The sequence below is a fragment of the Paraburkholderia sp. GAS206C genome (assembly GCF_050435645.1).
GTDB lineage: Bacteria > Pseudomonadota > Gammaproteobacteria > Burkholderiales > Burkholderiaceae > Paraburkholderia > Paraburkholderia phenazinium_B.
The window spans coordinates 230,687-288,357 of record NZ_JBNDKR010000004.1; the positions used below are offsets into that span (position 1 = coordinate 230,687).

The window sequence follows — 57,671 nt, forward strand, 5'->3', positions numbered from 1 at the left end:
GTCGCCTATTTCGTGGCGCGCGCGATCGGCAAAACCTCGATGTATGAGATCACGCTCGTGCGCAACCGTGAAGAGCAGGAACGGGTGCGCTTGCGCGCCACGCAGATGCGCGAGCTGATCCGCCCCGCGGAGACGGTGGTGACGCCCGCAGCGACCGTCCAGGAAATGACGCGGGTGTTCCTGGAATATCCCGTGAAGTATCTTTATGTCGCCGATGACGCCGGCGCGTTCCTCGGCGTCGTCGCATTGAAGGACATTACGTCTGACCTGCTCGAGAAGCGCGATACCTCGTCCAAAAGCGCTTCGGACTATCTGCAGACTCACTTCGACGTGCTCACGCCCGATATGCCGCTCGGCGTCGCGTTGCAGCACTTCATGGCCTTTCAGGGCGAGCGTCTGCCGGTGATCGAGAGCATCGCGCATCCCAAGCTGGCCGGGGTGGTCTACAAGACCTCGCTGCTCGATGCCTATTTCCGCATGAATCCCACGCGCTGAGCGGTTGCGATGCCGGTTCTCTAGACCGCTGCCGCCTGAGCATCCCGCCCTGCCGACCTGCGAACGGTTGAACGTCATCCCCCGCCCTGCCTCGACGCCGCATGGCAAAGCGCGGCATACGCTCTACAATAAAAACCAGTAGCACGCCGCCTCGCGCGGCGCGGTTGAAACGCCTCGACGGACGCCCCCGGGTTCCGCGCGGCTTCGACCCGGAGTCAGCATGAGCGATCCCTCCATCGATGCGGTGCGCCGCGATCAGGCCGGCTGGATCTTCTTGCATATCGAAGGCGAGCCGTACGACCGCGGCGAGCAGCACGGCCAGTTGCTCGCCACCGAAATCCGCAACGCAATCGGCACCGCGCGCTACCTCGCGAAATGGGATACCGGCGAAGAGTTCGATACTTTCGTCAACGCGGCCGCGGCCCAGTTCAGCCCCAAACTCGACAGCGAATTCACCGACGAGATCCAGGGCATCGCCGACGGCGCGAGGTTGCCGTTCTCCGAGGTCCTCGCATGGAACGGCTACATGGACCTGCTGCAAAGCTGGTGGCCGAGCCACGTGGCGGCCCAGCAGCCGCGACTCGGCGTCAAACCGTGGCGCGGCAGGCGCGGCCACCATTGCAGCGCCTTCATCGCCACCGGAAATGCCACGCGCGATGGGCGCATCGTCATGGCGCACAACTCATGGGACCGCTACGCCGCGGGCGACGCCTTCAATGTGATCTTCGACATCGTGCCGGAATCCGGTCATCGCATCCTGATGCAAGGACTGCCCGGTTGCATCTCGAGTCTCACCGACTTCTGGATCAGCGCCGCCGGGCTGATGGTGACCGAAACCACCATCTCCGACTTCGTTGGCTATAACCCGGCCGGCGCGCCGGAGTTCTACCGCTCACGGCGTGCTACGCAGTATGCGAACAGTATCGGCGAGTGGTGCGAGATGTTCGCCGTGGCCAACAACGGCGGCTATGCGAATAGCTGGCTGCTCGGGGATGTCAAAACGGGCGAGATCGCCCGCTATGAACTGGGGCTGCACTACTCCGGCTTCGAAAGCACGCGGAACGGTTTCTATAGCGGCTACAACACTGCGACCGACCTGAAGATCCGCAATCAGGAGTGCGTCGGCGAAGGCGAGGATTACACGGACGTGCGCAAGAACGGCGCGCGGCGGTTGCGCTTCATGCAGCTGGAGGAACTGCATCGCGGCAAGATCGATGTCGAACTGGCCCGGCAAATGATTGCCGACCATCACGACGTGTATCTGAACCGGCCTGACAACCCGTGCTCGCGCACCATCTGCGGGCACCTGGAACTGGACGACGCGCGCTTCGGCGGCTCCGAGCTGGGGCCGTTCAACCCTTGGGGCGCCAATGACGGCAAAGTGGCGGACAGCGAGATGGCCCGCGACATGGCCTTCGAGGCCCGCTGGGGCCATCCCTGCGGTCAGCCGTTCGATGCGCAGGCGTTCATGAAACGCCATCCGCAGTGGAACTGGCTCAATGGCTACATGCAGGACCGGCCCTCATGGCCCTGGACGCGCTTTGACGTGCTGCGTTAGCCGTCCCGCTGCACAGCCCGCTCCACGGCGCAAGATTGCGTTTTCTGCCATGATCTGACCCAGACGGCTCCCTTTCGCGGTGTTGCGCAGTCTCACGCGGTTTTTGCGGCGGTTGCACGATTTGCCGTCTAAGATGGAAGGAGTGCGGCGCGTCGTAGGCGCGGTCCGCACGCGGCGTGCGCCATTCCTGCCGCCGCGGGAATGGCACAGCGCTTGCTGCAGTCTCTGCGCTGCATGTGGAAAGGAGGTCGGGCGATGAAAACCTCGACACTGATGGTCATGGTGACGCTGTCGGCTTCGTGCTTTGCAGCGCCGGTTCATACGGCGCTCGACAGCACGGCCGGTTCAGCCGTCGCACGTGCTAATGCCGCGCCTGTCGCACCGGCTGCGCCGAACGTCGGCGTCACGGACGCGAACCGTCCGCAGCAGTGGGAACACATCGCGCTGCCGAAATCGCGGCGCCTGGACCGCGGCCTCACGGGCCAGGATCAGCATCTGCAAACATAATCTGCGACAAGGAGCATGCGCATGTCCGGCTCGGGTATCCCCGGCGAATCGATCGATCTGCAGATTGCAGACGTTCTGCGTGAAGCGAAGTTTCCGGTCAACAAGGACGGACTCGTCGACCTTGCACGCGAAGCCGGCGCCAGCAATGAATTGCTGTCGATGCTCGACGGCTTGCCGGAGCAGGACTACCCGGACATCGCCTCCATCACCCCGCTGCTGGGTGGTAATTTCGGGCCCGGACTCAGCTCTTGAGCGTATGGGCATGACACCGAAGACGCGCCGCACGGACGGCGCCGACTGGATCGAGCGCGCGCCTTCGTCCGGTGGCATCGAGCGCATCGAAGCGTTCTTTCATGACGCCGCCTACGGCCTGCACCGTCACGACACCTACGCGATCGGCCGCACGCTAGCCGGCGTGCAAAGCTTCCATTACCGCCGCGGCATGTGCAACAGCGTGCCGGGCATGACGATGGTGCTGCATCCCGACGAAGCGCACGACGGCCAGGCCGGCACCGACGAAGGCTTTCGCTACCGCATGGTCTATGTCGAGCCGGCGCTGTTTCAACAGGTGCTTGGGGGGAAGCCGCTGCCGTTCATCGAAGGCGGACTGTCGGACGATCCGCGCCTGTTCGCGGCCACCGAGGGGCTGCTGCAAGCCATCGACCGCGCCCTTGATCCGCTCGAGCAGGAAGATGCCATTTACGACCTCGCCATGGCGCTCGACGCGGCCTCCGGCGCTACGCAGACAATACGCATTGCCGACTACCGGGCTGCGGAACAGGCTCGCCAGTACCTGCACGAATCGCTCGCGCAAGCCGTCACGCTGGACGAACTCGCTACGGCGAGCGGCAAGGACAAATGGAGCTTGTCGCGCGACTTCCGCGCCCTGTTCGGCACCAGCCCGCACCGCTATCTGACCATGCGTCGTCTCGACCTGGCACGCCGGCTTGCAAGCGAGGGCCGGCCGCTGGCAGATGCCTCCGCTGCCGCCGGCTTTGCCGATCAAAGCCATATGACACGGCACTTCACCAAAACGTGGGGCGTGCCGCCGTCGCGCTGGTTGAAGATGGTGAGTCAGGCAAACACCGCGGGCCACGCGTCTGGCACGGTCTTGCGACGCTAGCGTCGCGCGGGCACCTGTTCGCATACGCCCGCGCTACTCACACGCCCGTCATACGCACCCAAGCCACGCACATTCGTACAAGACGCTGCGAGCCGCAGGCCGTACGCTTACCTGTGCCTCTTTACACCCACAGGAACAGCCGATGTCGAACGCACCAGCCCCGGCCAGCAGGGCCCTCCATGCCCCCTACCGCGCGATCAATTTCGCCGAAAAACTCGCTCTCATTCACGACCAATGGCAACAGCGCGTCGTGGCGGAGATGAACGACTACCAGTTCAAGGTGGTGAAAATCGAAGGCGATTTCGTCTGGCACGAGCACGCGGAGACCGACGAGACCTTTATCGTGCTCGACGGACACTTGCGAATCGATTTCCGCGACGGCGCAGTGCATCTTTCAGCCGGCGAGATGTTTGTCGTGCCGCGCGGCAAGGAGCACAAGCCGTATGCCGAGAAGGAAGTGCAGATGCTGGTGATCGAACCGCGCGGCGTCAGGAATACCGGCGGCGAAGAGAGTGAGCGGACCGCGAAGAATGACTTATGGATTTGAGGCCGCGCGCGGCTCGCGGACATAGTAAATGTCCCACTCGTCTTCACCGGTTTTGACAAAACCGTGGCGCTGATAGAAACGGTTCGAGTCGCTGTCGCGCAACGCGCCCAATCTGACCGGCACGCCCTGGGTATCGGCATCGGCGAGCACAGCTTCGAGCGCGACAGCGCCGACGCCCTTGCCCTGGTGAGCAGGAACGATATACAAATGAGCAAGTTGTAGATGACCGGGCTCCGGCCTGACGAGCACAAAGCCTGCCTCGACGCCATCCACGAGAATGAAACGGCACTGCGCGGGTTCGAACGACGCCAGAAACCGTTCACGGGCACGAACCGGATCAAACCGCCCGATGCGCTCGAGACTTTCGCGCATCGCTTCGATGCGGATTTGCACCAGCGTTTCGACGTCGTCGCTGGTTGTGTTGGCAAAGGCGACGTTCAACTCGTCATGCTCCCCGGATAGCGTGCGCGGACTCACCGCGGATTGGTCGCGGGCGGTTGTCCGCGCCCTGCTAACCCGCAGTATCGCCTGATTATTGCCACACGCTCAAGGGCGCCGAGTCGCGCCTTTGTCCCTCCGCTGATACCGCCCCGCGTCCGCAATCCGGATGCGGCGAGCAACGCGTCCCTCTGCGTCACTGCGTCTGCCGGGCGCCTGTGTTTTCTGCGCAGTTCACAAACCCGCTGCAGTCGCCTGATCGGTCATGCGAGCCGACCGCGCTGCCTTGCGCGGGGCGGGTGCCGCAGCCGCCTTGCCGCGCTGCAAGGACGCAGCTTCATCGATGTCATCGAACTCCGGCGCGTTCGCTTCCATCTCCGCAACCGTACGCTGCATCATCTGAGCCGGACGCAGTGCTGGCTCCTGCAAGGCCGCGGGGTCGCCCGGCAGACCCGTCGACATCTGGCTGAAGTGTTCAACCAGATGATCGATAAAGGTCCGCACCTTGGCCGGCAGATGGTGACGGCTCGGATACGCAATCGTCACCTCCACCTGCGGCAGACGATAACCGGCCAGCAGCCGCACCAGACGGCCGCGTTCGAGATCGCGGCCAATCAGGTAACTCGGCAGGATGGCGATGCCCATGCCGAGCAGTGCGAACTGACGCAGCATTTCCGTGTTGTTCGCGACGATCGCATTGGTCGGACGCATCCGCACTTCGCCCTTGCCGTCGATGCTCGTGAAGACGCGCTCGTCGCCGCCGTATTCGGATGGCAACGACAGGCTCGGATGATCCTGCAGTTGCTCGGGACGGGTCGGCGTGCCGTGTTTGCGCAGATAGTCCGGCGTCGCGCACACCGTCATATGACCCGTGGTGAGACGCCGCGTGACAATACTCGCGCTACGCATCTGGCGGGCAATCAGCACGCCCACGTCGAAACCTTCTTCGACCAGGTCGACATGGCGATCCACCAGCGTGACATCGGGAATGACGTTCGGATAACGCTCGGCGTACGACTGCAACACCGGCGCAAAGTTATGCAGGCCGAACACCACCGGCGCCACGATGCGCAAGGTGCCGACCGGTTCGTGATTGCGCGCCACCACCATCTGCTCGACGCCTTCGAGGTCGTCGAGGATCGGACGAACGCGCTCGAGATAGACCCGGCCCGACTCGGTCAGCGACTGGCTGCGCGTCGTGCGGTTGAGGAGGCGCGTGCCGAGACGTTCTTCGAGGTCGGCTACGTGACGGGTCACGACGGCAGTGGAAATGCCCATCGTGCTGGCAGTACGGGCGAAGCTGCCGAGTTCGGCCACTTTGACGAAAACTCGCATCGACTGCAAATGATTCATGGGGCCACTCCTGCCGCGGTTAAAGCCAAGCCAACGAACACCGACGCGGCGTAAAAACGGAGCGTCGGCGACTGCGCAAGCCAATGACTACCAGCGGGTGACATCGCACCTCGACGGCGGACCTCGTGCGTGGTTTCCCACGCCGCCAGTCGCTCGCACCAAGGCTTGCCCTACGGGTTTGATTGTATCGACCACTCATGGCCCAACCCTGTCGTGAACATGACAAAACGGTCAGGTAAATGATGCGCAGGAAATTAAACGGAGTTGCGCGCTGTTCGAAGCGCAAAGGCGGCAGCGGGGGCAAATAACGTGGCACGGGAAAATACGTGCCAGGGGAAGGCATTTTGGCGTACGCCGGACTAGGTGAAAACCCTAGGTTGAGGTATCATTACGGGCGAAAAGGAAGATATCGCCATGCCATACCGTTTCCAGATTTTTGAAAAGATCGCGTTTTCGTTGGTCGTTTTGTCCGCAGTCGCCTGCTCTGCCTTCATCGCCTACGAAACGGATCCCGACGTCCGCCAGGTCCTGCATGCGGGTAAAACCGCGCTGCAATGGAGCGGCGAGTATTCGTTCGTCTGCGCGTCGCCCGTGACCGACGCCTGCGCGAACTTCCCGGTGGACTGACCCACTCAGCCTGCCGCATCGCGCCCGAATACGACGCGCGCAAAGAATCCCGCCAGTACCGCCTCGGCTGCATCCGCAGAAATGTTCTGCGGATCGATCGTGCTCAGGAACTGCACGCCTTCGCACAGCCCCATCAGTCCTATCGCCAACGTTTCCGCCGGCAACAGCAACGGCGTGCCTGCACGCGCCGAAAATGCGCGAATGTATTCGCTCATATGCTCGCGCTTCTCATGCATGAATGCGTTGAATTTCGCCCGGAAGCGGCTATCGCGCGCGGCCACGAGCTTGGCCTCCATCCATAGCAGGAAGCATTTGTTGTCGTGCGGCAGGTTGCTGTAGTACGCCAGCACCTGCGCCTCCATGGTCTCGCGCGTCGCCCCTTCCTCGAAGATGCTCTCCAGTTGCGCCTGCATCTCCTCATGGTCGCGCCTGAGCAGTTCGAGGAACAGTTCGGGCTTGCTGCTGAAGTTCGAATAGAACGCTCCGCGCGTATAGCCGGCCGCCTCCGCGATGTCTTCTACACTCGTCGCGACGAACCCTTTCTTCATAAAAATAGCTTGCGCGGCATCGAGCAGCCGCTGGCGCGTCTGGTCTTTGCTCTGCTCGCGTGTGAGGCGTTGGCGTTTCATGCTGAATAGTTTATCACCGGAAAGAATTCACATACGGCTTCACATTCAGATACAGGTATGTATTAGAATGCAGTTCATCATCTGAAGCAACAGTCTATTGCACGCTCTGTTTCAAACGTGCCTTCGTTGACCAGCCGTCTGGCTTGTTCTGTTCGTTCGCTGTCTTCTGATTGGGGTAATTGTGAATCGTCCCAGTGGTCGCGCATCACATTCGATGCGCAAGCGCAGTCATCCGCGTCGCCGTTTGTCTCTCTTGTCCCCTTTGTCCACACCGCGCCGCGCGGCATCCGCGCTCGCACTCGCCGGCCTTCTGCTGCTCGGCGCCTGCGGCCAGAAGCAGGCGGCCGCGCCCGCACCGCGTCCCGTAGTCGCGCTCGCGGTTCATGCCGATGGCAGTTCGCTGTCAGCCTCGTTGCCCGGCGAAGTACAGGCTCGTTACTCGACGCCGCTGTCGTTCCGGATTGCCGGCAAGATCATCGAGCGGCATGTGCGTCTTGGCGATACCGTGAAGGTCGGCGAAGTTGTGGCCCGGCTCGACCCGGCCGACGCGCAAAAGAGCGAAGCCAGCGCGCAGGCGCAACTCGATGCGGCACAACACAGCCTCGTCTACGCGAAGCAGCAACTGGACCGCGACCAGGCGCAGGCGCGCGAGAACCTGATCTCGGCGGCGCAACTGGAGCAGACCACCAACGCGTATGCCTCGGCGTTGTCCCAACGCGACCAGGCGGCGCAGCAAACGGCGCTGCAGAAGAACCAGTTGCAATACACCGACCTGCTCGCCGATCACGCCGGCGTCATTACCGCCGAACAGGCGCAGACCGGACAGAATGTGTCGGCCGGACAAGCCGTCTACAACCTCGCGTGGAGCGGCGATATCGACGTGGTCGTCGATGTGCCGGAAAGCACGCTCGCGGCGCTCGCGGTTGGCCAGACCGCCAAGGTCACCATGTCCGCACTGCCGGGGCGCAGCTTCAGCGCCCGCGTGCGCGAGCTATCGCCTGCCGCCGATCCGCAAAGCCGCACGTATCGTGCGAATCTCACGCTGCTCGATCCCGGCCCGGATGTGCGACTTGGTATGACCGCCGACGTCGCACTCACTTCGGGCAATACCGCGACCCAGCCCGCAACTTCGTTCATACTGCCCGCCACTGCGCTGTTCCACGACGGCACGGCGCCTGCCGTGTGGGTCGTGCATGAAGGCACCAACGTGCTGGAACTGCGCCGCGTGCAGGTAACGCGCTATGACGAGCGCACCGTCGCCATTTCCGGCGGCCTGAAAGACGGCGAACGTGTCGTGCTGCAAGGTGTCCACACGGTCACAGCTGGCGAGACGGTTCATCCGATCGCCCCGCTGCATCCCGAGGACTTCGCTTCATGAGTACTCCACATGAACATGAAGAGGGACGCTTCAACCTGTCCGCGTGGGCGCTGCGTCATCAGGCGCTCGTCGTATTCCTGATCGCGCTCGCGACCGCTTTCGGGATCCTCGCCTATACGAAGCTCGCGCAATCGGAAGACCCGCCGTTCACGTTCCGCGTGATGGTGATCCAGACCTTCTGGCCGGGCGCAACCGCGCGCCAGGTGCAGGAGGAGGTTACCGACCGCATCGGCCGCAAGCTGCAGGACACGCCGTATATCGACTTCGTGCGCAGCTATTCGCGCCCTGGCGAATCGCTGATGTTCTTCTCAATGAAGGACTCGGCGCCTGTCAAGGATGTGCCGGAAACGTGGTACCAGGTGCGCAAGAAAGTCGGTGACATCGCCGCCACGCTGCCGCAAGGCATTCAAGGGCCGTTTTTTAACGACGAATTCGGCGACGTCTACACCAACATCTACACGCTCGAAGGCGACGGTTTCTCCGCTGCACAACTGCACGACTATGCGGACGAATTGCGCACGGTGCTGCTACGCGTGCCGGGCGTCGCCAAGGTCGATTATTTTGGCGATCCTAACCAGCACGTCTACATCGAGATCGCCAACACGCAGTTGACGCGTCTGAACGTGTCGCCCCAGCAGATCGCGCAGGCCATCAACTCGCAGAACAGCGTCTCGCCGGCCGGCACGCTGACCACGCTGGATGATCGCGTCTTCGTGCGCCCCACCGGCCAGTTCAAGGACGTCAACGCCCTCGCCGATACGCTGATCCGCATCAACAACCGCTCGTTCCGCCTCGGCGACATCGCGACGATCAAACGCGGCTACGACGATCCCGTATCCACGCAGATGCGGTACGGCGGCAAGGCCGTGCTCGGCATCGGCGTGACGATGCAACCGGGCGGCGACGTCATCCAGCTCGGCAAGGCGCTCGACAAACAGTCCGCTACCCTGCGCTCCTATCTGCCGGCCGGGCTCAAGCTCGTCGAAGTGTCGAGCATGCCGAATGCGGTGGCGAAATCGGTGGACGACTTTCTGGAGGCGGTTGCCGAGGCGATTGCGATCGTGCTGGTGGTGAGTCTCGTCTCGCTGGGCGTGCGCACCGGCATGGTAGTTGTGATCTCGATTCCGATCGTGCTCGCGGTCACGGCGCTGTGCATGTATCTGTTCGATATCGGCTTGCACAAGGTCTCGCTCGGCACGCTTGTGCTGGCGCTCGGCTTGCTGGTCGACGACGCGATCATCTCCGTGGAGATGATGTCGGTGAAGCTCGAACAGGGCTGGAGCCGCGCCCGTTCCGCTGCGTTTGCTTATACCAGTACTGCGTTTCCGATGCTGACCGGCACACTCGTCACCGTGTCCGGCTTCCTGCCGATCGCGCTGGCCAAATCGAGCACCGGCGAATACACGCGGTCGATCTTCGAAGTGTCGGCGATTGCCTTGATCGCGTCGTGGCTCGCCGCCGTGGTGCTGATCCCCATGCTCGGCTATCACATGCTGCCGGAGCGCAAACGTCAGGCACACGAAGCGCACGACTACGAACACGACATCTACGACACCCGCTTCTACAAGCGCCTGCGCGGCTGGATTGGCTGGTGCATCGAGCGGCGCTTCGTCGTGCTGACGATCACTGTTGCGCTGTTCGTGGTCTCGCTGTTTGGTTTTACGCTCGTCCCGCAACAGTTCTTCCCGAGTTCGGATCGCCCCGAGTTGCTGGTCGACGTCCGCCTGCCTGAAGGCGCTTCCTTCGAGGCCACCCTGCGCCAGGCACAGCGGCTCGAGAAAGCGATCGAGGGCCGTCCGGAGATCGATCATTCGGTGGACTTCGTCGGCAGCGGTGCGCCGCGTTTCTATCTGCCGCTCGATCAGCAATTGCAGCAGCCAAATTTCGCACAGTTCGTAATCACCGCGAAGTCGGTCAAGGACCGTGAGAAACTCGCGCAATGGCTGGAGCCGGAGTTGCGCAACCAGTTCCCGGCTATCCGTACGCGCCTGTCGCGCCTCGAAAACGGGCCGCCGGTCGGCTATCCGGTGCAGTTTCGCGTGAGCGGCGACGACATCGCCACGGTGCGCTCGATCGCCGAACGCGTCGCCACGACGATGCGCGACGACCATCGCACGACCAACGTCCAGTTCGACTGGGACGAGCCGGCCGAGCGCTCGGTGCGCTTCGAGATCGACCAGAAGAAGGCGCGTGAGTTGGGCGTCACTTCGGACGACGTGTCGAGCTTCCTCGCCATGACGCTGTCCGGCTATACGGTCACGCAGTACCGTGAACGCGACAAGCTGATCAGCGTCGATCTGCGTGCGCCGAAGACGGAGCGCGTGGATCCGGCGCAGCTCGTCACGCTGGCGATGCCCACGCCCAATGGTCCGGTGCCGCTCGGTACGCTCGGTCATATGCGCTACGACCTCGAGTACGGCGTGATCTGGGAACGCGACCGCCAGCCGACCATCACGGTGCAATCGGACGTCATCGGCAACGCGCAAGGCATCGACGTGACCAATAGTGTCGACAAGGCGCTGAGCCAGATCCGCTCGACGCTGCCGGTCGGCTACCGTATCGAACTGGGCGGCTCGGTGGAGGAAAGCGAGAAAGGCCAGACCTCGATCAACGCGCAAATGCCGATCATGATCATCGCCGTGCTGACGCTGCTGATGATCCAGCTGCAAAGTTTCGCTCGCGTGCTGATGGTGGTGCTGACCGCCCCGCTCGGCCTGATCGGCGTGGTCGCCACCTTGTTGCTGTTCGGTCAGCCGTTCGGCTTCGTGGCGATGCTCGGGGTGATCGCGATGTTCGGCATCATCATGCGCAACTCGGTGATTCTGGTCGATCAGATCGAGCAGGACATCGCCGCAGGTCACAAACGCTTCGATGCGATCGTCGGTGCAACCGTGCGGCGTTTCCGGCCCATTACGCTGACTGCGGCAGCAGCCGTGCTGGCGCTGATTCCGTTGCTGAGTTCGAACTTCTTCGGACCGATGGCCACCGCGCTGATGGGCGGCATCACGAGCGCCACCGTGCTGACGCTGTTCCATCTGCCCGCGCTCTACGCAACCTCGTTCAGAGTGCGCGGCGATGAACGCGAGCCGCCGGCCGCCTCGACGCAAGCGTCGCATTCGGGAAATTGACCATGACTCATTCTGTCCTCAAACGTGTCAGGCAGGCCCGCACGCTGGCGGTAGGCGGTAGCGCGCTCGCGCTCGCGGCCTGCTCGTTCGGCCCGAACGGCAACCCGCCGGCGGTGCCGCAGCCAGCCCACTACGGGGCCGAGCCGCAGCTCACCGAAACGGTGCCCGCTCAGGGCATCACCCAGCAGTTTGTAGTGGGTGCCAAGCCGGTGCCGACGTGGTGGCGTCTGTATCAATCGGACGACCTGAACGCGCTGGTCGACGAGGGTCTGCGCAACAGCCCCACCCTCGCCGCCACCGACAAGAGCCTGACCGCCGCGCGCGAGCAGTTGCGTGCGCAGGTCGGCAGTTCGATGCTGCCCACCGTCGATGCCGTAGCCCAGCCGGCCCGGCAGCGCGCGCTCGGGATTCCGGAAATCGGGCCGAACACGTTCCTGTACAACACGTTCGTCGGCGAGTTGCAGGCGCACTACACGATCGACCTGTTTGGCGCTTCGCGGCTCGCCAACGCCGCGCTCGCTTCACGGGTGAACGTGCAGGTTTTTCAACTGGAATCGGCGCGGCGCGCGCTGGCGGCCAACATCGTGACGGCAGCCATCACCTCGGCCGCACTGCATGCGCAGATCGACACGACCCAGCGGCTCATTACGCTCGCGAATGACGACGCCCGCGACACAGCACGACGCTATGCGCTCGGCGCGGTATCGCATGCAGATATGCTCAATGCGCAACAGAGCGCGGCATCGTTGGCAGCCAGTTTGCCGGAGCTGCAGCAACAGTGGGTGAGCACGCGGCATGCGCTGGCAGTGCTGATCGGACGCACGCCCGACGCCGCGCCGCCGGATCTCGATCTGGTGCAGTTGCATGTGCCTGAGCAGGTGCCGGTGGTCGTGCCGTCCGAGCTATTGCGCGCACGCCCGGACATCCAGGCCGCCGATGCTGCGGTCAAGGCAGCCGCAGCGGATGTGGGAGTGGCTACCGCACAGATGTATCCGAGCCTGTCGCTCACAGCCTCGATGGGACAAGGCGGCTTTAGCTGGCCGCTGGCGCTTTCCGGCGCGGGCGCTATCTGGGCCGTAGCCGGTTCGCTCTCGCAGCCGATCTTCCACGGTGGCGCACTGTTCGCGCAACGCCGCGCGGCAATGGCGACTTACGACGCAGCCACGGAACAGTACAAGCAGACGGTGCTGACAGCGTTCCAGAACGTCGCCGATACGCTGGCTGCGCTTGAGCATGACGCGCAGGCACTCGACGCCTCAAACGTGGCAGCACGGGCGGCGCAGGGCATTTCGGATGAGACCGCGGCACGTTACCGTCTGGGCGCCGTGCCGGTGTCGGCTGCACGCTCGAGCGAGCAGCAGTTTCGCAACGCGCGGCTCGATGAGATCCGCTATACCGGTGCGCGATTGACCGATACCGCGGCGCTGTTTCAGGCAATGGGGACGCCGCCAGTAGATGAGGCGGGCGCGGTGGGGTCTACGGCAACAACGGGGGCGTCTGGCACGACTGGAGGAACCACAGGCGCTGCTGCGGCTCCGGCAGCGCCAATGCACTCGCCAGTCTCTGGCTCGCAGCCGTCTACCGGCCCCGTGCCAGGCTAAGCGTCAATACACCGCCGGCTCTCCCACGGGCCGGTGCTTGAAACGCTTGTGTACCCAGTAATATTGGGCCGGAATCCGCCGCACCTGGGTTTCGAGGAACTCGGTGATACGACGTGCATCGACGGTCGCATCGGCTGACGGAAAATCGCTTAGTTCTTCGAAGATTGTCAGCTTGTAGCCACGGTAGTCCGGCAATACCTCGGTGACGAACGGCACGACCCGCGCATTGCCCGCCTTGGCGAGGCGCGACACCGACGTCAACGTACACGCCGGCACCCCGAAGAACGGCACGAACACCGAGTCGCGCAGGCCGAAATCCATGTCGGCTGCCAGCATCACCGGCTTGCCTTCGCGCAGCACGCGCAGCGCGCGGCGCACGCTATCGCTGCGCGGAATCATCTCGGTGCCGAAACGGCCGCGCTGGCGCTTGGCCATCGCATCGAACAGCACGTTCGACATCGGCGTGTACAGCGAAGCAACCGGATGACGTGTCGAGTACATCATGCAGCCGGCCTCGATCCCCACGAAGTGAAAACCGAGGAAAATCGTCGGCCGCGAGTGCGCTTCCGCCAGGTCGATCGCGCTTTCCACTTCGACCAGCCGTGAAATCGCCGCCGCGTTGCCGAACCACTGCGGCCCCCGCTCGACGTAACTGCGAATCACATGGCAAAAGTGCGCGCGAGCAAGGCGCTCACGCTCCTCGTCGCTCATGTCCGGAAAACAGAGTTTCAGATTGGTATGCACGACGCGGCGGCGCGTGCTCGGAATGCGATAGAGCAGCGCGCCAAGTCCGTTGCCCACGCGGGCAACCACGCCATATGGCAGGAGTGCGAACACGCGCAGCAGTCCTGTCATCAGAAAGATGAGTATTCGGCTTTTCACGAGAGGGATCCCGGTTGAGAGCGGTGAAGCAAACACTTCGTCCTGGCACGCCTGAGCGGAGGGGGCGAAGTGGCATGCGCGCGCGTCAAAACCGGGTACCGCGCTGCGCTTTGGTAAAAAAACGGGAGATCACGCGTTTCCGCGAGTCGAGAGTTTACAAATTGGGTACGCGAATACTAAACCGGATTTGACCGGACCAGGGCATCGCACGGTAGAAATTACATTACGACGTATTAGCGCGGCCCGGTGGGGGAAGATGAAGGGGAAATTGGCGCGTGCGTGAGACTCGCGAATCCGGGCGGCTCGCGCCCGGATTCGCCCGCCCCATCAGGGCTTGTTCGATTCGAACAGGTTCATGATCTGCTGCTTTTCGCTCGACGACACATCCGGCGGCGTCATCCCCGCCGGACCGACGCCCCCGACGGCGTCGCTTGCGCCGGCCAGCGGATTGGCCGAGTCGAGGCCGATGCTGGCGACAAAACCGTTGCCCGGCGTCATGTCCGTATAGAACAGTTCGCCGTCGACGCTGGTGACGGTGTCGGGCATGGCCGGCTCGGCCTGCGGCACACCGCGCAGCGCGTGCCCCATGTAGTCGACCCAGATCGGCAACGCGAGTTGCGCGCCGAATTCGCGGCTGCCGAGGCTCTTCGGCTGGTCGTAGCCCATCCAGGCCACCGCAACGAGCGATTGCTGGTAACCGGCGAACCAGCCGTCCTTGGCGTCGTTCGTCGTACCGGTCTTGCCCTGCAGGTCCGAACGCTTCAGCACGTTGGTGCCCGCGCCGGTACCGGCGGTCGCCACCGAGTGCAGCAGACTGTTCATGATGTACGCGTTGCGCGGGTCGATCGTGCGCGGTGCGTCGCGGCCCGCCGTGAGCGGCTGTGCCTTGGAAATCGTTACGCCACGCGGGTCCGTCACCTCGTTGATCAGATACGGATTGATCCGGTAGCCACCGTTCGCGAACACCGAATACGCACCGGCCGATTGCAGCGGCGTGACGAGGCCCGCACCGAGCGCCATCGGCAGATACGGCGGCGTCTTGTCGGCATCGAAGCCGAAACGCTGTGTCACGAAATCCTGCGCGTACTTCGTGCCGATGAACGAGAGGATGCGGATCGACACCAGGTTCTTCGATTTCTCCAGCGCGATGCGCATCGGCATCGGACCGTCCGGCTGGTCGTCGTCCTTCGGCTCCCACGGATCGCCGCCCGGGCTGCTAGGCGGGAAATAGAGCGGCGCGTCGTTGATGATCGTCGCCGGTCCGAGGCCCTTGTCGAGCGAGGCCGAATAGATAAACGGCTTGAAGCTCGAGCCCGGCTGGCGCCATGCCTGGGTGATGTGATTGAACTTGTTCTTGTTGAAATCGAAGCCGCCGATCAGCGCGCGAATCGCCCCGTCCTGCGGCGTGAGCGACACCAGCGCGCCCTCCACCTGCGGCAATTGCGTGATCTGCCAGTTGCCCTTATCGTCCGCCACGACACGGATGATCGAGCCCGGCTTGATGCGTTGCGCCGCTGTGGCGCGCGGGCCCAACGCGGCGGCCACGAACTTCAGGCCGTCGCCGTTGATGGTCGCCTCGGTGCCGTCGAGGAACTGCGCCTGCACTTCCTTCGGATTCGCTGCCGTCACCACGGCCGCGACGATCTCGCCGTTATCCGGGTGATCGGTCAGCGCGTCGTCGATGGCCTGATCACGGTCGTCGCCCGGCGGCGGCAGGTCGACATTACCTTCCGGACCGCGATAGCCGTGACGGCGCTCATAGTCCATTACGCCCTTACGCACTGCGTGGTAAGCGGCGTCCTGATCCGCAGAATCGATCGTGGTAATCACGTTCAGACCGCGCGTATACGTTTCGTCCCTGTACTGCGCGTACATCATCTGGCGGACCATTTCCGCGACATACTCGGCATGCACGCTGTACTCATTGCCGGGATTCTTGGTGCGAATCTCTTCCTTCACGGCCGCGTCGTACTGTTCCTGCGTGATGTACTTCAGATCCAGCATCCGCTTGAGAATGTATTCCTGACGGATCTTCGCGCGTTTCGGATTGACCACCGGGTTATACGCCGACGGCGCCTTCGGCAAGCCAGCCAGCATTGCGCACTCCGCGAGCGACAGGTCCTTCAGATCCTTGCCGAAATACACCCGCGCCGCCGCAGAGAAACCGTACGCGCGCTCGCCCAGATAAATCTGGTTCATGTACAGCTCGAGAATCTGATCCTTCGTCAGCGCACGCTCGATCTTGTATGCGAGCAGCATTTCATACACTTTACGGGTGTAAGTCTTCTCGCTCGACAGGAAGAAGTTGCGTGCCACCTGCATCGTGATCGTACTTGCGCCCTGCGACGCGCCGCCGTGCAGCAGATCGGCGGAGCCGGCCCGCAGAATGCCGACGAAGTCGACGCCGCCGTGCTCGTAGAAGCGATAGTCTTCGATCGCGAGCACCGCTTTTTTCATCTGATCCGGAATATCCTGGAAGCGCACGAGGTTGCGCCGCTCTTCGCCGAATTCGCCGATCAGCACGTGGTCTGCGGTGTAGACGCGCAGGGGCACCTTCGGACGGTAGTCGGTGAGTGCCTCCAGGGACGGCAACTGCGGCCCCATGACGACAAGCGCGTAGCCGATGATCAACGCACCGACGACCAGCAGGGTCGCAACGAGGCCCACGAACGTCAGCAGGATGCGCCCGACGAGCGAACGGCGCCGCGGCTCGTCGCGCGAAGCGTCATTGCGTCCTGGGTTGCGGTGGTAGGGATCCCGGTCGTCACCACCCGGAGAATTTGAGGATTGCGGTCGTTTGATGATTGGCATGACTCGAATAGATGGCGCTTGACTGCACGCCTTTATGCGGGCGGCAATTGCCGCCGCACGGCCTTACGCCCCCGGCTGGCCGCACGGCGCGCCCGGATAGGACCGACCCTAAGGGGCCCCGCGCAACGTAACAGCGCATTTTAAAGAAATCAAGCGCGGTCCAAGGTGATTTTTTTGTAAGAATTCCCTTCGGGATTCTTCTCCGAAGCGCGCTGGCGTATGGCTGCGCGGGGAAGCGCGGTTATCAACAGAAATTGTTCATAGCCCTGTGGACAAGGCCACTTGAAACGTTTCAACCCTTTGATGTCACGGGATTTTCATGCGGCGCACGTTACGCATCGGGGCAACTCGCCTTATGATGGACTCGTCGCGCGGGGAAAGCGCGGCCGCGCGCCAAATCAGGCGTTCCACGCCACAACAAGTACGCGAGCAGACTATGAACAAGCCCAGCGAACGCATCGTCGTATTCGTCACACCGGCCCAGAAACGCGCCATTGCCGCCAGCGCAGAAAAACTCGGCATCAGCGTTAGCGAACTGATGCGGCGTGCCGTGCTGAGCTTCGGCGCCACCAGCGAACAGGTCAAGGCCGCAAGCATCGTCGACAGACTGCGTGCGCCGCGCGAACCGGACGCCCTGAATGCCGCGCTGGAACGGGTCGCGCGCGGCACCCGCAACGCTCGCGCTGCCCTGCCCGCCGTGCTGAAGAAAGACGAAAAAGACGCTGCTGTGCCTGCCGGCGCGGAACCAGAAGCCGCAAGCGAGCCCCTGCTGCCGGCGGACGTACTCGCGGCGCTGGTGCGCACGCCGGAAGAAGAACAGGCGTTGGCCGACGCCCAGGCGGTGGCGCGCGTCACCGCGGCAGAAGCCGCTGCAATTGCACACCCTGCCGACCCCGGCGGGCAGAGCGGGCAGACAGACCTGCCGCCTGTCGCTACGCCCCGCGCGCCGCGCACGCGCGTGCGCGTTCGGATCGACACCGCGCCCGACGACGACGATCCGCGCAACGACCCCACTCCGGAAGACGGCCGCTTCGCGTGAACGGCACGGCGCCACGCCGTTGGACGCATTTCGCTTCGTCTTCACACAACGTTGAAATATTCCGCGGGCCTTTGCGCGGAATCGACGTCTGAAACTGTGTGGAACCGACTTTTTAAGGCGGTTTTAAGACATCCTATGGTGTAATCTTTGCCAGCTGCTGAGGCTGCATGGCTTGCACGAGGCCCTTTGCCCCACTGGCGCAACACAGCGGTTGAACAATTTGCGGGGCGGCTATTGCATTTCGCACGCGTGCCCCGACTTCCGCAGCGGTTGCCCGCGCAATACCGCGACGGGCAGCGTAAACTAGTGGTCACAAGTGGTCGAACGCGCCAGCTACTCAGCGCCGATTTCATTTTACGGAGGTATACATGTCGCTATTTGACAGCATCTCGCGCACGCTCAAAGGTCTCCTGAACGACGCTGCCGATTCCGTGCAGGATCCGTCGCGCGACTCGCGCCAGATCGTGCGTGAGCTCGACGAGAGCATCGCCAAGGCTGAGAACTCGCTGATCGAGATTCAGGCCCAGGTGGCCACCCAGCAAAGCAAGCGCGACGTTGCCGCCGACAAGGCGAAGAAGTACGAAGACGGCGCCAAGCGCGCGCTGCAATCGGGTGACGAAGCACTCGCCCGCGAAGCGCTCGGCGCACAGGCGACCGCCGAAACGGAACGCGATGCGCTGGCGCGAGAACTCTCGACGCTCGAGCCGTCGGTCGATCAGTTGAAGAGCCAGATCGAAGATATGCGTGGCCGGCGCAACGACCTCGCTTCACGCTCGAGCATTCTGCAGGCCAAGCAGGAAATCGCTCAGGCCAAAGATGTCGCTGCAACCGCGCTGGGCGGCATCGGCGGACGCAACCTGTCAGAAGACTTCCAGAAGCTCGAAGACAAGGTCGCGCTGTCGAATGCACGTTCCGACGCTCGCCTGAATTCCGCTGACGTGAAGAGCGGCAAGGCGCTCGACGACAAGCTCGCCGAACTCAATCGCGGGCCGTCGGTCGAAGACCGCCTCGAAGCGCTGAAGAAGCAGTTGAACACGCCGGCCCAGTAACACGTCGTCAAGCAGTACACCGGATGTGACGCAGCGCCGGCAATCGTGCGGCGCTGCGTGTCACACCGGAGAATCGATCGACATGGAGACGGGTGTAAAGCCATCCGGTCCGACACATGAAAAAATTTCTCGCAGCCGCATTCGCGTCGCTGTTGCTGATCTCCACGGCGGCCTTCGCCGTGCCGACAGCGCAGCAGATCGAATCCGCGATGTCACAGGGCAACTGGCAACAGGCCGATGCAGGGCTGACCGAAGTGCTGCAGGCTCATCCGGACAACGCACGCGCGCACTATCTGTACGCCCAGGTACTCGATCGCGAAGGCCGCACGGGCGATGCCCTCGCGCAGATCCAGCAGGCCAAGACGCTCGATCCGCAAATCCGCTTCACTGACCCTACGCGCTTCGCGCAGACCGAAGCGCGCATCCGCCGCGACGCGGAACGTACCGGTGCTGCAACGGGCCACACCACCAATCCGTTTGCACAACAGAACACGGCGGTACAGCAGTCGGCCATGGCGCCGCAAGTACCTGAACGGCATGGTCCAGGCATGGGCCTATGGATCGGCATCATTGTCCTGATCGGTGCGATTGCGCTGGTGTTGCGCTGGACATTGCGCCGCGCCCGCACGCAGGACGATTCGCGCGCCGACGACGATCGCCGCGTCCAGCTCAAGCGCGCTACCGAGCTGCTTAACGCAGTGCGCTCGCTGAAGCTCGATGTGAAGCTCTCTACGTTGCCGGGACATGAAGCGCTCGCGCGCGAAGTGGAAGGCACGGAAGACCAGTTGCGCGGTGTTGTCGAAGGACTCTCCAACGGCAAGAATCCGTTGCCGCCGTATCAGCTCGACGAACTGGAACAGCGCGTTGCCAGCCTGAAGGCGCGTGCAGAAGGCCGCCCCGATCCATACGCGGCTGCGCCTGCAGGTTCGGGCGAGTCCGCGTATGCGCGTGAAGCCGATCGTTTCGGTAATCCGCCGCAAGCGCCCTATCCTTATCCGCAGCAGCAACCGCCTCAGGTTATCGTGCAGCAAGGTGGCGGCTTTGGTGGCGGCATGGGCGGTCTGCTGACCGGCGTGCTGCTCGGCGAGGCGCTCAACTCGGGTCGTGAGCGCGAAGTGATCGTCGAGGACGACGAAAGCCGGCGCCGCCGCGACGACGGCAATAACGGCAACAACGACGGCGGTCTCGATTTCGGCCAGGGGTCGAACAACTGGGACGACGGCAGCGGCGGTGGCGGCGTGGATATGGGCAACGACGACTCCGGCGGCTGGAACGACACCTGATACCTGATCCAGACACGCGCGCAAGCGCAGTGCAGGTTCCCGGTTCGCTGCTGCGATTACGCGCAACATCCACGAAAGACAGGCTCCATGGAGCCTGTCTTTTTATGCGCCGCCTGGGTGTGATGCGCGCGACGATGCAATCACATGCGCAGAACGCGGCTTGTGACGTTCACGCGCCAGTGGACAGCGGTTGCTGATGTTGCTCGAGCACGGTCGCACCGGCGAACAACCGGACAATGAAGCGTTCCGAGTAATCGATCAGCGCCTCGCGATGAGCCGCTGTTGCAATGTACTCATGCGACAGATGGAACAGTTGCAGCACGATCTGCGTGCAGATTTCGTCGATCGTGGTCCGCGAGAGGGCTGGCATCAGCTTGAGTTGCACGACATCGTCGGCCATTTCAGCCGACACCTCGTGCAGGTTCGCGCGCACCGCATCGCGTAACGCCGGCGAGGTGCCGTGATACTCCGCCAGCGCGCTCAAAAACGCTTCGCGGTTATCGAGTGCGAACGCAAAAAACGCCGCGCAGGCTCGACGCGGCACGCTATGCGGCTCGTCGTGCGCAGCAAGCCAGCGCTCGCGTCGCAGCATCGGCCGCAGACGCCGGCTCACCCACTCCACCGCTTCACGCGCCAGATCGTCGAGCGTATCGAAATGCCGGTAGAACGTGTTCGGATTCAAACCGGCCTCGCGCGCCACTTCACGCAAACCGAGCGACGCAAAGCTGCGGCCGCCGGCCGTCAGGCGCAGGGCCGCTTCAATTAGCCGGCGCTTGCCGGGGGCGAGATCGAGATCGGGATTGGGGGTGGGTTCCATGGACGACTGAAGGAAAACTCGCTTAACTCGCCAAACGCTCAAGACACGCGGGGAGCGTGCCAAAGCGCCGGTATGGAGGTCTATGTCCGCACTGTAAACGATCTTGACGTGAAGTGCACAGTTGTCTACTCTGCGGCTTGAGATGATGTAGACAAGTGTAGACAGGCACTTCTATTTTCACCTCCCGTCGGTATCAAACGAAGAATCAGACAAAGAGCTGCATCGGCGCTTTCGAACTCAAATAATCAGGGAGATACGCATGGCGAGCCTCGACACCGCTTCTCACACCCAGAGCACGCCATTGGCACCCCGCTCGCTTGCCGCACGCCTCGGCATCAGCAGCGTGCCGCGCGACCAACTGCGGCAGCGCTACACTCAGCGCGGCTCGAAGTTCGTCAGGATCATGGGCGCCGACGTTCATTATGTCGACGAAGGCAGCGGCGAATTGCTGGTGATGATTCACGGCTTCGCCTCTTCGCTGCACACCTGGGATGGCGTCGCGGACGAATTGTCGCGTAGCTATCGGGTGATCCGTCTCGACCTGCCGCCATTTGGCGTGACAGGACCGCTGCGCTCCCCGTCCGGCGAGATCGAGACGATGAACCTGCCGACTTACCGGCGCTTCATCGATACGTTCATGCAGGCGCTCGGTCTCGATACCCGCCGCGTGACGCTGATCGGCAACTCGCTCGGCGGTCTGATCTCGTGGGATTACGCGGTGCGGCATCGCGATGCGGTCGAGCGGCTCGTGCTGATCGATGCAGCAGGCTTTCCGATGAAGCTGCCGATCTACATTGGCCTCTTCAACAGCGCACTGGTCCGCATGAGCGCCCCGTGGTGGCTGCCCGAGCAGATTATCAAAAGCGCGGTGCGCAATGTCTACGGCGATCCGCGCAAGCTGGCGGCGCCCGTGCTGCGACGCTATATCGAGTTCTTTCACGGAGAAGACACACGCGCGGCGATCGGCAAGATGGTGCCGACGCTCGATTTCGCCGACCTCGACACCAGCGTGCTGACAACGCTCGACGTCCCGTCGCTAGTCTTGTGGGGTGCGAAAGACCGCTGGATCCCGCCCGCTCATGCTGCCGAATTTGCGCAGCGCATTCCCGGCGCACAGGCGGTGATGTACGCGGGACTCGGCCATATCCCAATGGAAGAAGACCCGGCGCGCGTGCTGGACGATTTGCGAGCGTTCCTCGCAAAGCAAGCCGTGCGTACCAGGCCGGTCACGGCGTGACCGAGGTTCGCTTGAAATGGTCCATGCGCGCCGCCTGCCGGCAGGTAAAGGCGTGCGTGTGGAAACACGGCGCACGCTTCACCGCCACGCGCCTGGACACAGGCCGTCACGCATTCGCCGCGGCATATCCCGCATAAACACGCGTCGTATAGCCGAACTCGACCATGCCGTTGTGCGCAGTGCGATCGAACAGATCGCGCAATGCGACCAGTAGCGGCTCGTGATTCGGATGGCCCGCTTTGGGCGCATAGGACGACGACATCAGGCGGCCCTTGAGCCCGTCAAAATCGAGCCGCTGCAGGTTCGGGAAGCTCTCCTTGTGCGAAAACGCATCGCCAAACCACGCGGCCATTGCCGCGTCGTCGGGGTAACGCTCGGCGACTTCCGTGTAATCGACGCCGTACGCCCTGAGCAGCGCCTCATAGCCCGCGAGGAACGGCGACCCATCGAGCAGCCGGCTGTTCCAGAACAGCGCCACGTGGCCCTGCGGCCTGAGAATGCGTGCGAACTCGCGCCGAGTCGCGACGGGATCGAACCAGTGGAAGGCCTGCGCGGCGATCACCAGATCGACACTGGCGTCCTCCAGCGTGGTCGCCTCCGCGGTGCCGGCGACGCTGCGAAAGTTCTCGTAAGGTGCGAGCCACGCGTTCGCGGCCTCGCGCATGGCCAGATTCGGTTCGACCGCAATCACCGGATGACCGGCGTCGAGAAAGAGCCGCGCCGAGATTCCCGTGCCCGCGCCGATATCGGCAACCTGCGCGTCCGGCGCGACACCGCAGGTCTCATGCAGGAAGCTCACCACGTCCCGCGGATAACTGGGCCGGTACTTGACGTAGTCAGCGACACGATCGGTAAAGCGCTGCGTGGAATCGGTCATGGGAGAAAACCTGTGCCGGTGGGAAAGGAGTTCTAAATTACCTCAGTTCGCGCTCGCGCGGCGGGCAAGAGCGCTCAGCCTCCGCCGCCGAGGAAGCGAAGCACATCCCAGAGAAACTTGCAGGCCAGCACGATCAGCTCCCACAACTGATAGAGCTGCTGCCAGCCGGCAAAACACGCGAAGGCATCAGGCATATTGGATCAGGCAATCGATTGGTGGCAAGGTTCAAGGCACAGTCAGCGGAGCCGCCCAGTCTGCGACGAGACCCACATCATAGCGACCCCGGGATACCCCGTATCAAGTTGCGGACCACCGGGCCGTCATTATCGGGAGAAGACGCGGCATCCGTGCTGGATGGCCACACCGACCCGCGCCATCAAGGAGACACTCATGACGCGCTTTAGTTTTCGCCGGTCGAGCCGGGTGCCGTCGATTGTGGGCGACATTGCCGCACAGGCGGGCAAACTCGGCATTGAGATCTGCGACGTCTCGGGCCACGTCGAAGAAGTCGCGGCGCGGGTGCAGCATCAGGCGCAGGTGTGCCAGTCGCTGCGAGACGCTGCGGCGCAGACGATGGCGGGCAACCGCCGGATCGCAACGGCCGCGCGCGAGATGCGTGACGTCACGACCGAGGTCGCAAGCGGTGTGCAGGAATCGCAGCAGACGTTGGAGGCATCCCTGGCGGACATCCACGGTCTCGTCGAAGGCGTGACGGTGATCGAGAGCCACATTGGCTCGCTGCGGGCTGCGATTGCGCATGTGAGCAAGGTCTCCGAGGAAATTTCGCTGATCGCGCGACAGACGCATCTGCTGGCGCTCAATGCCGCAATCGAAGCAGCACGAGCCGGCGAGTCGGGCAAGAGTTTCGCGGTGGTCGCCGCGGAGGTGAAAAACCTGTCGGCCAAGACGGCCTCGGCGACGGGACAGATTGAAAGCACGCTCGCGCAACTGACCCAACAGACCGAGCAGTTGACGACGGAGGGGTCGGTGAACACAGCGCGCGCACATCGGGTGCGGGAGGGCACACGCAAGATTGGCGAGGTGGTGCATTCGACGGGCGAGGCGATTACGCAGCTCAACGCGGAGGCCACGCAGATTGCGACGTTGACGGGAGAAATCGAGAGCCGGTGCACGGGACTGGAGGCACAGGTCGTGGAGATGGCAAGCGGCGTGGAGGACTCGAGCGAAAACTTCGTGCAGGCGAAGAACCGGCTGGGCAACTTGCTAGGAGTTTCGGAGACGCTAATCGAATTGACGGCGGCCACGGGGGTCGAGACAACGGATACGCGGTTTATCGAAGCGGTGCAGCAGACCGCGACGAAGATCGGAAAGATGTTCGAGCGCGCGGTGGCGAGTGGGGAGCTAAAGCTCGATGACCTGTTTGACCGTACGTATGTGCCGATTCCGGGGACGAATCCACCGCAGTTCACGACACGGTTTACTGCGTTCACTGATCGCGTGTTACCTGGTGTGCAGGAGCCTTTGCTCGGGTTGGATCCACGGGTGGCGTTTTGTGCGGCAGTGGATGTGCGTGGTTATCTCCCGACGCATAACCAGAAGTTTTCTCAGCCGCAGCGCGATGATCCGGTCTGGAATGCGGCGAATTGCCGGAATCGCAGGGTGTTCGATGATCGGACAGGGCTTGCGGCTGCGACTCATACCAAGGCGTTTTTGTTGCAGACTTACCGGCGCGACATGGGGGGTGGGGAGTTTGTGCTGATGAAGGATGCATCGGCGCCCATCTACGTTAATGGGCGGCATTGGGGTGGGGTTCGGATGGGGTACAGGGTTTGATGGTTTTTGCGGATCGCACCCTCCGGTGCAGAAAAGGTGCAATCCCGGATAACGTTTCTAGCCCTGCTTATGGGCGCCAGATTGCGGCTCCGATGCTGCGGCTGAGGCCGGACTTGCCGGCGCGGCCTGTTGGGGAGTTTTATGTTTGACGGGTTGGGAATCCGCACCGTCCAGCACCAGCTCGTTGCCGCGCACCTCGATCTTCACCGGATCGGTTTTCTTCCACTGCTTCTTCGGAATCGCAAGCTTCCACACCGCATCCTGCCCCGGCTCGCGGAAGAACGCTACCACCCCCACGAATTGCGCCGCCTCGTTCATCGGTTCGACAATACTGGCGCTCGCGTCCGGACGTAACACGACGTCCTTCGTCGCGAGCAGATCCGCCTTGAGCAGGTTCAGATCGTCAGACTGAAGTTGCACATAATTCAGCTCTCCGAAGGTCTTCGAATCCTTAAGCTGGTAGAACCTCACCACCGTCGAGAGCGACTGCCCACGGACGTCGGCATTGAGCGAGGTATGGCCTTTGAGGTCCACGTTCATCGTCTTGACCTGGGTCGTGAAGGCCCATTTTGCGGCGTCGACGGTTCCGTCGCCGACTGCCTGTGCCACACCGCACCCAGCCGTCGCCAAAGCCGACAATAACGCGATTGCCAGACTTGCGCGATGTGCCGCGCGTTTCATGTTTGCGTCCATTAAGAAGATGCCCCTGTTCCTGTTGTCGTCCTTCATGCGGTTCTCTCCCCGGCGCCGTTCCAGCGGCCGAGCTGTACACGCGTAATACGCGCCGGACCGCCTGCCGATGACCAGGCCGGCGCTTCCAGTTGCGCCGTAAAACCCAGGTTCGCTTGACGCGGCTCGAGCATGGGTTTCGGCATGAGGTCGGCCCGCACATGCATCTGCAGATCCGCTTCGCTTTCGTAGCCCAGATAGAACCGCAGCAGTGCCATGACCTCACGATGGGCGGGCTGCCCCGGCACGAGCGCCAGCACTGCCTCACGCGACGCCGGCGTGATGACGACCCGCACCGTATTCGCCCGGTCATAGAAGCCGCGGCCGAGCAGACATTGCTCACCAAGCGCGGCGGGCTCGACGTCGTCGATTTGCCGCCACACCGGGTGAAACTCCTCAACCGCAATCGAGGCGTCTGGCACGGCATGGCTCAGCACGCCTGCCAGCCCTTCTGCAGTGCGCGTTTTCTGCATGGCAAGCCCTAGCATCGATAGCAGCCGGCGTTTGTCGGCCACCTCCGGAAGCTGCGGACTCGCGGTGGAGGACGCCGGCGGTTCCCCGGCCGCAGGGAGGCGCAGAACCAAGGTGGCAATGCGCGCGGATGTACTGAATCCAAAGCCAGCGAAACTGAGCAGATAGCGCGACACCGGGTCCGTACCGTCGCGCCTGAAGCCGACGGGATACCGGTATTTGCGCGCGACGCGGTAGTACTGCGTGATGACGCGGTGATGGAACAGGTCGAGAAATGCCGACAACCGCTCTGCCCCATCACGGTTCTGCGCCACCTCATCGACGAAATACGCGGGCATGCGCGCATCGACGCCATAGAGTCCGAGAAACGTCGTCACGACCGAGGGTGGCGCGGCCGGATCGTCGGTGTCGTACCGGACCGCATCGATTTCACGCCCGGGAAAGCCCAGTTGCGCGCGCGAACGGAACCGGATGGGATCGGCGGCCGGCGAGTCCGTTGTCCCGAGCGGAGGCGCATCGGGCGCGGCCAGCTCGAGCAGCTCGCAGAAACGGATGAAGTTCATCCGCGGCGCGTCGTCGAGAATCGCCGGCAGCATCGGCCGTGCTGCGGCCGCAGGCGTCGTGCGTGCGTTCAAAATGGTGCCCCTTCGCCCTTCGTTTCAGGCCATTCGATGCGCTGCCCGGTAGGCTGGGTCACTATCACGAGCCTGGTGTAAAGGTTCAGTGTTGCGTACAGCCCGAGGAACCGGTTGAGCATGCTACCGAAGAGTTCGAGATCCCCGTTGCCTGCAAAGCGACCTGCATCGAGCGTCACCGTGATTTCCACCCCGCGCATCAGGCCACCCTTGACGAGTTTGCTGAGCGGCCGGTGCCGCACATCGGTAATGGCGTTGATGCGTCGGCGGTTGAGTTCGCCATCGGTCCAGTCGTAGAGCGCAAGCGAGCCGCGCAGGATCTCCGCGTCGAGCAGCGACAGATAATTCGGGGCGAGGTGGGACAGCACGCGCCACTGGAACCGGTCGCCGGTGGGCGGATAGACCGGCAGGGTCGGTGCCGTGAGGTTGCGCACCGCGCCGATGCTGGTAAAGCCGCCGCGCATGCGCGTGATGCCCGCTTCGCGCAGGGCCCTGCGCGGCAGCATGCCGTTGGTCCCGGTCACCGAAAGGGACAGCGTCTCGGTGGGCAACGCGGCGGGTGTCTTCGCCTGATCCCACGCGTGGCCGCCGAGCACGATCCAGGTGTCGAACCGGCCGGACGGCCCGCGCCGCATGCGGGTGTGGTAGTACCGTTCCGGCATGTCGTGACGCAGCATGCCGCCGCGATGGCGAAACGCCGCGAAAGGCACATATTCGTAGCGCCGGCCGCGCTCGAAATACTGCACGGCGTCGACCGAATAGATATCGACGAGTGAGCCATGTTCGGCGCGCGCACGTACCCGGTACTCGGTTTCGTGCTGCGTGACCGTGACCGGATCGGCGCTCACCGGGAACAGATTGATGACAGGCGTGCAGTACAGGCGCACGTTGTCCGCATTGAAGCGCATGTCATCCGGATACGGGCGATCGAGGACGATCTCGACATCGAGTGACGTCGCCGACGCGGGAATCGCCTGGATGTCGAGCCCAAGCAGATCGACAAACATGAACTTCTCGGGGAAAGTAAAATATTCGAGTAGCAGCTGGTAGCCACCGAACGAGTTTTCGGCCTTTGGCCAGAGCCGTTCGTCGGCCGCGAAGCCTGCGGGTGCGACGCGTAGTCCCGCCATCTGCATCGGCGCACCGGGCCGGTCCTCGGGCCAGCCCGGCACACGGACCTGCATCGCCACCGGTTTTGCCGTGAGCGCAGCGTAAAGGGCAAGCGCCACCGGCCGGTCCGCATTCAGATACAGGCGCAGGCGCGGCACCCGCAGCCGCTCGCGCTCGGCCTGGGTCTGGATGGCGAAACGCAAGCGGATGACGGAGCGTCCATCCTCACGTGCATAAACGCCGGCTTCGCTGAGGGCGAGCGGATACAGGTCGACCGCCTGCGTGGTGCGGTACACGCACTCGATGGCGGCATCACTCGTATTGGACTCCGTATCGACCGGATCGGACGTGGCTTCCAGTCCCGCTTCGAGCGTTTCGTGTTTCTGCAGCGCGCCGACCTCCGGGATGAGTTCGAGAATGGCGAGCGAAGGAATCATGCGCAGGTAGTGCGGCCACAGCATGCTGACAAGGCCCTCGGTCAGCTCGGGCAGCTCGTCGTCGAGCTTGTGGCGCAGGCGCCCCATCAGGAAAGCAAAGCCTTCGAGGAGTCGCTCGACGTGCGGGTCGCGCACGCCGACGCGCTCAAGGCCCAGCTCCCGCGCGCGATCGGGGAATGCTTGCGCGAGTTCCTTGCCGGCTTCGCGCAGATAGCGCATTTCCGCCTCGTAGTAGCGCAGGATCTCGTTATCTCGGGTTGGTTCAGTCATGTCCGGCTTATCTGTTCAGGTTGCTGTACGGGCCAATGTGTCATGACGGCACACGGCCCTGCGGAATCGGTACCTCTGCGTTCCTGGCAGCGTCACGCGCCGCTTTGGGCAACGGTGGCGGCCCATTAGGCTGGAGCAGCTTTGCAACGGGCCCCGTGCGATCGACGAAGATGCGCGATGGCAACACGAAGCCCCGGAGTGCGAGCAGTTCCAGCGGCCCTTTGCCCACGTCGGTACGAATCAGGTAGCGCAGCGGATGCGTCATGTTCGAAGGTGCGGGCGCGAGCGGCCCCTGCATTGTCAGCGGCGTCCCCTCCTCCTCTACGTCGTCAGCCTTTGAGGCGGCAGGCTTCGGATCTGCGCTTTCCGGACTGGCCTGCCATGTCAGCTGATAGGTCGCGCTGTCCACCGGTTCGACCTTCACCCGCTCCAGCATGCGCACCAGTGCCCAGCGTCCGCTGAACTCGAAGCTTTTATTCGTGCCCACCGTATCCATCTGCCAGTCGAGCCGCGTGCCGGCGGCTTGCGGATCGTTCGACGGCCATGTCATCGTGCGCCACGTCTCCTGCTGGTTGTAGTAGTGCAGCGTCTGTCCGTCGAGCGTCAGCAGCGTGTCCGTCACGCCAGGCGTCGGCACGGGTTTCAGTCCGAACACGTACTGCGGCTCACCTTGCGCGAGCAGATGACCCGCGATCTGCTGCAGCGTATTGATGGCTTTCAGGAAGGCCGGATCGAACGCACGCGCCGCGCCGCCTGTGCGCGATCCGCCCGATGCCGGCACCCACTGATCGCCCTGCAGTTGAAGCGCGCCGGCCAGTTGCGTCGAGAGGAACGTATTGATCAGTCCTCCCTGGGGACGTACGAAGCGGGCAAGCTCGGGCAGCGAAGCATCGTTCGCCGTGCTGGCAAATGGATAGCGTCCTGCAAACGAGCGGTTCCAGGCAGCAACGATCGCCTGGCGCCAGGCGTCGTTCAGGCTCGCCTCGGCAGGTGTCAACACCGTCTGCGTCGCCTGTTCGATGGGCTGCACGAACAGGGCCTCGCCCATGCCCGCCCACTGCTCACCGAGACTGGCGGCGACGAGCTGCGCGTAGGCGAGCGTATCGGACAGGTCGGAGCCCTTGCCCTGAAAGAGCGACTGCGCGACCTGGCGTGCCTGGTCATCGGAATCGACACTGTCGCTGATTTGCTGGAGCTTCAGTCGCAGCGTCGTCACGCGTTCGGTAAACCGCTCCATGCTCAGATCGCTGCCGGCAGGCGCAACGTTGCCACTGCCCTGCGCAGCCAGCTTGAGCACTGGCCCAAAGGCCGCGCCGAGCGGTCCGGCCGGGTCGGCCTGAGCCGGCTGCGGGGCATCGTCCTTTTTACTGAACAGATTCTGTGCGCGGGTGACCAGCGCGTCGGAAAGCGTCGCCTGCTGCGCGCCCGCACCGCCTTGCCAGGCGAGTGCCTTCATCAGTGCGATGAGCGGCGACTGCCGCGCATCTGCGATCAGCCTGAGCTGCCCCACGGCCGCCGGCAACGTGGGCGCGGCTTCGCAGCGGATACCGTTCATGAAGTCCTGCCAGTGCCCGGCGTAATCGGCAAAGTAATGGGCGCGCAGGGTTGCGCGCAGCGCCTCCGGCGTCGGTGCATCCGCAGATGTACCCAATTGCGCGCTGCCGGCACCGAGTACCCAGTCGGCCGCCACGCCGTTATGTTTCGCGGCCTCGTCGATCGCGGCTTCGATGGAACCCTCCCAGGCCTGGCGGGTGAAGACACCAGGCACCGTGGACGCCATCGAGAACAGGCCGCGCGTATCCGTACCCGCCGTCAGCGACGCCAGTGTCTGATCGGGATACTTGTGGCCCACCGAACCGAGGATGTTCTGGTAGATCGTGTCCTCGGAGTTCCTGACGCCGATGACCGCGAGCAGCGTCTGGCGTGCATTGCCGACGAGATCCTCGCGCGGCTGGATACCCCAGTCGGGGTGCGACGGAAAATGCTGGGCCCAGAAGCCCAGCAACTGTGCTGACAGGTCGAGCTTCTCGCCTGGCCGCAGGCCCGTGTCGAGGTTCCAGTGATGCTCGAGTTGCGGCGTCATGAAGGCCGGATCGGCACGCTGTGGGTCGACCATCATGAGATAGGTCTTGAGTGCCTGCTGACCGTCCTGAGCCATCTGGCTGCCCTGATCGTCGACCTGCGCTGTGGACATCTGGCCGAGATCGACGAGTTGGCCCTCAAGATCCTGCTGGACGGGGGCGACGAGCAGCGGCCGGGCGGCACGCGCATACGGCGTCCACAGTGCATCGAGGATGGCGCGGTCGTGGTTCAGCCCGAAACGGGTGAGCAGTGGCGTATGTTCCTGCACGCGCGCCTCGTGCAGGGCGATGCGCTGCTGGAGGGCGAGCAGCGCGCGCAGATGCGCGGGGGTATCGCCCGCGCGGTTGAGGGTTTGCAGGGAGTCTTTGGTGAGCATGACCTCATGCGCGTTGTTCGTGGCCGAGAGGAGCATGCCGGCGCTCCATAGGCCGATAAAGGCAAGCGCAACCAGTGACGTCACGTTGAAGGGATGCGAAAACGTGCGGTGGCCCGGCGTGCGTTGTGACGCGTCGGCAAGATGACGCCACAGAGGCAGGCGGGCGCTGTCCGAACCGGAGGTCGACGCGGTGGGATCGGGCAGCGGCGCAAAGAAGGCGCCCGCTATTGGCAAGGGGCGGCGCTGCCAGTCGGAGAGGCCAGCGATCCAGCGCGCGAGTGGCGCGCTTCGGGTGTCGAGCCGGGCGGATAGTTCCGATGCGTAGGCGTCGCTGCTGTTACTGGCAAGTTGATGCACGCTTCGGTCGGCGAGTCTGTCGCGTAGTTCGAGCAGAGTGGCTTCGATGGCTGATGCGTTGAGCGGATGAGTCAGTTCGCAGCCGGTCACGGGTGTGTCGATCCGGTGCATGGGGTCGGTGTCTGCGACGTCAAGCACGTACACCGGTGCGGACCAGCGCAGGAGCTCCCTGATGCGCGCAAGGTTAAGACCCCAACGATTCTTCTCCTGCGAGTGGTTAAGCAATATCGTTGCGTTGTCCAGCACGAGCGCGATTGCATCGAGCGGACGGCTCCATCGGAGCCAGTAAATCTGGCGCAGCCACAATTCATCCGGACGATCATCGGCGCCCAGGCCACCCCAGAGCAGCACGGCGTCGTCCATAATCAATGCGCCCTTCGTGGCCAGTTCCGGCATCAGCGCCGTGACAGTCGCGGCATCTCCCGCAACCAGTACCCACGGTTGAACGTGGGCCCAGCGAAACCACCGCTTCTGCTTGAGGTGCAGCTTCAGGTTTTCCGCCCAGGTCGCGACCTGCTCTGCCAGATTCTTTACGGCGTTAGCTGCGAGATCAGTCTTCTGGTCCGGTTCGGCGTTCTGGTCTTTAGACGCCTGCTGGATCGTGTCCCGCTTCTGCTTGCGTCGCTGAAGAAGAAAGCCGATTCCAGCGAGGACAAGGAATGCAATAGGGACAAGCGGGGTTCGATACCGGATGAACCATGCAGCCAGATCCTTCGTATCCACGGTAAAGAAAAGTACCGATGCTGCCGCTGCAATGAGCGCGGCAGTGATCAGAATCCGGCCCAGGATATGTCTTTTTTCGCTCTTCAAACCGTTGTTTCCTTTTGAGGCAGGGGCGAGATAGTGCACAGATAAAGGGGTTCGGACGCGGGGTCACGCCAGACGACAAGCTGTGGTCCAGCACCGCGCATCGCTTCCATTGCAATCGCGAGTGCAATCCAGCCACTGGCCGGTCCGGGCAATCCCAAGGATTTGTCAAGCAGGCGTTCGACGGTCGAATCCTTCGGATCCTCTGTCACTGCCGAACGGATAGCCGTTGACTCGGCCTCTTCGCAGCGGGTGAACCACGCAAGTGCCAGACGTTCAGGAGGCACCTGGTACGCCTTGATCTGGGAAAGTCCGGTCTCCAGCGTGTCGCGTGTGCTCGCCATGGGACGGCATATGGAACCTGCCTGCGCCGCGCTCGGCGTGATCAGAAAGGCCGCGGCTCCTTCGCTGAACTCGTGCTCCTGTTCCTCGTCCGCCCACAGTTGTGCAGCGATCACAAGTCGCGTGGCTGGATCGACCGTGTCTACCTGCCGGGTAATCCACTGCACGCTGCCCTTTGCTGATTGCACTTCGACGTGACATGTCGTTCCTGGAACCAGATGCCCGAAAATGCGCATCACCTCCTTAGTCCAGGCGACGTCATGTCCAAGCGACGCGTCGTCCAGCATCAACGTGACGATGACCTCTTTATGGAGCGCGAGCGTGTCGGCAAAACGCCGCACGATGAGATGCAACAGGCGTGCGCGTCGGAACGCTGTCGCGCGGCCTTTCACCCAGTCAAAGGTTATGCTTCGATCGCTGTTGCCTGGAAGGTCGGCTTTCGCGCCGGCGAATCTGGCAATTTCATCTGTGGACGCAGGAAAGGCTGCTGCATCGAGGACGCACAAATGGCGGCGGGTCCATTCACGCCACATGCCTCGAAGGCGTTGCTGCTCTATTTCGCATTCCTCAGCATCAGTTTGCTCGTCTTCCCAGTCGTTCAACCTTATGCCAAACGCCAACGCGCAGGCAACCAGCGGCGCGCCAATCAGCGTGGCCCAGAACTGGAACGTCTGTGTGGACTTACCGTGCGGCCATATCAGCAAAACAGCGCCTGCTGCTCCCGCGGCGACCGCGGCGAGCGTCGGCAGCCACAGGCGCCAGGAGATCGGCTTCGGGTATTCGATCTTTATGAAAACTGGAATAGGCCAGGACATCAGGCAATATTGACCACGAAATCTACATGCATTTTTAATTGAATCCCTGATTGGACGGCCGAGTTCGGCTCTGGCGGTTCAAACCAATGAGCATTGCGGTGTTATTGAGAAAGAGTTGACAGTTCATTCAACCGCTTTCTCATTGAGGAAAGGAGACAATTCCTGTCTGCGTCACATTCATTGCGTTTCGCAAGCCATTTTTTTCGGGCGTGAGCGAGCGGACATCGTTGCCAGCACCACGATATTGAGATTGAGCAGGCTTGTAGGCCTGCGATACGCTTCGATCAGAAGTTGACAATTCAATTGAGCTGCATATTGCCTTCTCAGCTTCAGTATTTGACTTTGAAAAATCAAAAATGGCATCGCCAAAACAAAAAAATACCTCATGCTTCGTCCGTACTTGCGGAGATCCAGTGGCCATTTTCCAGCGACAGTAGTCCAAATCTCCACATTGGAGCCATCTCTCTGTTTTTAAACCACGCAATGACAGATAGTCCACGGGCCAACTTTAACTACCACTTGGTTTTTATCAAGTTCGCAACATCGCTCCTAATCAAGTGCAATTTTTCAATGTCTAATAGCGATGGGAATTTAAAAAAATACGCTCTATTACTAACGACAGCCTTCTCATCTTGAAACCTGAGTACTCCCATCACCTTAGGCGACAGGAATGATTGCTATCTTGATTGCACGTAACAAGACCTTATCCGAGGATATTTCCCTGTTCCCGTATAGAGCCGACAACCTGGAATCGTCCTCTGGCGTCAGGAATCTCCCTTGGCCAAGAAGCAGCAACGTCGCAGCAGAATATGCGTTTAAGGGCTCAGACAAGGCCGGGGGATTGAATCTCACAATCTGCCTCACAAATTCATTGATTTCGTCTCTCGTCAATTTTTTGTTTGGTTGCACATCGATGCTTTCAACTTTTCCAAGATGAAGTGTCGTTTGAACGATGCCAATTGATACCAGCGCGCCATGGTTCAGGATCACATAGTTATATGTGACGCTCCCCTCCATTCCGCCCGACTTTACAACAATTGACAAGAAACCCATATCACTTGCTTTTATAGAAGGAAGGTCGTCAGCAATGTACGTATACAGCAATAGACCTTTCTCTCCGTTGACCTTCAATTTTACGGTCACGGGATCCACCCGTATTCCGTCTTCATTGCTGCTTTCTGCGATAGAGTATTCCCCTCTGTATGTCTTTCCATTGAGAAATTTTCCGTGCAGCGATTCCGCTTTCGCAGCATTAGATGTAGTGAACGTCAAAACGACAAGCGGGAGCAGAAATATCCTCACGAAACCAAATTTTTTATTTCTTTGCATCAACTGCCTCGACGTTTCCTTGATACATTTCCGATTTTTTTGTAAAAATCAATGCCATAAAAGGAGTTTTTATCGGATAGTCGCAGGGTATCAATTCTGGAATTGTCACGCATTTTAGTCCGAAGTAGTTCTGCCAAATTATTCAAGACGGCAAATCACCTGTCCACATGATTTAATCCGACGCTAACTTTGACAGTATATGTGCCGTGAGCAGGTGCAAGGCCAATCAAGACGAACCCAAAATTACTTCTGCCTTTTTTTGCGCTCCCGTGGCTCTGATTCAGATATTTTCTAATTGAAAATGCATCTTTAAATTGGAATTTGATCATCTTACTTTCCTGTTTCCATCAAATCCAGAGCCATAAAATTTCGATACCTACTTATTCTAATCATAGCCATCCTTGTATGATCTGACTCGATAAACACAAGAGACCATACGCCAATGGCGCTGGCAAGGACAGCGAAAAAATCCCCGGATTTAGCACTTTGGCGACATTATCTCCAACGTCACCTGATGTACTCCGGTCCATAATTTTATAAATTTTAGCGATTACGCCGCATTCGCACTGAGAGACATGGAAGCGATGACTAACCCTGCAGAAATTTTCTATTGTCAATGCCTCACTCTGTTGAAAGCGATTTTGTCACTAAGCATGCATCTTCAATAAATTCGCGAAGCCATAAAGAATTCATATGTCTTTCCGGATACAAGGGAGTGCCATTTCCCCACAAACGCATCGCTTGAGCCATTGCCGTCAAATTCAGCTTCCTCTTGCGGACTCCCCGCCTCAAAAGAGAGCGACTCGCGTAAATTCAATTTACCAGCCAAATAATTACCGGAAAGGTTAATTCTTTCCTTTTTCCCAATATAAACATAGCTACCAGTCAAGACGCCAAGATTTTCTGAGCTATGAAGGACGCTGTCGATCCAAAGAGCTTTATCGACCCATCCGCCGTATCGTCCAAAAGCCTCTTGCCCAGACTTGCAATTCTGCAAACAAAGCAATGCCCCCGCGTCGGGTTCATCGTTCCCCGGGAAAAAGTAAATTACATTTTTTTTCGATACCAGTCCATAAACAGGGATATTGACTACTAAGCCACGTTTTTTAGCCGTCTCGACGACTGCACTTTTTGCCAGACCCAAGGAATCCGACTGATACCCCTTTCCGCATAATGCCTTTTCTGCAGCGTCAAACGGTGTGTATTGCCTATCCATAAGAGCGTCACCTCTACATTCGTAGCCGCTCCAGTAAACCGTCGGCGTCTTAATCGCAAAGCCTCTTGACAAGGAAACCGCTCGCTCAGCACGCGCAGCCCCACCTACGTAGGTAAGCAAGAGAACATCCCAGTTTTTTGAAGAAGTTGTATTGCTGTGCTCAATAATGTAGTAGCCACCCGACTTTAACACCAAATAACTGTCAAAAACAGTTTGCCTAAGTGACTGATTGAAGATCATTTCGTGAGATTTTGAGTCCCTTAGGAAACCATTTTCATCAATAGCTATGGCGCAACCAGCTTGCGCATCACAAATTGTTACGTCTGGAAGTTGATAACGTACCTCAGCGCGTGCCGTTGTCAGAGGCAAAAGTGCTAGCATAATCGAGAGGATAATGTTCCTCAATTGAGACACCTTATCAATTATGTTTTCCAGATCGTCCTATCGATCAGGATGAATCGCCTGAAGTCTCTTGCGTATCGGAGCCGCCTCCTTAAATTGATACACGACGACTTTTCCGTCTTTCGCCTGACCATCCCAGCCGGCTGGAAGACGTTTCATTGCTACGGTATCCATTTCAAATTACCTTTTCTGGAGGCCTTAGTATATTTATATATAAATGCGTTGTAAAAAACACCGCTATAATCCGCCGCGAGTGAATTTGTCGACCATTTACAAGCACCACGATGTAATAACGACCCCAGTAAAACACAGTTGCCACCTCTGGGCTGGGGCCGTTTATATTTGTCAATTACCGATTTTTCATCATCGTTACATTGCCATGTTGCCAACAGATCAAAGGAGCGGTACTTAATGGGTCAACCTGGACGGGATGAAATTGTTTAGAGAACAATACCGAGCAACCGACCCGAATCGCGTCGGCAGACACTGCGATCACCGACTCCTCTGTAGCGTAGACAGGAAGCGATGTGCATGCAATGCATATCATGAACATTAGCGTATCTCTTAATCTTTTCACTATACATTCCCCACCGTGAATCCAAATCGCCTTCCCTAGGGGGCCTCCCGTTGACGGCAAGCGTAATCATGGTTTCTGTGTGAATCCATATTCTTTTGAAATGTATTCGACGGTTTTTCTATCTTGATTATCTAATTTCAATTTTCTGTGGTTTGCCTCAATGAAAGGTCGCAACTCTTCATTCGCCTCAGCGGGCTTACCGTCCTTTCTCATTTCCGCTGCGTTCTGGTCTTCCATACGCATAAAATAAGTGAAGGTGCTTGCGTATTTCGCACTTTGCTCGGCGACTTTTTTATAGTAACCCGAGAAATCTATGCCGTCGGCACAAATACCGTCAACCTCCACGTTTCCAATGCGAATACGAGACGGATAGATAAATACGCCAGCTTGCTTCCCTGAAATAGTTTCAGTATCGACGTCGATTATCTCGTTGTGAACAGGGTTGAGCGGACCCTCATAAAAATTTGGCCCCTTCTTTAGATGCAGCGTGGCCTTTGCAAAGCAATCCGAAGGCGTAGCCGGACCCTGAGGTATGGCTCCCCCAGCTACAAGTAGCGTTTTACTTTCGCCAGAATCAATCAAAATGGCGTCGCCGTGCGCGCCGCTGTATACGCTTATTGCTGTTCCGCACATTGCATACCGGGATTGAAGAAGTAGAACACTGAGAAAAATTGCTTTAATAGTCGCTTTCATTTCGCAGTTCATCCTGAGCCTTTGGCCTTTCCGACGTGTATCGTCCAGCGACTCCCGCTTGCTGGGCAGCCGACGAATGTATGAATCTAATCAATTGGCCGTGCGAGTTGGTCTTCCCGCGTTCTTCATAAATGGCATCAATCAGGGCTCGGTCATATTCACGGGTTTCCGAGTTTGGCCTGTTCAGATTTTTTATCGCTAACGTTACAACATCTGTTGTCTGGCCATGCTGAACTGCAGTCGACCATACGACATCATTTATTGCGTGTGAGTGATAGCGAAGATCTACGCCGGTCTTGGATATCACGGTACTAATCTGCACGTCGAAATGGGTCCTCTTCATGAATTCATGCTCGACGGAAATGAATTGGCTCGTGTTGTTCTGTACAGTTTCCTTCCATTTGCTGGTAAAGGCTGGTGTGCCCGGTGTCAACGCAGCGAAATCTGCAGCCCAAGGAAAGTCTGTAGAAGTCACAAAAATCTTGACCGTTCCCCCAATGACAAATGTGCCATCGGTTTGGCGTGTCTTGCTGGTCATTTGGTACGTGCCGTACGAAACCCCACCAGGATCTCCTTGCCCACCGGATACCGTGCTCGGACCGCGCCCACCGGTTTCATATTGGGTTGACAGTTTGCCCAGATCGTAGTCCCGTCTCTTCCTGCCGCCGATGAAATTCGCAACCATAGCTACCGGATGAAAGTGATTCACCAGCGGGCTGGATGGAAAACCTTCCACCTTACCCTTCACTGAATCCCACCACTGGAGCTTTTTGATACGCTCCAACTCGCACATCCAGTTCTCGGCCGCATTCCGCATGAGCGGCGTGAGTGCTTCCCAGCGGCTCGTGCCTCCGCCCCATTCGCTCTCGTATTTCAGGATGACGTGGCCCAGATCACTTGCCAGCCATCGACGTCCGAGTGCCTGCCTCAACTTGACCGCAGTGACAACTGCACTGCCATCCTTGCCTTGTTGATCTTTTGTGCCATTAGGCGACGGCAGACGACTTACCGTCTGCTCAAGCTTCGACAGGAGAGCACTGTTGCCTACGGCCGCAGTGGACGGTGCGAATGCCTTCTGTTCTTTCGGATTCGCCGAGCCGGTGACCGAGAGATTTCGTTTGAAGGCATCGGTGAGGTTGATCCCCGTTGCGTCCACAATTTCAAAGCCCGGCCATGCCCACGGACTCTCCCAACGGGTGCCGGGTTGATTTCCGCTACCGTCAGATTGCTTCCCGCCACAAACCCAACCCGTGGCCGCTTGCCCCGAACCTGTAGGGACTTCGAGGCGCCACCAGGATACGCCCTTGTCGTCGACCGCGACGTTTCCATCGCCGAGCGAATTCAATTCCGCACGCGGGTACGTCACCAGATCGGAGTTGACCGGTGAACTGGCCTGGCTCAATTGCAACGGAAACGACTTCCAAGCCGGCAATCCATTCGGAGAATCGAGCCGGCTTAAGTTCGAGCGTGCAATCCAGACCGCCCCTTGATACTGCTGCGCTTGGCCTGACGGACCAGAAATCCACGGCTGGACCTGTACCCAAGGGCAAGTTTTCGGGCTCGCAGGGGTAAGCGTAAGTTTGGCAAGCCGCACCCCGTCGCCGAGTTTGAGGTCGGGGTCGATTGGCTTTGCCACAAGCTTCGCACCTGCCTGTATAACGAAGATGGTTCGGCCACTGTCGTTGGGAGGCAGATTTGCAACCCGCGAGCGACTTTTCTCAATGAACGCCTTGAGCGTTTCGTCGGCGAAAACCTCCAGATGCAACAACTGCCGACTCGGGACCGGTGGCAGAGGCGTTGAGGTTTCGTAATCGATGTACTCTCCAAGCTGCCCCAACAATGCTCCCGCATCCACATGGATAGGATGATCTTTGGGCGGAGTAATCACGGTGCCAACGCCCGTCGGCTCCTTCAAGGGCCGGTGATCTTGCAACTTGATCCACCCCCAATCCCCTTCCGGCGTCAGCGGTACAGTTTTCGGTGCTGAAGGAACATGGGAATTCTCGCCGGCATTTGGGCTAGCAACATCATCGTCCGGTCGAGTCCATGGATTGTTCAAGTCGTCGGAACCAAAAACCGCCCCGCCGGTGGCGGCAATCATAGCCCCCGAAGTCACCTCCTTGATGTGCCCCCACGATCCACGCGTTTCACTGATCGTGACTTCGCTGCCTTCGGGCAGAAAGCCAACCGGCTCCCCCTGAACGTACTGGCCTTTTTTCTTGCCATGCATTGGCGCGGTCAGTACGAAAGCCCCGGATGCGCCACCGCCAATCTGCGTGTCTTTTGCCTTTATGCGAAAGGCGTCCACACCAAGCCACCAGCCCGGCCGGTCAAGTTTGTCGTCCGCCAGATAAGTGCTCCAATCCGCCATGTGCATATAGAGGCTGAAGAACGTCAGCGTCTCGTCCTCCGGCTGCGGGGCGGAACTTCCAGGTGCTGGAGGCATTGTCATCTTGTGCCGGACCAGCACAAAACCTGTCGAATACAAAGCCCAGTGCCGCGTCTGCGTGAATTGCAGATGCGGGTACGTATCGTCGAGCTTGTAGGCAACGATATCTCCATTGGCGATAACCCGCACGCCCTTCGACTGGTCTACGCGCGACCCGGAAGCCGGGCCGAAGTGAACGCCGCCGTGCGGAAAGCCATTTACACCAAGCGGAAAAAAGCCATCGCTCATCGCGCCTAAGGCACCATAGAAAATCTGCGGGTCAGTGATTTCCTTGCCGTCCTTCGCTGAAAACGGATAACGCCAGGTCAGCGATGTGGCAGTCGGTGCACTCGCCGGATTGTTCTGCGGCGCTGGTGGATGGTTTTGTGGAGAGGCCATTTGCAGATCGAATGAGATTAGCCGGAAAACTTGGAGCCATGCCCGGTCAGGTCAGGGAGGTCATTTGCCGCGGGTAGCGTTGATGAAATCTGCATCGACGCCGCGCCCTTCTTCTGGACCGTGATGACCTTGAAGAACAGATCGGCGGGACCACCGAGCGTCACATTGCCGTCCTTTAGCTGAATGAACGCGCCGCCGCATTCGAGGACGAGTTCGTTCTTCGCGCTGACGCGGACTGTGCCGTTGATGCTCGATACCGATACATCCTGATCGGCTAGCAGCGACATCGCATCGCTCTGAGCCTGAATCTCGACAGGGCCTTTAGCGGCATAGATCTTGATGCCGAGCTTCTGGGCGAACATCGAAATCAGGTCACCAGCGGCGACAGTGAAGCGCTTCACCACGTTGAAATCGGCGTTCTTCCCAGCTACCGTGTTGATGCTGCCCTGCGCCGCGAACTGAACGCCCTGTCCCGTCACAAGTGCCGCCGAAGCTGGCGTGCTCATGAGCAAACCCGGCTTCTTCAAACCATCGAAGTCGTCCTTCATCTGCTGCTGGGCGTCGGTGTCGGCAGGCTCGGCTTTCGCGCCGCTGGCGGATGCCGCTAGTGCTTTTGCAGTGGCCAGTGCGCTTTCAATCTGCGCAATGGTCTCCTGCATGTCGAGCTGCTTGCCGTTCGCGTCCGGCCGATCGTACGCCGTGAGGTGCAGACCCTTGCCCGCGCGGCTTACGCCATAGCCTGACGTCCTGAGCTCATAGCCTTCACCCCTGTACTCAAGCTTCGGGTTCACCAGATAGCCGAGGTTGAGCTGTGACTTGCCTGAGTGCTCCGTGCTGAGCTTGATGCCCTCCTGACCGGCCCAGTCCTCCATCCGCAGTTTGTTGTTGCTCTGCGTACGTATCATGTTGCGCGACAACCAGCGACGATCGTTTGTCACCAGATCGCGCGCCTGGCTATGGTGATGGAAAGCCGTGATTTCCGGCTTGTCGGGATCGCCATCTCTAAATGAGATCACGGCTTCGTCATTGTCCAGCGCGACGAAGTGCATGCCCGTCTGCAGCTTGCCCGCGAACGGTTTGGCCAGGCGCAGCGGCACGCTCTCGCCGCCATTGGGCCAGTCGGAAAAGTCCACGTCGAAGCGGACGACGTAATAGCCCGCAGACGTCAGATAGCCATATTTGTATTTATCAGGACTGCAAACCCGTGCACTGAGCGTTCCGGCAATTTTCGGCCAGGTTTCCGGTTTCAGTTCCAAACGGAAGCGCCGGTCGGCAGGAATCGCCTTGTAGCTGTTGGTGTAGGGCTTTTCACGCGCACCGCTGTGAGTGACCTCGACGATCACCTGACCCTTGGGCGCGTCGGGCAGCGTAACGTCGGTTTCCAGCACGCGCCCGCACCGCAGCGCCAGCACGTTGCTCTCGCCCTCGAATACCACCTGCCGCGCGATAGCCGCCTCGTGGCGCAGTTGCGCCTCCCACTTCGCACCCTGCTGGTCGAGATGGTTTGTCCCGTAGATGTACGGCTGGCCGTAGGTCGTCGGATCCTGCGGCGCGACATTGGCGCTATCTTTAAAGCGTTCCCACGCCTGCTCGGGGTTGTAATCCGCAACGACGAACGACTGCGGCACCGTGACCGTGTGTGTCCTGAGCGACGTCACCGCCTCAACTCCATCCGCTTCGAGGCCAGCCGCTTCACGATACGGCACGATCAGCCGTGGGTCATAGAGATAGTGATCGATGTCATCGCTAAAGACCACCTGGTCGCCGTACTCCGTCTCCACTACATAGCAGTAGATGCCAGACTTCTCCATCAGCATTCGCACGTAGGCCAGATCGTCGACCTTGTACTGAAACCGGAAGAGATGTTTGAGGTACTGGTTCCTGAGGCGAAACGAGTACTGCTCCGGCCTCAGGCCGTGACGGCGCATCACCGACTCGATAATGTCGGGCGTAGACTGGTGCTGATAGGTCTGGGTAGTCGTGACCGCGGCAAGCCGTCCAAAATGGGACGTCAAGACGACACGGTACTTCGTATAGTCCTTCGTGGTCTGGATCGTTGAGAATCGCTCGATGTATCCCGAGAACTTCTTCGGAGCACTATCGTCAGGCACGATCGTGAAGACCGCATCGCGGTTCAGGTAGTCGGTACGTGCGAGCTGTTGCGGATGGGTCAGTTCAATGCAAACTTCAATCGGCTCGCCCATCTTCTCGGTTGCATCGAATGACACGACCGACAGTTGTGCCGCGCTGACGGTGCCCGGCACATCCAGAAAATAGGCCTGCCGTCCTGTAAGCGCCGTTACGCTGGACACAGACCTTCTCGCTTCGTCATACAGGCTTGCCATCTTTTTTCGACTCCTCACCTGATCAGCACTACTTGACAACTGCTATGCGTAAAAACAGATACAGCCACGCAAGCGATGCACATTCGGGAGGAGACGATACCCGCCTTCATTCCGCTGGTGAAGGGTCGGAAGCGGTAACTGATGGTGTTTGTTGTTTTTAATCAATCACTGAGATTTAGTCTGTTTCTGAGATGGCTGCCATGCTAAATATGTTCGACTAATCGATGCTTGGACAGATCAAGAACTGAACGATGAGCGCAAGCTTCCAAAGCAGTAGGCAGCGAGACATGAAGACCGCAGCATCCGATCCATTTACGCAAACGCCGGCGGGCTCGCATGCGCGTGTGGATCCGCTTCGCCTTGATCACCACCTCGCCATCATCGACCGGAAGCTGGCCCGGCAGATCGACGCCATCCTGCATCACCCGGCTTTCCAGGCATTGGAATCCGCATGGCGTGGCCTGCAGTTTCTGGTCGATCGCACGGACTTTCGCCGCAACGTGTGCATCGAGGTACTCGACGTCTCGAAGGAGACCTTGCGGGAGGACTTTGAGGACGCCCCCGACCTGATCCAGAGCGGCCTGTTCCAGCTCACGTATGCCCAGGAATACGACACGCCCGGCGCCTACCCCATCGCGGCCATTATCGCGAACTATGAGTTCGACGCCGGCACCCCGGACATTGCGCTGCTGCGGAATCTTTCGAAGGTGGCGGCTGCAGCGCACATGCCATTCATCAGCGCGGTCTCGCCGGCCTTCTTTGGCCGCTCCTCCATGGAGGAAGTGTCGGGCATACGCGATCTCGCCGGTTACTTCGAACGCGCGGCCTACCTCAAGTGGAAGGCGTTTCGGGAAACGGAGGATGCGCGCTATGTCGGACTCACGCTGCCCCGGTTTCTCGCGCGCCTGCCGTATGGGCCCGATACGAATCCCGTGCGGGGTTTCAACTACACCGAAGACGTGCGCGGCGGCGGCCGCGACGCTTTTCTGTGGGCAAACGCGGCATTTGCCTTCGCCGTGAACCTGGTCAGGAGTTTCGTGCGTAACGGCTGGTGCCTGCAGATCCGAGGCCCACAGGCGGGCGGTCTGATCCGGGACCTGTCAGTGCACCTCTATGACCTCGATACGGGGCATCTGGGCAAGATCGCAACCGACGCGCTGATTCCCGAAACGCGCGAATTCGAATTCGCGGAGCGTGGCCTCATTGCACTTTCGTACACCAGCAATCACGATCACGTGTGCTTCTATTCCGCCCATTCAACGCAGAAGCCTGCCGTTTTCGATACGCGTGATGCCGCAGCGAACAGCCGTATCAACGCGCGCCTGCCGTACATCTTCCTGCTCTCTCGAATCGCGCACTATCTGAAACTGATCCAGCGCGAGAACATCGGGACCACCAAGGATCGCAGACTGCTCGAGCTCGAGCTGAACAACTGGATCAAGGGGCTCGTGACGGTCATGACGACACCGGGCGACGACCTGCAGGCGTCCCACCCGCTGCGCGAAGCCCGGGTCGAGGTGGAAGACGTCGAAGACAACCCGGGCTTCTTCCGCATCAAGCTGTTCATCGTTCCGCACTTCCAGATCGAGGGTATGGACGTGAGCCTGGCACTCATGTCGCAGATGCCGAAGGCAAGACGTTGAATGTTGTCCCCTCTCCTTACCTGAATTCCGACCAGCACCAGCAATGAAGATAACGAAACCCCTGTGGGCGCGTGGCATTTTCATGACGCCGCAGCACTTCCAGCAGCAGGCACTGTGGGAACAGTTTGCCAATGACCAGACTGCCCGTATGGCCAGCCCCGATGCGTGGGGCGTGATTCATGTCGCGCTGGATACGCAGGCGCTCAACGTCGACCGGCTGCAGCTGGCGAGGCTGGGCGCGCGTCTGCGCGACGGCACGCTCATCGATAGCGAAACGGCTGACTGGCTACCCGCGGCGCGCAGCCTGGCCGACGTGCCGGCCGGCGTCGAGGCGGTCACGGTGCTCGCCGGCGTGGCGCTCGTCGATGCGCAGGGCGGCAACTGCGTGGAACCGGGCGAGAAGCCCCCGCGGCCAAGGCGCGTCACCCGCGAATTCCTCCATGTCGTCGACATCAACGGCGAGGGAAAGGAGGAGATCAGTGTTGAACGGCAGATCGTGGCGTTGCTGTTCGATTTCGAGAAGACGGACGACTATGTCACATGCCCGCTCGCGCGGCTCGTGCGCACGCCGCAGGGCCGCTTCGAACCCGATGAGACGTTTGTGCCTCCATGTCTGTTCCTGTCGGCCAGCACGCGGCTCACGCAACGCATGCGGCGCCTGTCCGAGATCCTGACAGCCAAGAGCGCGAGCCTCGCGGTACGCCGCAAGGAGCGCTCAGACCAGATCGCAGACTACGCAGTGTCCGACGTCGCGCTTTTCTGGCTGCTGCATTCGGTGAACAGCACATGGCCAGAACTGGCGCGCCTCGCTCAGGCGCCCGACCAACATCCCGAGCGCCTGTATGCGGTGCTCGCGCGACTCGCCGGATCGCTCCTCACCTTCTCGACCACGGAAACATTGCAGGCCATTCCCGCTTATGACCATGCCGCACCGGAACCCGTGTTTGCGGAACTCGAATCCCTGATCCGCGCGCTGCTGGATGCGGTGATTCCATCGCGGGTCGTGCCCATTGCGCTCGAACGCCTTCGCACTTCAACGTGGCTTGGCCACATCAACGACGAGCGGCTCACCGAAGGCGCCGACTATTACCTGTCGGTACGCGCCGCCATGCCCGCCCATGCCCTTCTCGAGCGGCTACCGGAGCTCTGCAAGATGGGGGCCCCCGACGAGGTCGAGCACATTGTCAACTCCGCGCTGCCAGGCATCGCGTTGCGTCCCGTGTCGCGCCTGCCGGCCGCGATCCCGGTGCGCATCGAAAATCAGTATTTCGCGGTGGACAGCACGGACCCGGCCTTTGGGCGAATGATTGCCGCGCGGGTCTGCCAGATCTATCTGCCGGCCTCGATTCCCGAGGCCGAGCTTGAGGTCTATGCGGTGCTGCCGTCATGAAGATCGCCACAACACCTCCGCTCGACCTGTTGCCCGTTGCCCTGCGCGACACGGCACGCACCATCGTGAAGCTGCGCAGCGGTAACCTGCCGTCGCTGGAAATCCTGCGCAAAGACTGTGACGCGCAGCTCGCCAGTCTGAGCGACGAACTGCAGCGGCGTGGTCAGCCGCGTGACGTGATCGATGATGCGCTCTACGCTCAATGCGCCCTTCTCGATGAAGCGGCCCTCAATGGACTCGGTGCAGACGCGCGCGATGCATGGGAACGCGAACCGCTGCAAGTGCGCGCGTTCGGGCGCAACGATGCGGGTGAGGAACTGCTGCGGCGGATCAGCCAGCGTCTTCGCGAGCCAAGGCCAGTATTGCCGCTGCTAGCCATCTTCGCCGCCGTGCTCGGCCTCGGATTCAAGGGTCGATTTGCCGCAGCCGGAGGCGACGCACACATGAGGCTGATCCGTGAGATCGACGAGCGTCTCACGCGGGCCGCGGGTGGTGCCGCGCGGGATCTGGCCGGCCCCATGGTGGTGAATCCGTCCCGGACGCGCCGCCGCGCCCTTTCGCCATTGGCCTGGGTCCTCATTGCGTGCGTCGCAGCGGGGCTCGCGTGGTTCGCCATCGACCGGTGGCTGCTGGCGTCGATCGCCGGCATGGCACGTTGAGGGACTCATGCGTATAGGACCTGGGCTCTTCGAGCGCATCACGGGGCACTTCGCCGACGGCTCTGTCGTGAGCGATTTCACGCCGGAGGATCAAACGTTCCTTTCCGTGCGGGATAACATCGAACGCATCCTGAATAGCCGGCGCCGCTCCCTTGCGCATCTGCCGGATTACGGTCTCGATGATCTGTCGGAAATATACCGCCACCTGCCCTCATCAACGCACAAGCTCAGAAACGCCATCGAGGCGACGCTGCTGAAATACGAGCCGCGCCTGAAGGCGGTTGAAATCGAAGTGCACGCCCCGGAACCCGGCATGGTGGTCAGCTTCACGATGGTGTGCCACCTGCACCAGGAGGGACTGGTGCGCTTTGACACGGTGTTCACACCGGACGGAAAAACCCGACTCAGGATGCTGCAGGCGGCGCTTGACCGGTATTGACGCAGTACTGACGAATTCAACACGAACAGGAGAATGAGATGGGAACGATGCTGGCAGTCAAGGGCAACGGAACGACGACCGGGGGCGAAGTACTGGACGGTGACGAGGACTTCTCCGACGAAAATGGAGCGCTCGCGAAAAACATGGGGCTCGCATCCTGTGGGCGCTGCGGGCACAACGGCCCCATGCTGGGCACAGCCACCGGCTGGGGACTGACGGGTGAGACCGCAGTACGCGACAACGATATCGTGGCGTGTCAGTGCCCGCGTGGCGAAAACCGCGTCATCGCACGGTCGAACTACTACGACGAATAATACATACGGCCGGTCGCATGCGCCCGTGCTGCTGTCTCATCCGATGTGGACAGCCCGATCTCATTGCGTCAACGACAGCATGCGTGCCGGATCCAGCACGGTCATCTCACCCTGCAACTCGGCAAGCCTGCGCGCCAGCGCCGGTTTGTCCACATCCTTGCGGCCGCTAGTAGCCTTTAGCGCCCGGACGAGCTGCTGCTTGACATCGAACACCAACGGCGGATCCCAGCGCACAAGCGGCAGCGATTTCCCCGCCGCATCCAGCTCGAGCAGCAACGCCATGGCCGTATCCGCACGCTCTGCATTCTGCGCAAGGCGTGCCATGACGAACCGCTGCAAAAAACGATGCCGCTCCGTTTTCATGCCGGGCAGGCCCTCAAGCCAGACAAACGCCGCTTCGATGCCGTCGCGCGCGGCCAGATCCCTCGCCTGCGCCTCGATCTCCGGCCAGTCACCCGCGGCCCCTTCCTCGCTGTCGGCCGACACCGGCAGGGGCGCGAGCGTCTCGCCCGCTTCGAGATTACGCACGACTGCGTGTCGGGCGATCCACTCGAGCGTCGTATCGTCCGCGAATGGCGTTCCATCGTTGAATGACAGGCGCTCGATTCCGGGTAGTCGCTCGAGGAAAAGCGCGAAATCAGCTCGCAGCAGTTCCCGCCATAGGCTGTGCGGCGCGCCGACGTGATCGAGCGCGACGTGCTGGAAATACTGAAGGTCGAACCAAAGGTGATTGACGCCCTCCATGAAGGCACCCTCGACGCGCTCAAGCAATTCGTTCCACTGCTTCTGCAGGACGAGCCGCTTCATTTGTGCGCGCAATTCCTGGCGCGGCGCGGCAAGCCGCGTATGCGAGGCAGCATCCGCCGGCGGCACTTCATGCAAGGTATCCCAGCGAATGCAGCGCGCGAGACGTACCGACGGCAGGTAGCCCTGTTCCTGGTCACGCAGCCACGTGGCCATCGCCCGCGCCTGCTCGAGCAGATCGCGCGTCGAGGCAATGCTGCCTGTCGACATGCCGCCCGCCATGGGAGACGAAGGTGCCTGCGAAGTGTCAGTGGCGATGCCCGCAGGCTCTCCCCTGCGTTCGAACCGGGAGACAAGTGGTTGCAAGTTCGGGCGCGCGGCTTCTGCCCACGCTGCCGTGTGCGTGACAAGCACATCGAGCGCCGCAAGCGAGCGCTCGAGCCCGGGCGAGGCCAGTTCGCCGCAGCGCTCCAGCAGTTCGATCATGCGCGTGGTGGCCAGCATCTCCAGTGCGCCTTTCTTCGCTTCCGCGCGCGCCGGCAACAACGAGTCCCCGAACCTCTCGATGAGCGCGGCGACTAGTTCCAGCCCGTCTGCGAATCCAGCCGCCCCATCCTGCCTAAGGCGCGCCCCGGCGTAATAGCCGGCTACCCTGAGATCCTTGCCGGTCTCCTTCAGCAGTTGCTCGCACGAGCTCACGATCAGTGCGTCATCGATACCGGAAAGCTTGTTCGCCTCGTCCTTGAGCGCAAAAAACGCGTCTTCGTAACCGGGATCGCGCCCAACGCCGTTTCCGCCGGACAGCGGTTGCAGCCAGGCGCTCCAGTTATCGAGCCGCGAGCGTGTGATCTGTTCAGCGTCACGCGATGGAAACAGTGCCTTAAGCAGGCCGGACAGCATTGGCGGATCCCCGTATGCAGAGCAAAAAAATGACGCCGGGGCGGTACATTGCCGCGGCGTGGTTCACATGGACAGCGGCCCGGTCAGCTCTTGGCCTTCGGCATCTGCGACACAAGCGACAGCCCGATGTCCATCCCCTCCACCTGGAAGTGAGGGATGACGAAGAGCTTGATGCGGAAGAAGCCCGGGTTGTCCTCGATATCCTCGACGGTCACCTTCGCCTCACGCAGCGGGTGGGACGCCTGCAGGTCGTCACCTGGATCCTTCATCTCCGTCACAAGACCCTTGACCCAGTTGTTTAGCTCGAGTTCGAGCACACGGCGGTCCTTGGTCGTGCCGATGTTTTCGCGCTGGATCACCTTCAGGTAATGCGCAATACGCGAGAGCAGGAAAATGTACGGCAGGCGCGCATTGATGCGGCTGTTTGCCGTCGCTTCCTTGGTCTCGTACAGCGCCGGCTTCTGTGCCGAGTTGGCCGAGAAGAAGCACGCAAAGTCGTGGTTCTTGTAGAACGACAGCGGAATGAAGCCAAGATTGGCAAACTCGAACTCGCGCGTTTCGGGAATCAGGACCTCGCTCGGAATCTTCGGCTGCACGCCGGTACCGAGGTCGTACAGGTGAACCGGCAGATCCTCCACCTTACCGCCTGCCTGCGGACCGCGAATCTGTACGCACCAGCCATTGTTCACAAAGCTGCGCGTCATATTGGCCGCAAACGCGAACGATGCATTGACCCACAGGTAACGGTCGTGGTCCGGGCCCTTGACGGCCTCTTCGTAGTTGAATGCGCGGACCGGCACGGTGTCCTTCCCGTACGGCAGGCGGCCGAGCACGCGCGGCATCGTCAGACCGACATAGCGCGCATCGTCCGTATCGCGGAAGCTCTTCCACTTGATGTACTCAGCGCGATCGAAATAGTTGCCGATGTCCTGGATGGCCGCCACTTCTTCCATCGACTTCTTGCCGAAAAACGCCGGGCCAACGGAGCCGATAAATGGCATGTGCGCTGCCGCCGCGACCTTCGAGACGTTGCGCAGCAGCGCGATGTCCATTGGCGAATTCACGAATTCGAAATCACTAATCAACGCGCTGACCGGCTGACCGCCCGGTGTATCGTATTCCTCAATGTACGTGAGGCGATACAGGCCGCTCTGGATGAGTTCGGGCGTGTCCTCGAAATCGCGCTGCAGCGCTTCCTTCGACACGTCAAGTACTTCGATGCGGGCATTCCTGCGAAAGTCCGTGCGGCTCACCAGCATCTTAAGGCCACGCCAGCGACCTTCGAGCGCCTGAAACTCCGGCGTGTGCATGACCGCGTCAAGCTGCCGGCTGATCTGGCGGTCAAGCTGGCCGATGTGAAAGTCGAGCAGCGATTTGTCGAGCCGGTCAACCGGCTGGCTCGATTTCGCGACGAGATCGAGAAATGCACCCATGCCGCGCGCGATCCGCTCGTCGGCCGACGCCTCGGAGAGCATGTCGTTGTCGCGGAATGCCTCAAGCGGGCGCGCCGCAGCGACGGGTTTGAGATTGATCTTGCTGCACAGCGATTCGTACACGCTGCCGGGGGCATCAAGCACAACGGTCTCAGTTGCGCCTTGCTGGGATTCGTTCTGGTTCATTGTTTGTCCTGTCTGCGTCTGTAGCGTCACCTGGTTACGAAAAGAAGTGAAGGCCTGCTTCGGCCTGCGCCCCTCAGGCATGGCCTTCCGGTTGCGTGGCGGCCGTGGCAATCTGGCCCAGTTCGCCACGCAGCTTGTCGGACAGACGCCGGTCCTTCAGAATCTTCTCGAACTCGCGTCGGAACGTGACGTTATCGAGGAGGTTCGATTTCAGGTCACGCAGCAGGTTGCGCATCGCGAGAAGCGCCTGGAGCTCGGGAATCTGGTGGGCGACCTGCTCCGGCTCAAAATCCTTCATCGAGCGGAACGAGAGGTTAACCGGCAGCTCCGAGCCGTCCGCAGCCAGGGTATTGTCGGCCGCAAACTTCAGGTCCGGCGCGTAATCGGCCAGTACCGAATCGAAGTTATTCTTGTCGATGTTGACCTTCTTGCGTTCAGCCAGCGGCGCCTGCTCCCGGCCCGCACTGAAGTCGCCTGCGACCAACAGCTTGAGCGGTAGCTCGACCTTCTTCTGGGCGCCGCCCGTATGCAGGTCGAGGGTGATTGAAACACGGCTTTTCGGAATCTCTCGCTGGAAGCTATCCATCAGTAATCCTTATAAATAGGTTTTCAATCTTCGCAGGTGTCGACCGTCGCGAAGAGAGAGTCCTGCACACGCACCGCGAATGCTTGTCCGGACAGCTCTCTATGCAAGGCTTTCAATCATGCGACCCTTTTGTGGAACGGTATTAAACAGGTTTATGGCCATTACGTCAAAGCCTGTCCTTACATAGAAAAACAACGAATCATCAAAATTTGTAAATTTCACTGGAAAATCATTTCTCAAAAAATAACGTGCTGCCTTTAGATACCCCGCGAACACTCTGTGACCACGCATCCCCTCCAGATGAGCACACAACGTAAGGTTATTTGAGTCAAGGCGCTGTGGCGCGCAGCATTGATATAAATCAATATACGTTCTTGTAAGTATTCTCAATGACTATCCCTAAATTAAGAATTTAGGCGCATTTAAATTCATAGAAATTTACTCAACCATTCGTCTGATAATTCTCTATGCCAAAGTCAAAATTGACATATAAAATCTCACCGCCTAACAGAAAGCGGAGACCCTACATTGCAGACAGATAGCCCATCCTGGCCAGAAGACGTCTCCCTCTCGCGGCACGTGTACTTGTGGACTTCGTCGCGAGCAATTTCCGAGATTGTTAGCAAGACTTACGAAATCACCATACCGGCGCGTCGGGGCAACCGATCCTGCGTTGGATATCCGCGCGCATGATCACCCTGACCTTGGCACGCGACAGGCGTGCCCACATGAAATCCGTATCGGACGTTGCACGTTCCGCGTGCGTTGGCATATGCGATCTGCTGCAAGATACGGCGCTGCTCGTGACATCACTTGCGTCCGGCGGAACCGTTCAGGATGCGGCAAAGTTTCGCGAGCGCTGCAGCCAGCTTGTTGATGAGTTCGCCAATGCACTTGCGCAACGCGGTTATCCAGAAGACGTCCAGCGTGAAGCGCTGGTTGCCCAGTGCGGACTGCTCGATGAAATGGCGCTGCGCCATCTATCGACCGAAGCCCGCACAGCGTGGGAACTGGAACCAATGCAAGTCGAACGTTTCTCCATCCACGATGCCGGCCGACGTGTCATCGACTGCATTGAGTCGCATCTCCAGGAAGCATCGCCTGACACCGACCTGCTCGAGTGTTACGCGACGATTCTCGGTATGGGTTTCATTGGCCGCTATGCCCGCGAGGGAGATGCGAAACGCACGGCGTTGATCGCCGCGCTCGATACCCGGCTGGAACTGCTTCGTCCGCTCGTGGAAGAGCCCTTCATGATTGATCCCGCCGCAGGTCCCCAGCTTTTCAACGGACTCTACCGACTGGTGCCGTGGATCATTCCCGCTCTCGTGTGCCTTGTTGCGGTCGCTGTCTGGGTTGCCGGAAGCAACGCCCTCGACGCGCAGTTCTCGCAGTTTGGGTCTGCAAAGGTCAACCGGCGATGAAATCTGATCTGTCCGTACTCACCGCTGGTTCCGCGTCATCGCAGGCTTCGGGTCATGAAGGGCTTGGGTATCCCTTGCGTCTGCTGGTCGTGTTTGCAATCGCTCTTGCTCTCACCGTAATCTGGCTTGTGGCCAGACCTGGCCTGGGTCTCGCGTGGACGCTCACGGTCATGATCGTGAGCGCCGGGCTTCTGCTGATGCTGTGGCGCACCCGGCTGTCTGTTAGTGCACGCAGGGATGGCGCACATGTGCTGACCGCCCTCGGCGCAGCAACCGCCGACATTCCGCTCAGACTGCGTACGCGCATGCCGCTCGTACTGGTCACGGGGGATGATCTGCCCGCGCTGTTCGACCGGCACGACGGACAACGCTTCGCGCATGTAGGTGACGGCGCCATCTGGCTGCGTGTGGACCGACCGCAGGATCTGCCGCGCATGGCCGTCGCCGTCAGACAGTGGCGCGACGGCCGTTCACCGGACGGTGTCGTGCTTTCGGTGGCGCCAGCCCGTCATACGGACCCGGAAATGCTCACACAGTCGCTGCGGGTGGTCAGACAGGCAGTGGCAGACGCCGCGCGCATGCTAGGTTCACGCGTTCTTCCAGGATATGTCGCGGTCTATCAGCGGCTCACGACAGAAGGCATTTCCGGCACCCCGAAAAAACTGATTTGGGGCCATGGCGCGTTGGCATCGGCTGATCTTCTCGCACCGCAATGGTATGGGGCTTCGTCCACCGCCCGCATACTGGACGCACGGCATTTCGAGACTGTCATCCGTGCGGCCGGGCGCGAAGCATGGCGCGTGGCGGACAGCAGTGCGCCGGCAACCCGCGCCGCCGCACTCGCCTCGATCATTGGCTGGACACAGCGGGTCGTGATTCACGCACTCACCGACCCGCGGCAGCCCGATATGTCCTGGGCACTGTTTGGCGCTGGCTGGATTGATTGCGGACCGGCATGCGGGCCAGGCCGTCCGTGGGAAAGCGATGTGCAGATGCAAACCCGCGTCGCGCGCGCGCCGGGCGCAGCTTCGCCGATGCCGTGGCCGCTGCCCCAGCGGCTGATTCGGGCGATGCCGAGGCACTACTGGATGTCGCCACGCCTCATCGCGCTCGCCCACGCACTGGCTCTATTTGCCTGTGCGGCCGCCGTCGCGTTCTTCTTCTCGATCCGGCACAACCAGGCATTGCTGACGCGCATGGGCGCGGATCTTGGCCGCTATTCGATGATCCCGGCCAACCACGATGCCGCAAAGCGTGATGCCCTGCAGACGCTCGTCGCCGATCGCAACGAGCTTGAACGTTACGCACGTACCGGTACGCCGTTGCCGCTGTCATTCGGCATGTATCGCGGCGCCCGGCTGATCCCTCCACTCAACGACGCGATTGCATCGTATCAGCCGCCACCGTCACCGCCCGCTGTCGTGACGCTCGACAGCATGTCGCTCTTTGACAGCGGCAAGGCCCAACTCAAGGACGGTTCGACGCGCGTCATGGTCAATGCGCTCGAAATGATCAGGGCGCATACCGACAAGCGGATTCTGGTGGCGGGCCACACCGACAACGTGGGTGACCCGGACAGCAATCTGAAGCTGTCGACGGCCCGCGCCGAGGCCGTACGCAACTGGCTTATCGAAGCGTCGGGTATTCCCGCTACGCAGTTCGCCATTCAGGGCTATGGCGATACGCGCCCCGCCGCTGATAACCATACCGAAGCTGGGCGCGCAAAAAACCGCCGCGTGGAGATCACGCTTGTGCCTGACGCCGCGCAGCAGGTCCCATCGGGAAACACGCCAAAGGAAGGCGGCCCTCAGGAATCCGCCGCACCGGCACGCACAGATGGACAGCCTGGATAACGCATTTTTTGTCCCCGAAGCCTCTGGTCTTCGGGATTTGTGAAGCCCGGTTACTGACCCCGGGCGATTGTCGCTGTAAGCAGAAGGGAGTTAAGAAATGGCAATTCCGTCATACATGTGGCTCAAGGACGATGGTGGCGCTGACATCAAGGGTTCGGTGACCGTCCAGGGCCGCGAGGGCAGCGTCGAAATCACGGCGTTCGATCACAGCCTGCATATTCCGACCGACGGCAACACCGGCAAGCTGACCGGCACGCGCGTTCACTCGCCGATCACGCTAGTCAAGGAAACCGATGCGTCGACGCCGTACCTCTACAAGGCGGTCACGAGCGGCCAGACCCTCAAGTCTGCCGAGATCAGGTGGTACAAGATCGACGACGCCGGCAAGGAGAAAGAGTACTTCAACACGAAGCTCGATAACGTGAAGATCGTCGCCGTGCGTCCGAAGATGCTCGACATCAAGGACCCGGACTACGAAAAGCACAACCACCTGGAGGAAGTCGAGCTGCGCTACGAGACGATTACCTGGTCGTACAAGGACGGCAACATTATCCACAAGGACACCTGGAACGAGCGTTCCTGATTCACAGGTAGTCCGGAGGCCGGTACACCGTCCCCGGTAGTCTTCGGAATTACCGGCCTTTCCTTGCCAGTCTGCCTGCGCGGACTGGCCCTTTCGGACTGGCCTTTTTATTGCGCGGGGCGCGCCGCTCCAGGCTGGCACGCCCCTCTTCAGATGTGCGAATAGCCCAAACATGACCGTGCACAACGACCGAAACGCTTCCTTCCGCGACGCCAGCCAGCTTCTGCAGCGGCTCAATCCACACTGCGCGAAAGCGCTCGAGGCCGCGGCAAGCCTGTGCCAGACACGGCTCGCAGACGAGATTTCAGTCGAGCACTGGCTGCTCAAGCTGATCGAGGCCGGGGACGGCGATATCCCGGCCATCATGAACCATTACGAACTGAACGTTGATGCCGTGTGGGATGCACTGCTCAGGGCCATCGACCACACACCGCGTAACCTGCGCGGCCGCCCCAGCCTCTCTCCGCAATTGGCCGTTGTCATCCAGGACGCCTGGTTCCGTGCCTCTACACACGCTGAAGGCAGTGACCCGGGCATCCGTTCCGGCCATGTGCTGCAGGCCATCGTCGAGGCCCCGCATGTCCTTCGTGCGGCCAATGCCTGGCAACTGCTCTCAGTGAGCAGCGCACAGATCGAACGCCTGCTGCCACGCCTCGGGCCGCGAACCTGCGAGAACCAGCCTGAGATGCCGGAAGTCGTTTCCGGCCCGTCCGCCGTTCCGGCAGGAGCCGATTCCGTTAATCACCCGTCGGATGGGAAAACAGCGCAGACAGCAACGCGCAATGTGGAAGGCGACGCACTCGTCCGCTTTGCAATCGACATCACGGCGAAGGCGCGCGACGGCAAGATCGATCCGGTATTCGGACGCGACCGGGAGATCCAGCAGATGGTCGATGTGCTCGCCCGGCGGCGCAAGAACAACCCGATCCTCGTCGGCGAGCCGGGTGTCGGCAAGACCGCGCTCGTCGAAGGCCTCGCGCTGCGCGTAGCCGATGGCGCCGTGCCGAACGTGATCCGTGACGTGCGTATTCTCACGCTCGATCTCGGTCTGCTGCAGGCCGGTGCGGGTGTGAAGGGCGAATTCGAGCAGCGCCTCAAAAATGTGATCGATGAAGTGCAGGCCTCGAACGTGCCGATCCTGCTTTTCATCGACGAGGCGCACACCCTGATCGGTGCGGGCAACGCAGCAGGCGGCGCCGACGCCGCCAACCTGCTCAAGCCCGCACTCGCGCGCGGCGAGCTGCGCACGATCGCCGCGACCACCTGGTCGGAATACAAGGAATACTTCGAGCGCGATGCCGCGCTCGAGCGCCGCTTCCAGATGATCAAGGTGGACGAGCCCGATGACGCGGCTGCCTGCCTGATGCTGCGGGGACTCAAGGAACGCTACGCGAAGTATCACAACGTCCACATTCGCGACGATGCACTGGTGGCTGCGGTCAGGCTCTCGCGCCGCTACATTCCGTCACGGCAGTTGCCAGACAAGGCGGTCGACCTGATCGATACGGCCGCTGCCCGTGTGCGCATGGGTCTCGAATCGCCGCCCGCGGAACTGCAACGGGCCCGCGCCACGCTCGCCGCGCTGGAGCTGGAGCGCACCACGCTCGAAGACGATGCGCGCGCAGGTATCGAAAGCGCGGAAGAACGTCGCGCTGCGCTCGATGCCGCGCTCAACGAAGCGAAAGCGCAGTTGGAGACTCTGCAGCAACGTTACGGGCACGAACTTGGGCTTGTGCAGGCGCTCCTCGAGCAGCGTGATGCCGCAGCAGCCGGCGACACCGGATCGCTGGCCCAGACGCGCGAGGCACTCGCGCGTGCGCAGGGCAAAGCGCCGCTGATCTTCGCGGACGTAGACGCCCGGGCGATCGCCCGCGTGGTCGCCGAGTGGACCGGAGTGCCGGTCGGCAACCTGCTCGAAGACGAACTGACCGGACTGCTCACGCTTGAAGAAAGCCTGGCCACCCGCGTGGTTGCTCAGGATGACGCACTTTCGGCACTCGCCGAAAGCCTGCGCACAGCGAAAGCGGGTCTAAAAAACGAGCATTCGCCGCTTGGCGTGTTCCTGCTCGCAGGACCGTCTGGGGTAGGTAAAACAGAAACGGCGCTCGCACTCGCCGATCTGCTGTTCGGGGGCGAAGCCGCACTGACGACAATCAACATGTCCGAATATCAGGAAGCCCATACGGTTTCGCAACTAAAGGGCTCACCTCCCGGTTATGTCGGTTACGGGCGTGGCGGGATCCTCACCGAAGCAGTGCGACAGCGTCCATACAGCGTCGTGCTGCTCGACGAAGTGGAGAAAGCCCATCGCGACGTGCTCGACATGTTCTATCAGGTGTTCGATCGCGGCACGATGCGCGACGGCGAAGGCCGCGAGATCGACTTCCGCAACTGCGTGATCCTGATGACCTCCAATCTCGGAAGCACGCAGATCGACGAGGCCACGGCGGAGAACCCCGGCATTTCGCAGGCAGAACTGCACGACGCGATCCACCCACAACTCGTCGCGCACTTCCAGCCCGCG

Annotated in this window: 44 protein-coding genes and 1 pseudogene (2 of these 45 running past the window's edge); 24 read left to right on the forward strand and 21 right to left on the reverse strand. The window is 60.9% G+C overall.

The window, feature by feature from the left end; translation table 11 throughout:
• The 6 genes from P3T20_RS13200 to P3T20_RS13225 all read left to right on the forward strand — a co-directional run.
• Positions 1–495 carry the 3' portion of a ClcB-like voltage-gated chloride channel protein gene (locus P3T20_RS13200; RefSeq protein ID WP_429287059.1) on the forward strand. It extends 1,239 nt beyond the left edge of the window, so only the last 495 of its 1,734 coding nucleotides appear in the window; the start codon falls outside the window, past its left edge; the stop codon is at positions 493–495.
• 220 nt (positions 496–715) lie between these two features.
• The gene (locus P3T20_RS13205; protein ID WP_429287060.1) at positions 716–2,053 is read left to right on the forward strand and encodes a C45 family autoproteolytic acyltransferase/hydolase; all 1,338 of its coding nucleotides are present in this window, start codon (positions 716–718) and stop codon (positions 2,051–2,053) included.
• A gap of 255 nt (positions 2,054–2,308) precedes the next feature.
• On the forward strand, positions 2,309–2,560 hold the full coding sequence (locus P3T20_RS13210; RefSeq protein ID WP_429287061.1) for a hypothetical protein: 252 nt from the start codon (positions 2,309–2,311) through the stop codon (positions 2,558–2,560).
• A gap of 21 nt (positions 2,561–2,581) precedes the next feature.
• Positions 2,582–2,812, forward strand: a complete 231-nt coding sequence (locus P3T20_RS13215; RefSeq protein WP_074264399.1) for a DUF2795 domain-containing protein — start codon at positions 2,582–2,584, stop codon at positions 2,810–2,812.
• A 10-nt stretch (positions 2,813–2,822) separates the two neighbouring features.
• The gene (locus P3T20_RS13220; RefSeq protein ID WP_429287062.1) at positions 2,823–3,683 is read left to right on the forward strand and encodes an AraC family ligand binding domain-containing protein; all 861 of its coding nucleotides are present in this window, start codon (positions 2,823–2,825) and stop codon (positions 3,681–3,683) included.
• A 142-nt stretch (positions 3,684–3,825) separates the two neighbouring features.
• Complete coding sequence (locus P3T20_RS13225; RefSeq protein WP_429287063.1) at positions 3,826–4,230, forward strand: cupin domain-containing protein; 405 nt, start codon at positions 3,826–3,828, stop codon at positions 4,228–4,230.
• On the opposite strand, the gene P3T20_RS13230 is transcribed toward P3T20_RS13225, so the two are convergent.
• Together P3T20_RS13230 and P3T20_RS13235 are read right to left on the reverse strand one after the other, a co-directional pair.
• Positions 4,219–4,671 carry a GNAT family N-acetyltransferase gene (locus P3T20_RS13230; protein ID WP_074264396.1) on the reverse strand — a complete coding sequence of 151 codons (453 nt, stop codon included), beginning with the start codon at positions 4,669–4,671 and terminating at the stop codon, positions 4,219–4,221. The genes P3T20_RS13225 and P3T20_RS13230 overlap by 12 nt on opposite strands.
• 402 nt (positions 4,672–5,073) lie before the next feature.
• Positions 5,074–6,021, reverse strand: a pseudogene (locus tag P3T20_RS13235) (LysR family transcriptional regulator); the annotation flags it as partial.
• Between the two features lie 414 nt (positions 6,022–6,435).
• Here P3T20_RS13235 and P3T20_RS13240 point away from each other — a divergent pair.
• Positions 6,436–6,648 carry a hypothetical protein gene (locus P3T20_RS13240; protein WP_074264394.1) on the forward strand — a complete coding sequence of 71 codons (213 nt, stop codon included), beginning with the start codon at positions 6,436–6,438 and terminating at the stop codon, positions 6,646–6,648.
• A 5-nt stretch (positions 6,649–6,653) separates the two neighbouring features.
• On the opposite strand, the gene P3T20_RS13245 is transcribed toward P3T20_RS13240, so the two are convergent.
• Entirely contained in the window at positions 6,654–7,277 is a 624-nt protein-coding gene (locus tag P3T20_RS13245) for a TetR/AcrR family transcriptional regulator (RefSeq protein WP_074264393.1), read from the reverse strand.
• Between the two features lie 214 nt (positions 7,278–7,491).
• Between P3T20_RS13245 and P3T20_RS13250 the strand changes: the two genes are divergently transcribed.
• The 3 genes from P3T20_RS13250 to P3T20_RS13260 are packed head-to-tail and all read left to right on the forward strand — an operon-like array spanning position 7,492 to position 13,384.
• Entirely contained in the window at positions 7,492–8,655 is a 1,164-nt protein-coding gene (locus P3T20_RS13250) for an efflux RND transporter periplasmic adaptor subunit (RefSeq protein WP_074264392.1), read from the forward strand.
• The gene (locus P3T20_RS13255) at positions 8,652–11,783 is read left to right on the forward strand and encodes an efflux RND transporter permease subunit (RefSeq protein ID WP_429287064.1); all 3,132 of its coding nucleotides are present in this window, start codon (positions 8,652–8,654) and stop codon (positions 11,781–11,783) included. The genes P3T20_RS13250 and P3T20_RS13255 overlap by 4 nt, the downstream gene beginning before the upstream one ends.
• Before the next feature lie 2 nt (positions 11,784–11,785).
• Positions 11,786–13,384, forward strand: a complete 1,599-nt coding sequence (locus P3T20_RS13260; RefSeq protein WP_074264390.1) for an efflux transporter outer membrane subunit — start codon at positions 11,786–11,788, stop codon at positions 13,382–13,384.
• Positions 13,385–13,387: 3 nt separating this feature from the next.
• Here the strand turns inward: P3T20_RS13260 and P3T20_RS13265 are convergent, their stop codons facing one another.
• Positions 13,388–14,266 (reverse strand): lipid A biosynthesis lauroyl acyltransferase, encoded by an 879-nt coding sequence (locus tag P3T20_RS13265; protein WP_074264389.1) that lies wholly within the window; start codon positions 14,264–14,266, stop codon positions 13,388–13,390.
• Between the two features lie 327 nt (positions 14,267–14,593).
• Positions 14,594–17,077, reverse strand: a complete 2,484-nt coding sequence (locus P3T20_RS13270) for a penicillin-binding protein 1A (protein ID WP_074264388.1) — start codon at positions 17,075–17,077, stop codon at positions 14,594–14,596.
• Positions 17,078–17,513: 436 nt separating this feature from the next.
• Here P3T20_RS13270 and P3T20_RS13275 point away from each other — a divergent pair, with 436 nt between their 5' ends.
• The 3 genes from P3T20_RS13275 to P3T20_RS13285 all read left to right on the forward strand — a co-directional run bounded on the left by P3T20_RS13275 (position 17,514) and on the right by P3T20_RS13285 (position 20,448).
• Positions 17,514–18,116: a plasmid mobilization protein gene (locus P3T20_RS13275; RefSeq protein ID WP_074264387.1), complete on the forward strand. Its 603-nt coding sequence runs from the start codon at positions 17,514–17,516 to the stop codon at positions 18,114–18,116.
• Between the two features lie 368 nt (positions 18,117–18,484).
• The gene (locus P3T20_RS13280) at positions 18,485–19,165 is read left to right on the forward strand and encodes a PspA/IM30 family protein (protein ID WP_074264386.1); all 681 of its coding nucleotides are present in this window, start codon (positions 18,485–18,487) and stop codon (positions 19,163–19,165) included.
• A gap of 116 nt (positions 19,166–19,281) precedes the next feature.
• On the forward strand, positions 19,282–20,448 hold the full coding sequence (locus P3T20_RS13285; RefSeq protein WP_074264385.1) for a tetratricopeptide repeat protein: 1,167 nt from the start codon (positions 19,282–19,284) through the stop codon (positions 20,446–20,448).
• 169 nt (positions 20,449–20,617) lie between these two features.
• Here the strand turns inward: P3T20_RS13285 and P3T20_RS13290 are convergent, their stop codons facing one another.
• A complete protein-coding gene (locus P3T20_RS13290) occupies positions 20,618–21,265 on the reverse strand; it encodes a TetR family transcriptional regulator (RefSeq protein ID WP_074264384.1) in 648 nt (215 codons plus the stop codon).
• A gap of 259 nt (positions 21,266–21,524) precedes the next feature.
• Here P3T20_RS13290 and P3T20_RS13295 point away from each other — a divergent pair, with 259 nt between their 5' ends.
• Positions 21,525–22,502: an alpha/beta fold hydrolase gene (locus P3T20_RS13295; protein ID WP_074264383.1), complete on the forward strand. Its 978-nt coding sequence runs from the start codon at positions 21,525–21,527 to the stop codon at positions 22,500–22,502.
• A gap of 106 nt (positions 22,503–22,608) precedes the next feature.
• Here P3T20_RS13295 and P3T20_RS13300 read toward each other — a convergent pair whose 3' ends face one another.
• Positions 22,609–23,379 (reverse strand): class I SAM-dependent methyltransferase, encoded by a 771-nt coding sequence (locus P3T20_RS13300; RefSeq protein ID WP_074264382.1) that lies wholly within the window; start codon positions 23,377–23,379, stop codon positions 22,609–22,611.
• A gap of 390 nt (positions 23,380–23,769) precedes the next feature.
• Here P3T20_RS13300 and P3T20_RS13305 point away from each other — a divergent pair, with 390 nt between their 5' ends.
• Positions 23,770–25,173 carry a methyl-accepting chemotaxis protein gene (locus tag P3T20_RS13305; RefSeq protein WP_429287065.1) on the forward strand — a complete coding sequence of 468 codons (1,404 nt, stop codon included), beginning with the start codon at positions 23,770–23,772 and terminating at the stop codon, positions 25,171–25,173.
• 57 nt (positions 25,174–25,230) lie between these two features.
• Here the strand turns inward: P3T20_RS13305 and tssJ are convergent, their stop codons facing one another.
• The 11 genes from tssJ to P3T20_RS13360 all read right to left on the reverse strand — a co-directional run bounded on the left by tssJ (position 25,231) and on the right by P3T20_RS13360 (position 42,993).
• A complete protein-coding gene (gene tssJ / locus P3T20_RS13310) occupies positions 25,231–25,866 on the reverse strand; it encodes a type VI secretion system lipoprotein TssJ (protein ID WP_429287165.1) in 636 nt (211 codons plus the stop codon).
• Positions 25,867–25,898: 32 nt separating this feature from the next.
• A complete protein-coding gene (tssG, locus tag P3T20_RS13315) occupies positions 25,899–26,969 on the reverse strand; it encodes a type VI secretion system baseplate subunit TssG (protein ID WP_429287166.1) in 1,071 nt (356 codons plus the stop codon).
• A gap of 35 nt (positions 26,970–27,004) precedes the next feature.
• The gene (tssF, locus tag P3T20_RS13320) at positions 27,005–28,825 is read right to left on the reverse strand and encodes a type VI secretion system baseplate subunit TssF (RefSeq protein ID WP_429287066.1); all 1,821 of its coding nucleotides are present in this window, start codon (positions 28,823–28,825) and stop codon (positions 27,005–27,007) included.
• 40 nt (positions 28,826–28,865) lie between these two features.
• Positions 28,866–32,450 (reverse strand): ImcF-related family protein, encoded by a 3,585-nt coding sequence (locus P3T20_RS13325; protein ID WP_429287067.1) that lies wholly within the window; start codon positions 32,448–32,450, stop codon positions 28,866–28,868.
• The gene (locus tag P3T20_RS13330) at positions 32,447–33,604 is read right to left on the reverse strand and encodes a hypothetical protein (protein WP_429287068.1); all 1,158 of its coding nucleotides are present in this window, start codon (positions 33,602–33,604) and stop codon (positions 32,447–32,449) included. Before P3T20_RS13330 ends, P3T20_RS13325 begins: the two co-directional genes overlap by 4 nt.
• Positions 33,605–33,743: 139 nt before the next feature.
• Complete coding sequence (locus P3T20_RS13335) at positions 33,744–34,103, reverse strand: hypothetical protein (RefSeq protein WP_429287069.1); 360 nt, start codon at positions 34,101–34,103, stop codon at positions 33,744–33,746.
• Between the two features lie 158 nt (positions 34,104–34,261).
• Entirely contained in the window at positions 34,262–34,933 is a 672-nt protein-coding gene (locus tag P3T20_RS13340) for a hypothetical protein (RefSeq protein ID WP_429287070.1), read from the reverse strand.
• A gap of 661 nt (positions 34,934–35,594) precedes the next feature.
• On the reverse strand, positions 35,595–36,554 hold the full coding sequence (locus P3T20_RS13345) for a hypothetical protein (RefSeq protein ID WP_429287071.1): 960 nt from the start codon (positions 36,552–36,554) through the stop codon (positions 35,595–35,597).
• 640 nt (positions 36,555–37,194) lie between these two features.
• On the reverse strand, positions 37,195–37,821 hold the full coding sequence (locus tag P3T20_RS13350; RefSeq protein ID WP_429287072.1) for a hypothetical protein: 627 nt from the start codon (positions 37,819–37,821) through the stop codon (positions 37,195–37,197).
• Positions 37,805–40,648 carry a lytic transglycosylase domain-containing protein gene (locus P3T20_RS13355; RefSeq protein WP_429287073.1) on the reverse strand — a complete coding sequence of 948 codons (2,844 nt, stop codon included), beginning with the start codon at positions 40,646–40,648 and terminating at the stop codon, positions 37,805–37,807. Before P3T20_RS13355 ends, P3T20_RS13350 begins: the two co-directional genes overlap by 17 nt.
• Positions 40,649–40,665: 17 nt before the next feature.
• On the reverse strand, positions 40,666–42,993 hold the full coding sequence (locus tag P3T20_RS13360; RefSeq protein WP_429287074.1) for a type VI secretion system Vgr family protein: 2,328 nt from the start codon (positions 42,991–42,993) through the stop codon (positions 40,666–40,668).
• 287 nt (positions 42,994–43,280) lie between these two features.
• On the opposite strand from P3T20_RS13360, the gene tssC (P3T20_RS13365) reads away from it, so the two are divergent.
• Genes tssC (P3T20_RS13365) through P3T20_RS13385 form a run of 5 tightly spaced genes read left to right on the forward strand, consistent with a single transcriptional unit; the run spans position 43,281 to position 47,438 of the window.
• Positions 43,281–44,636, forward strand: coding sequence for a type VI secretion system contractile sheath large subunit (gene tssC, locus P3T20_RS13365; protein WP_074264371.1), 1,356 nt, complete (start codon positions 43,281–43,283; stop codon positions 44,634–44,636).
• A 43-nt stretch (positions 44,637–44,679) separates the two neighbouring features.
• Positions 44,680–46,026: a type VI secretion system baseplate subunit TssK gene (tssK, locus tag P3T20_RS13370; protein WP_074264370.1), complete on the forward strand. Its 1,347-nt coding sequence runs from the start codon at positions 44,680–44,682 to the stop codon at positions 46,024–46,026.
• Complete coding sequence (locus P3T20_RS13375) at positions 46,023–46,685, forward strand: DotU family type IV/VI secretion system protein (RefSeq protein ID WP_074264369.1); 663 nt, start codon at positions 46,023–46,025, stop codon at positions 46,683–46,685. Before tssK ends, P3T20_RS13375 begins: the two co-directional genes overlap by 4 nt.
• 7 nt (positions 46,686–46,692) lie before the next feature.
• Entirely contained in the window at positions 46,693–47,124 is a 432-nt protein-coding gene (gene tssE / locus P3T20_RS13380; RefSeq protein ID WP_074264368.1) for a type VI secretion system baseplate subunit TssE, read from the forward strand.
• A 38-nt stretch (positions 47,125–47,162) separates the two neighbouring features.
• On the forward strand, positions 47,163–47,438 hold the full coding sequence (locus P3T20_RS13385) for a PAAR domain-containing protein (protein WP_074264367.1): 276 nt from the start codon (positions 47,163–47,165) through the stop codon (positions 47,436–47,438).
• Positions 47,439–47,498: 60 nt separating this feature from the next.
• Here the strand turns inward: P3T20_RS13385 and tssA are convergent, their stop codons facing one another.
• The 3 genes from tssA to tssB all read right to left on the reverse strand — a co-directional run bounded on the left by tssA (position 47,499) and on the right by tssB (position 51,287).
• On the reverse strand, positions 47,499–49,082 hold the full coding sequence (gene tssA / locus P3T20_RS13390) for a type VI secretion system protein TssA (RefSeq protein ID WP_074264366.1): 1,584 nt from the start codon (positions 49,080–49,082) through the stop codon (positions 47,499–47,501).
• 83 nt (positions 49,083–49,165) lie between these two features.
• Positions 49,166–50,701, reverse strand: a complete 1,536-nt coding sequence (gene tssC, locus P3T20_RS13395; protein ID WP_074264365.1) for a type VI secretion system contractile sheath large subunit — start codon at positions 50,699–50,701, stop codon at positions 49,166–49,168.
• A gap of 73 nt (positions 50,702–50,774) precedes the next feature.
• Positions 50,775–51,287: a type VI secretion system contractile sheath small subunit gene (gene tssB, locus P3T20_RS13400; RefSeq protein ID WP_074264364.1), complete on the reverse strand. Its 513-nt coding sequence runs from the start codon at positions 51,285–51,287 to the stop codon at positions 50,775–50,777.
• 689 nt (positions 51,288–51,976) lie between these two features.
• On the opposite strand from tssB, the gene P3T20_RS13405 reads away from it, so the two are divergent.
• From P3T20_RS13405 to tssH, 4 genes are all read left to right on the forward strand, one after another.
• Positions 51,977–52,711, forward strand: coding sequence for a DotU family type IV/VI secretion system protein (locus P3T20_RS13405; protein ID WP_074264363.1), 735 nt, complete (start codon positions 51,977–51,979; stop codon positions 52,709–52,711).
• A complete protein-coding gene (locus tag P3T20_RS13410; protein ID WP_429287075.1) occupies positions 52,708–54,564 on the forward strand; it encodes an OmpA family protein in 1,857 nt (618 codons plus the stop codon). The genes P3T20_RS13405 and P3T20_RS13410 overlap by 4 nt, the downstream gene beginning before the upstream one ends.
• 97 nt (positions 54,565–54,661) lie before the next feature.
• Positions 54,662–55,147, forward strand: coding sequence for an Hcp family type VI secretion system effector (locus P3T20_RS13415; protein WP_074264361.1), 486 nt, complete (start codon positions 54,662–54,664; stop codon positions 55,145–55,147).
• A gap of 172 nt (positions 55,148–55,319) precedes the next feature.
• Positions 55,320–57,671 carry the 5' portion of a type VI secretion system ATPase TssH gene (gene tssH / locus P3T20_RS13420; protein WP_429287076.1) on the forward strand. Its footprint extends 393 nt past the window's final position, so only the first 2,352 of its 2,745 coding nucleotides appear in the window; its start codon is at positions 55,320–55,322; its stop codon lies beyond the right edge, outside the window.

Bases quoted from the DNA above. Each gene is read 5' to 3' on its own strand.
- P3T20_RS13255 (WP_429287064.1), top strand. From the start codon at position 8,652: ATGAGTACTCCACATGAACATGAAGAGGGACGCTTCAACCTGTCCGCG.
- P3T20_RS13340 (WP_429287070.1), bottom strand. From the start codon at position 34,933: ATGCAAAGAAATAAAAAATTTGGTTTCGTGAGGATATTTCTGCTCCCG.
- P3T20_RS13305 (WP_429287065.1), top strand. From the start codon at position 23,770: ATGACGCGCTTTAGTTTTCGCCGGTCGAGCCGGGTGCCGTCGATTGTG.
- P3T20_RS13260 (WP_074264390.1), top strand. From the start codon at position 11,786: ATGACTCATTCTGTCCTCAAACGTGTCAGGCAGGCCCGCACGCTGGCG.
- P3T20_RS13270 (WP_074264388.1), bottom strand. From the start codon at position 17,077: ATGCCAATCATCAAACGACCGCAATCCTCAAATTCTCCGGGTGGTGAC.
- P3T20_RS13385 (WP_074264367.1), top strand. From the start codon at position 47,163: ATGGGAACGATGCTGGCAGTCAAGGGCAACGGAACGACGACCGGGGGC.
- P3T20_RS13275 (WP_074264387.1), top strand. From the start codon at position 17,514: ATGAACAAGCCCAGCGAACGCATCGTCGTATTCGTCACACCGGCCCAG.
- P3T20_RS13405 (WP_074264363.1), top strand. From the start codon at position 51,977: ATGATCACCCTGACCTTGGCACGCGACAGGCGTGCCCACATGAAATCC.
- P3T20_RS13220 (WP_429287062.1), top strand. From the start codon at position 2,823: ATGACACCGAAGACGCGCCGCACGGACGGCGCCGACTGGATCGAGCGC.
- P3T20_RS13280 (WP_074264386.1), top strand. From the start codon at position 18,485: ATGTCGCTATTTGACAGCATCTCGCGCACGCTCAAAGGTCTCCTGAAC.
- P3T20_RS13410 (WP_429287075.1), top strand. From the start codon at position 52,708: ATGAAATCTGATCTGTCCGTACTCACCGCTGGTTCCGCGTCATCGCAG.
- P3T20_RS13360 (WP_429287074.1), bottom strand. From the start codon at position 42,993: ATGGCAAGCCTGTATGACGAAGCGAGAAGGTCTGTGTCCAGCGTAACG.
- tssJ (WP_429287165.1), bottom strand. From the start codon at position 25,866: ATGGACGCAAACATGAAACGCGCGGCACATCGCGCAAGTCTGGCAATC.
- P3T20_RS13330 (WP_429287068.1), bottom strand. From the start codon at position 33,604: ATGTCCTGGCCTATTCCAGTTTTCATAAAGATCGAATACCCGAAGCCG.
- tssB (WP_074264364.1), bottom strand. From the start codon at position 51,287: ATGGATAGCTTCCAGCGAGAGATTCCGAAAAGCCGTGTTTCAATCACC.
- P3T20_RS13295 (WP_074264383.1), top strand. From the start codon at position 21,525: ATGGCGAGCCTCGACACCGCTTCTCACACCCAGAGCACGCCATTGGCA.
- tssC (WP_074264365.1), bottom strand. From the start codon at position 50,701: ATGAACCAGAACGAATCCCAGCAAGGCGCAACTGAGACCGTTGTGCTT.
- P3T20_RS13350 (WP_429287072.1), bottom strand. From the start codon at position 37,821: ATGAAAGCGACTATTAAAGCAATTTTTCTCAGTGTTCTACTTCTTCAA.
- P3T20_RS13250 (WP_074264392.1), top strand. From the start codon at position 7,492: ATGCGCAAGCGCAGTCATCCGCGTCGCCGTTTGTCTCTCTTGTCCCCT.
- P3T20_RS13415 (WP_074264361.1), top strand. From the start codon at position 54,662: ATGGCAATTCCGTCATACATGTGGCTCAAGGACGATGGTGGCGCTGAC.
- tssG (WP_429287166.1), bottom strand. From the start codon at position 26,969: ATGCTGCCGGCGATTCTCGACGACGCGCCGCGGATGAACTTCATCCGT.
- P3T20_RS13245 (WP_074264393.1), bottom strand. From the start codon at position 7,277: ATGAAACGCCAACGCCTCACACGCGAGCAGAGCAAAGACCAGACGCGC.
- P3T20_RS13285 (WP_074264385.1), top strand. From the start codon at position 19,282: ATGAAAAAATTTCTCGCAGCCGCATTCGCGTCGCTGTTGCTGATCTCC.
- tssA (WP_074264366.1), bottom strand. From the start codon at position 49,082: ATGCTGTCCGGCCTGCTTAAGGCACTGTTTCCATCGCGTGACGCTGAA.
- P3T20_RS13290 (WP_074264384.1), bottom strand. From the start codon at position 21,265: ATGGAACCCACCCCCAATCCCGATCTCGATCTCGCCCCCGGCAAGCGC.
- tssF (WP_429287066.1), bottom strand. From the start codon at position 28,825: ATGACTGAACCAACCCGAGATAACGAGATCCTGCGCTACTACGAGGCG.
- tssK (WP_074264370.1), top strand. From the start codon at position 44,680: ATGAAGATAACGAAACCCCTGTGGGCGCGTGGCATTTTCATGACGCCG.
- P3T20_RS13225 (WP_429287063.1), top strand. From the start codon at position 3,826: ATGTCGAACGCACCAGCCCCGGCCAGCAGGGCCCTCCATGCCCCCTAC.
- P3T20_RS13205 (WP_429287060.1), top strand. From the start codon at position 716: ATGAGCGATCCCTCCATCGATGCGGTGCGCCGCGATCAGGCCGGCTGG.
- tssC (WP_074264371.1), top strand. From the start codon at position 43,281: ATGAAGACCGCAGCATCCGATCCATTTACGCAAACGCCGGCGGGCTCG.
- P3T20_RS13240 (WP_074264394.1), top strand. From the start codon at position 6,436: ATGCCATACCGTTTCCAGATTTTTGAAAAGATCGCGTTTTCGTTGGTC.
- P3T20_RS13355 (WP_429287073.1), bottom strand. From the start codon at position 40,648: ATGGCCTCTCCACAAAACCATCCACCAGCGCCGCAGAACAATCCGGCG.
- P3T20_RS13375 (WP_074264369.1), top strand. From the start codon at position 46,023: ATGAAGATCGCCACAACACCTCCGCTCGACCTGTTGCCCGTTGCCCTG.
- P3T20_RS13210 (WP_429287061.1), top strand. From the start codon at position 2,309: ATGAAAACCTCGACACTGATGGTCATGGTGACGCTGTCGGCTTCGTGC.
- tssE (WP_074264368.1), top strand. From the start codon at position 46,693: ATGCGTATAGGACCTGGGCTCTTCGAGCGCATCACGGGGCACTTCGCC.
- P3T20_RS13215 (WP_074264399.1), top strand. From the start codon at position 2,582: ATGTCCGGCTCGGGTATCCCCGGCGAATCGATCGATCTGCAGATTGCA.
- P3T20_RS13300 (WP_074264382.1), bottom strand. From the start codon at position 23,379: ATGACCGATTCCACGCAGCGCTTTACCGATCGTGTCGCTGACTACGTC.